The sequence below is a fragment of the Thiothrix litoralis genome, assembly GCF_017901135.1.
GTDB lineage: Bacteria > Pseudomonadota > Gammaproteobacteria > Thiotrichales > Thiotrichaceae > Thiothrix > Thiothrix litoralis.
In genome coordinates this window covers 2,296,334-2,353,013 of the sequence record NZ_CP072801.1, presented here as the reverse complement: position 1 = coordinate 2,353,013, position 56,680 = coordinate 2,296,334, and the positions used below count along the sequence as shown (strand labels likewise).

The 56,680-nt window shown below is 51.7% G+C and carries 60 protein-coding genes and 2 tRNA genes (2 of these 62 cut by a window edge); 51 read left to right on the top strand and 11 right to left on the bottom strand.

Annotation, left to right across the window (positions count from 1 at the left end; all coding sequences use genetic code 11):
• The 7 genes from purL to soxA form a co-directional block, all read left to right on the top strand.
• Positions 1-1,727, top strand: partial view of a phosphoribosylformylglycinamidine synthase gene (purL, locus tag J9253_RS11395; protein WP_210221106.1) — the 3' end only. Its footprint begins 2,164 nt before the window's first position; only the last 1,727 of its 3,891 coding nucleotides appear in the window; the start codon falls outside the window, past its left edge; its stop codon occupies positions 1,725-1,727.
• Between the two features lie 74 nt (positions 1,728-1,801).
• A complete protein-coding gene (locus tag J9253_RS11390) occupies positions 1,802-2,362 on the top strand; it encodes a Uma2 family endonuclease (RefSeq protein ID WP_210221105.1) in 561 nt (186 codons plus the stop codon).
• Positions 2,363-2,607: 245 nt separating this feature from the next.
• Complete coding sequence (locus J9253_RS11385) at positions 2,608-3,402, top strand: sulfite exporter TauE/SafE family protein (protein ID WP_228291582.1); 795 nt, start codon at positions 2,608-2,610, stop codon at positions 3,400-3,402.
• Between the two features lie 45 nt (positions 3,403-3,447).
• Positions 3,448-4,056, top strand: coding sequence for a 2OG-Fe(II) oxygenase family protein (locus J9253_RS11380; protein WP_210221104.1), 609 nt, complete (start codon positions 3,448-3,450; stop codon positions 4,054-4,056).
• Between the two features lie 155 nt (positions 4,057-4,211).
• Positions 4,212-4,961: a cadherin gene (locus J9253_RS11375; RefSeq protein WP_210221103.1), complete on the top strand. Its 750-nt coding sequence runs from the start codon at positions 4,212-4,214 to the stop codon at positions 4,959-4,961.
• Between the two features lie 51 nt (positions 4,962-5,012).
• Entirely contained in the window at positions 5,013-5,480 is a 468-nt protein-coding gene (gene soxX / locus J9253_RS11370; RefSeq protein ID WP_210221102.1) for a sulfur oxidation c-type cytochrome SoxX, read from the top strand.
• Positions 5,477-6,259 carry a sulfur oxidation c-type cytochrome SoxA gene (soxA, locus tag J9253_RS11365; protein ID WP_210221101.1) on the top strand — a complete coding sequence of 261 codons (783 nt, stop codon included), beginning with the start codon at positions 5,477-5,479 and terminating at the stop codon, positions 6,257-6,259. The genes soxX and soxA overlap by 4 nt, the downstream gene beginning before the upstream one ends.
• 5 nt (positions 6,260-6,264) lie before the next feature.
• Here soxA and J9253_RS11360 read toward each other — a convergent pair whose 3' ends face one another.
• Complete coding sequence (locus J9253_RS11360) at positions 6,265-6,585, bottom strand: hypothetical protein (RefSeq protein ID WP_051543540.1); 321 nt, start codon at positions 6,583-6,585, stop codon at positions 6,265-6,267.
• A gap of 63 nt (positions 6,586-6,648) precedes the next feature.
• On the opposite strand from J9253_RS11360, the gene J9253_RS11355 reads away from it, so the two are divergent.
• Positions 6,649-7,317 carry a Fe2+-dependent dioxygenase gene (locus tag J9253_RS11355; protein WP_210221100.1) on the top strand — a complete coding sequence of 223 codons (669 nt, stop codon included), beginning with the start codon at positions 6,649-6,651 and terminating at the stop codon, positions 7,315-7,317.
• 114 nt (positions 7,318-7,431) lie between these two features.
• The gene (locus J9253_RS11350; protein ID WP_210221099.1) at positions 7,432-8,283 is read left to right on the top strand and encodes a hypothetical protein; all 852 of its coding nucleotides are present in this window, start codon (positions 7,432-7,434) and stop codon (positions 8,281-8,283) included.
• A gap of 74 nt (positions 8,284-8,357) precedes the next feature.
• Here J9253_RS11350 and J9253_RS11345 read toward each other — a convergent pair whose 3' ends face one another.
• The 5 genes from J9253_RS11345 to J9253_RS11325 form a co-directional block, all read right to left on the bottom strand.
• On the bottom strand, positions 8,358-8,549 hold the full coding sequence (locus tag J9253_RS11345) for a hypothetical protein (RefSeq protein WP_028490352.1): 192 nt from the start codon (positions 8,547-8,549) through the stop codon (positions 8,358-8,360).
• 88 nt (positions 8,550-8,637) lie between these two features.
• Entirely contained in the window at positions 8,638-8,982 is a 345-nt protein-coding gene (locus tag J9253_RS11340; RefSeq protein ID WP_210221098.1) for a TusE/DsrC/DsvC family sulfur relay protein, read from the bottom strand.
• 139 nt (positions 8,983-9,121) lie between these two features.
• Positions 9,122-9,811: a type I-MYXAN CRISPR-associated protein Cas6/Cmx6 gene (gene cas6 / locus J9253_RS11335; RefSeq protein WP_210221097.1), complete on the bottom strand. Its 690-nt coding sequence runs from the start codon at positions 9,809-9,811 to the stop codon at positions 9,122-9,124.
• Between the two features lie 4 nt (positions 9,812-9,815).
• Positions 9,816-10,013 (bottom strand): hypothetical protein, encoded by a 198-nt coding sequence (locus J9253_RS11330; RefSeq protein WP_028490355.1) that lies wholly within the window; start codon positions 10,011-10,013, stop codon positions 9,816-9,818.
• Positions 10,014-10,034: 21 nt separating this feature from the next.
• The gene (locus J9253_RS11325; RefSeq protein ID WP_210221096.1) at positions 10,035-10,913 is read right to left on the bottom strand and encodes a TauD/TfdA family dioxygenase; all 879 of its coding nucleotides are present in this window, start codon (positions 10,911-10,913) and stop codon (positions 10,035-10,037) included.
• A gap of 319 nt (positions 10,914-11,232) precedes the next feature.
• Here J9253_RS11325 and dsrA point away from each other — a divergent pair, with 319 nt between their 5' ends.
• The 12 genes from dsrA to nrfD all read left to right on the top strand — a co-directional run bounded on the left by dsrA (position 11,233) and on the right by nrfD (position 22,240).
• Entirely contained in the window at positions 11,233-12,534 is a 1,302-nt protein-coding gene (gene dsrA, locus J9253_RS11320) for a dissimilatory-type sulfite reductase subunit alpha (RefSeq protein ID WP_028490357.1), read from the top strand.
• 94 nt (positions 12,535-12,628) lie between these two features.
• On the top strand, positions 12,629-13,705 hold the full coding sequence (dsrB, locus tag J9253_RS11315; protein ID WP_210221095.1) for a dissimilatory-type sulfite reductase subunit beta: 1,077 nt from the start codon (positions 12,629-12,631) through the stop codon (positions 13,703-13,705).
• A 27-nt stretch (positions 13,706-13,732) separates the two neighbouring features.
• Positions 13,733-14,125 (top strand): sulfurtransferase complex subunit TusD, encoded by a 393-nt coding sequence (tusD, locus tag J9253_RS11310; RefSeq protein ID WP_210221094.1) that lies wholly within the window; start codon positions 13,733-13,735, stop codon positions 14,123-14,125.
• A 12-nt stretch (positions 14,126-14,137) separates the two neighbouring features.
• Positions 14,138-14,542, top strand: a complete 405-nt coding sequence (tusC, locus tag J9253_RS11305; protein ID WP_028490360.1) for a sulfurtransferase complex subunit TusC — start codon at positions 14,138-14,140, stop codon at positions 14,540-14,542.
• A 14-nt stretch (positions 14,543-14,556) separates the two neighbouring features.
• Positions 14,557-14,862, top strand: coding sequence for a sulfurtransferase complex subunit TusB (gene tusB / locus J9253_RS11300; protein WP_210221093.1), 306 nt, complete (start codon positions 14,557-14,559; stop codon positions 14,860-14,862).
• A gap of 31 nt (positions 14,863-14,893) precedes the next feature.
• On the top strand, positions 14,894-15,229 hold the full coding sequence (locus tag J9253_RS11295) for a TusE/DsrC/DsvC family sulfur relay protein (protein ID WP_038141926.1): 336 nt from the start codon (positions 14,894-14,896) through the stop codon (positions 15,227-15,229).
• Positions 15,230-15,322: 93 nt separating this feature from the next.
• Positions 15,323-16,090 carry a respiratory nitrate reductase subunit gamma gene (locus J9253_RS11290; protein WP_210221092.1) on the top strand — a complete coding sequence of 256 codons (768 nt, stop codon included), beginning with the start codon at positions 15,323-15,325 and terminating at the stop codon, positions 16,088-16,090.
• Positions 16,091-16,104: 14 nt separating this feature from the next.
• Entirely contained in the window at positions 16,105-17,667 is a 1,563-nt protein-coding gene (gene dsrK / locus J9253_RS11285; protein WP_028490364.1) for a sulfate reduction electron transfer complex DsrMKJOP subunit DsrK, read from the top strand.
• Between the two features lie 77 nt (positions 17,668-17,744).
• On the top strand, positions 17,745-19,700 hold the full coding sequence (locus J9253_RS11280) for an NAD(P)-binding protein (protein ID WP_028490365.1): 1,956 nt from the start codon (positions 17,745-17,747) through the stop codon (positions 19,698-19,700).
• Between the two features lie 40 nt (positions 19,701-19,740).
• The gene (locus tag J9253_RS11275) at positions 19,741-20,262 is read left to right on the top strand and encodes a hypothetical protein (RefSeq protein ID WP_028490366.1); all 522 of its coding nucleotides are present in this window, start codon (positions 19,741-19,743) and stop codon (positions 20,260-20,262) included.
• Positions 20,259-21,011 carry a sulfate reduction electron transfer complex DsrMKJOP subunit DsrO gene (dsrO, locus tag J9253_RS11270; protein ID WP_210221091.1) on the top strand — a complete coding sequence of 251 codons (753 nt, stop codon included), beginning with the start codon at positions 20,259-20,261 and terminating at the stop codon, positions 21,009-21,011. The genes J9253_RS11275 and dsrO overlap by 4 nt, the downstream gene beginning before the upstream one ends.
• Before the next feature lie 20 nt (positions 21,012-21,031).
• Positions 21,032-22,240, top strand: a complete 1,209-nt coding sequence (nrfD, locus tag J9253_RS11265) for an NrfD/PsrC family molybdoenzyme membrane anchor subunit (RefSeq protein ID WP_210221090.1) — start codon at positions 21,032-21,034, stop codon at positions 22,238-22,240.
• A 93-nt stretch (positions 22,241-22,333) separates the two neighbouring features.
• On the opposite strand, the gene J9253_RS11260 is transcribed toward nrfD, so the two are convergent.
• A complete protein-coding gene (locus tag J9253_RS11260; RefSeq protein ID WP_210221089.1) occupies positions 22,334-23,056 on the bottom strand; it encodes a hypothetical protein in 723 nt (240 codons plus the stop codon).
• 104 nt (positions 23,057-23,160) lie between these two features.
• Here J9253_RS11260 and J9253_RS11255 point away from each other — a divergent pair, with 104 nt between their 5' ends.
• Positions 23,161-23,577, top strand: a complete 417-nt coding sequence (locus tag J9253_RS11255) for a hypothetical protein (protein ID WP_210221088.1) — start codon at positions 23,161-23,163, stop codon at positions 23,575-23,577.
• Between the two features lie 24 nt (positions 23,578-23,601).
• On the opposite strand, the gene yhbY is transcribed toward J9253_RS11255, so the two are convergent.
• Positions 23,602-23,904 (bottom strand): ribosome assembly RNA-binding protein YhbY, encoded by a 303-nt coding sequence (gene yhbY, locus J9253_RS11250; protein WP_210221087.1) that lies wholly within the window; start codon positions 23,902-23,904, stop codon positions 23,602-23,604.
• Between the two features lie 46 nt (positions 23,905-23,950).
• Between yhbY and rlmE the strand changes: the two genes are divergently transcribed.
• The 28 genes from rlmE (at position 23,951) to truB (ending at position 51,623) form a co-directional block, all read left to right on the top strand.
• Positions 23,951-24,571, top strand: coding sequence for a 23S rRNA (uridine(2552)-2'-O)-methyltransferase RlmE (rlmE, locus tag J9253_RS11245; RefSeq protein WP_210221086.1), 621 nt, complete (start codon positions 23,951-23,953; stop codon positions 24,569-24,571).
• A 54-nt stretch (positions 24,572-24,625) separates the two neighbouring features.
• Positions 24,626-26,566, top strand: a complete 1,941-nt coding sequence (gene ftsH, locus J9253_RS11240; protein ID WP_210221085.1) for an ATP-dependent zinc metalloprotease FtsH — start codon at positions 24,626-24,628, stop codon at positions 26,564-26,566.
• A 70-nt stretch (positions 26,567-26,636) separates the two neighbouring features.
• Entirely contained in the window at positions 26,637-27,452 is an 816-nt protein-coding gene (folP, locus tag J9253_RS11235) for a dihydropteroate synthase (protein ID WP_228291360.1), read from the top strand.
• 20 nt (positions 27,453-27,472) lie between these two features.
• Positions 27,473-28,807, top strand: coding sequence for a phosphoglucosamine mutase (glmM, locus tag J9253_RS11230; RefSeq protein WP_228291359.1), 1,335 nt, complete (start codon positions 27,473-27,475; stop codon positions 28,805-28,807).
• An 88-nt stretch (positions 28,808-28,895) separates the two neighbouring features.
• Entirely contained in the window at positions 28,896-29,648 is a 753-nt protein-coding gene (gene tpiA / locus J9253_RS11225) for a triose-phosphate isomerase (RefSeq protein WP_210221084.1), read from the top strand.
• Positions 29,649-29,713: 65 nt separating this feature from the next.
• The gene (secG, locus tag J9253_RS11220; RefSeq protein ID WP_266097339.1) at positions 29,714-30,109 is read left to right on the top strand and encodes a preprotein translocase subunit SecG; all 396 of its coding nucleotides are present in this window, start codon (positions 29,714-29,716) and stop codon (positions 30,107-30,109) included.
• A 24-nt stretch (positions 30,110-30,133) separates the two neighbouring features.
• Positions 30,134-30,218, top strand: a tRNA-Leu gene (locus J9253_RS11215).
• Between the two features lie 226 nt (positions 30,219-30,444).
• Positions 30,445-30,801, top strand: coding sequence for an NADH-quinone oxidoreductase subunit A (ndhC, locus tag J9253_RS11210; RefSeq protein ID WP_210221082.1), 357 nt, complete (start codon positions 30,445-30,447; stop codon positions 30,799-30,801).
• Entirely contained in the window at positions 30,792-31,268 is a 477-nt protein-coding gene (locus J9253_RS11205) for a NuoB/complex I 20 kDa subunit family protein (RefSeq protein ID WP_028490378.1), read from the top strand. The genes ndhC and J9253_RS11205 overlap by 10 nt, the downstream gene beginning before the upstream one ends.
• Before the next feature lie 3 nt (positions 31,269-31,271).
• Positions 31,272-31,988 carry an NADH-quinone oxidoreductase subunit C gene (locus tag J9253_RS11200; protein WP_210221081.1) on the top strand — a complete coding sequence of 239 codons (717 nt, stop codon included), beginning with the start codon at positions 31,272-31,274 and terminating at the stop codon, positions 31,986-31,988.
• A complete protein-coding gene (locus J9253_RS11195; RefSeq protein ID WP_210221080.1) occupies positions 31,988-33,241 on the top strand; it encodes an NADH-quinone oxidoreductase subunit D in 1,254 nt (417 codons plus the stop codon). Before J9253_RS11200 ends, J9253_RS11195 begins: the two co-directional genes overlap by 1 nt.
• Complete coding sequence (locus J9253_RS11190; RefSeq protein WP_051543543.1) at positions 33,241-33,762, top strand: NADH-quinone oxidoreductase subunit NuoE family protein; 522 nt, start codon at positions 33,241-33,243, stop codon at positions 33,760-33,762. Before J9253_RS11195 ends, J9253_RS11190 begins: the two co-directional genes overlap by 1 nt.
• Before the next feature lie 4 nt (positions 33,763-33,766).
• Positions 33,767-35,047 (top strand): NADH-quinone oxidoreductase subunit NuoF, encoded by a 1,281-nt coding sequence (gene nuoF, locus J9253_RS11185; RefSeq protein ID WP_210221079.1) that lies wholly within the window; start codon positions 33,767-33,769, stop codon positions 35,045-35,047.
• Between the two features lie 3 nt (positions 35,048-35,050).
• A complete protein-coding gene (gene nuoG, locus J9253_RS11180) occupies positions 35,051-37,378 on the top strand; it encodes an NADH-quinone oxidoreductase subunit NuoG (protein ID WP_210221078.1) in 2,328 nt (775 codons plus the stop codon).
• Complete coding sequence (gene nuoH, locus J9253_RS11175; RefSeq protein WP_210221077.1) at positions 37,375-38,445, top strand: NADH-quinone oxidoreductase subunit NuoH; 1,071 nt, start codon at positions 37,375-37,377, stop codon at positions 38,443-38,445. Before nuoG ends, nuoH begins: the two co-directional genes overlap by 4 nt.
• Before the next feature lie 10 nt (positions 38,446-38,455).
• On the top strand, positions 38,456-38,947 hold the full coding sequence (gene nuoI, locus J9253_RS11170; protein ID WP_028490385.1) for an NADH-quinone oxidoreductase subunit NuoI: 492 nt from the start codon (positions 38,456-38,458) through the stop codon (positions 38,945-38,947).
• Positions 38,948-38,968: 21 nt separating this feature from the next.
• Positions 38,969-39,568, top strand: a complete 600-nt coding sequence (locus J9253_RS11165; protein WP_210221076.1) for an NADH-quinone oxidoreductase subunit J — start codon at positions 38,969-38,971, stop codon at positions 39,566-39,568.
• Positions 39,565-39,870 (top strand): NADH-quinone oxidoreductase subunit NuoK, encoded by a 306-nt coding sequence (gene nuoK / locus J9253_RS11160; protein ID WP_028490387.1) that lies wholly within the window; start codon positions 39,565-39,567, stop codon positions 39,868-39,870. Before J9253_RS11165 ends, nuoK begins: the two co-directional genes overlap by 4 nt.
• Before the next feature lie 3 nt (positions 39,871-39,873).
• Positions 39,874-41,904, top strand: coding sequence for an NADH-quinone oxidoreductase subunit L (gene nuoL / locus J9253_RS11155; protein ID WP_210221075.1), 2,031 nt, complete (start codon positions 39,874-39,876; stop codon positions 41,902-41,904).
• Positions 41,905-41,931: 27 nt separating this feature from the next.
• Positions 41,932-43,476: a complex I subunit 4 family protein gene (locus tag J9253_RS11150; protein WP_210221074.1), complete on the top strand. Its 1,545-nt coding sequence runs from the start codon at positions 41,932-41,934 to the stop codon at positions 43,474-43,476.
• Positions 43,476-44,912 (top strand): NADH-quinone oxidoreductase subunit NuoN, encoded by a 1,437-nt coding sequence (nuoN, locus tag J9253_RS11145; protein ID WP_210221073.1) that lies wholly within the window; start codon positions 43,476-43,478, stop codon positions 44,910-44,912. The genes J9253_RS11150 and nuoN overlap by 1 nt, the downstream gene beginning before the upstream one ends.
• Complete coding sequence (locus J9253_RS11140) at positions 44,909-45,199, top strand: DUF2818 family protein (protein WP_210221072.1); 291 nt, start codon at positions 44,909-44,911, stop codon at positions 45,197-45,199. Before nuoN ends, J9253_RS11140 begins: the two co-directional genes overlap by 4 nt.
• A 65-nt stretch (positions 45,200-45,264) precedes the next feature.
• Positions 45,265-45,341: transfer RNA gene (locus tag J9253_RS11135), tRNA-Met, on the top strand.
• A 65-nt stretch (positions 45,342-45,406) separates the two neighbouring features.
• A complete protein-coding gene (locus J9253_RS11130; RefSeq protein ID WP_210221071.1) occupies positions 45,407-45,883 on the top strand; it encodes a ribosome maturation factor RimP in 477 nt (158 codons plus the stop codon).
• Positions 45,880-47,376, top strand: coding sequence for a transcription termination factor NusA (nusA, locus tag J9253_RS11125; RefSeq protein ID WP_210221070.1), 1,497 nt, complete (start codon positions 45,880-45,882; stop codon positions 47,374-47,376). The genes J9253_RS11130 and nusA overlap by 4 nt, the downstream gene beginning before the upstream one ends.
• 21 nt (positions 47,377-47,397) lie before the next feature.
• On the top strand, positions 47,398-50,271 hold the full coding sequence (infB, locus tag J9253_RS11120) for a translation initiation factor IF-2 (protein WP_210221069.1): 2,874 nt from the start codon (positions 47,398-47,400) through the stop codon (positions 50,269-50,271).
• A 3-nt stretch (positions 50,272-50,274) separates the two neighbouring features.
• Positions 50,275-50,694, top strand: coding sequence for a 30S ribosome-binding factor RbfA (gene rbfA, locus J9253_RS11115; RefSeq protein ID WP_028490395.1), 420 nt, complete (start codon positions 50,275-50,277; stop codon positions 50,692-50,694).
• Positions 50,691-51,623 carry a tRNA pseudouridine(55) synthase TruB gene (truB, locus tag J9253_RS11110; RefSeq protein WP_038141931.1) on the top strand — a complete coding sequence of 311 codons (933 nt, stop codon included), beginning with the start codon at positions 50,691-50,693 and terminating at the stop codon, positions 51,621-51,623. Before rbfA ends, truB begins: the two co-directional genes overlap by 4 nt.
• Here the strand turns inward: truB and J9253_RS11105 are convergent.
• Positions 51,598-53,046: a succinate-semialdehyde dehydrogenase gene (locus J9253_RS11105; protein ID WP_210224604.1), complete on the bottom strand. Its 1,449-nt coding sequence runs from the start codon at positions 53,044-53,046 to the stop codon at positions 51,598-51,600. The genes truB and J9253_RS11105 overlap by 26 nt on opposite strands.
• Complete coding sequence (locus J9253_RS11100; protein WP_228291358.1) at positions 53,046-55,148, bottom strand: DNA topoisomerase III; 2,103 nt, start codon at positions 55,146-55,148, stop codon at positions 53,046-53,048. The genes J9253_RS11105 and J9253_RS11100 overlap by 1 nt, the downstream gene beginning before the upstream one ends.
• 264 nt (positions 55,149-55,412) lie before the next feature.
• On the opposite strand from J9253_RS11100, the gene J9253_RS11095 reads away from it, so the two are divergent.
• Entirely contained in the window at positions 55,413-55,865 is a 453-nt protein-coding gene (locus tag J9253_RS11095; protein WP_210221068.1) for a hypothetical protein, read from the top strand.
• Here the strand turns inward: J9253_RS11095 and J9253_RS11090 are convergent.
• Positions 55,852-56,680, bottom strand: the 3' portion of a protein-coding gene (locus J9253_RS11090) for an ABC transporter ATP-binding protein (protein WP_210221067.1). Its footprint extends 224 nt past the window's final position; the window shows 829 of its 1,053 coding nt (coding positions 225-1,053); the start codon falls outside the window, past its right edge; the stop codon is at positions 55,852-55,854. The genes J9253_RS11095 and J9253_RS11090 overlap by 14 nt on opposite strands.

The window sequence follows — 56,680 nt, the reverse complement described above, 5'->3', positions numbered from 1 at the left end:
ATATTGCGGCGGCGGATATTGCTGACATTCGCAATATTCGTCTGTCGGCCAACTGGATGGCGGCGGCGGGCTACCCCGGCGAAGATGCCGCGCTGTTTGACACCGTGAAAGCGGTCGGCGAAGAGCTGTGCCCACGTTTAGGTTTGGCGATTCCGGTCGGCAAAGATTCCTTGTCAATGAAAACGGTCTGGCAGCAGGACGGTGAAGACCGCGAAATGGCTGCTCCTTTGTCACTGATCGTGACCGCATTTTCCCCGGTGCAGGACATCCGCAAGACCCTGACCCCCGCGTTGCGCAGCGACATCGGTGACACTGACCTGATTCTGGTTGACCTCGGCAAAGGCCGCAACCGCTTGGCAGCTTCCGCGCTCATGCAAGTGTACGGGCAAGTCGGGCATCACGCGCCGGATGTGGATAACCCCGATGCGCTCAAAGCCTTCTTCGACACTGTGCAGGATTTGCGTGCTGAAAACCTGATTCAGGCGTATCACGACCGTGCGGATGGCGGTTTGCTGGCAACGTTGGCAGAAATGAGTTTCGCCGGTCATGTGGGCGTGACGGCTTGCATTGGGCAGATCAGTGGGCAGCTATTGCCAGCGCTGTTCAACGAAGAACTCGGTGCGGTGCTGCAAATTCGTCATTGTGATACGGATTCTGTGCTGGAAGCCTTCCGCGAAGCCGGTTTGGCGCATTGCACCCACGTGATTGGCGAACTCAACGACAGCGACGAACTGGTGCTGACCTTTGCCAACAAGGAAGTCTACCGCGCCCCGCGTGCGACCTTGCAGAAAGTCTGGGCAGAAACCAGCTACCGGATGCAGGCGTTGCGTGACAATGCCGATTGCGCCGCGCAAGAGTTTGAGCGTTTGGATGATGTGCAAGATCCCGGCCTGCCGTTTACCTCGACCTTCGACCCGGATGAGGATGTGGCAGCGCCGTATATCCGAACCGGCGTGCGCCCAGCGGTGGCAGTGCTGCGCGAACAGGGCGTGAACGGTCAGGTGGAAATGGCGGCAGCGTTCGACCGTGCCGGTTTCAAGGCGGTTGACGTACACATGACCGACATTATCAGCGGGCGCGTTAGCCTGAAAGATTTCAAAGGCTTGGTGGCGTGTGGCGGCTTCTCTTACGGCGATGTGCTGGGAGCAGGCGGCGGTTGGGCGAAAACCATCCTGATGAACCCGCAAGCCAGCGATGAATTTGCAGCATTTTTTGCGCGGCAAGATTCTTTCGGGCTGGGCGTGTGCAATGGCTGCCAGATGTTCTCGCAATTGCGCGACATGATCCCCGGCGCGGCGCATTGGCCACGTTTCTACCGCAACCGTTCCGAACAGTTCGAGGCGCGTTATTCAGCGGTCGAGGTGTTGGAATCGCCGTCATTGTTCCTGAAAGGCATGGCAGGCTCGAAGATGCCGATTACGGTGGCGCATGGCGAAGGCCGGGCAGTGTTTGATACTGCGACGGCTGAAGGTATGTTGGCGGAAGGGCTGGTGGGCTTGCGTTACGTGGATAATCGCGGCAATGCTACCGAGCATTACCCGGAAAACCCGAACGGTTCGCCGTTGGGGATTACGGGCGTTACCACCGCTGATGGGCGCTTCACCATCATGATGCCGCACCCAGAACGCTTGTTCCGCGCCGTGCAGCACTCGTGGAAACCGGATGAGATGGGGGAAGATGGCGCGTGGTTGCGGATGTTCCGTAATGCACGGGTTTGGGTGGGGTAGTGCCGTTTTGCCTTTGGGAAAGCGCTAAGCTAAGCTGTTAGTATCTTGGTTGGCAACAAACACAGAGGTGTAACGTGGGTGCATTACCGAAATCCAGCTATATGTCTCCCGCTGAGTATTTGCAGTGGGAAAACAGTCGTGGTGATGATGAAAAATACGAATACGTCGACGGGCAGGTTTACGCGATGGCGGGAGCCAGCCGGGCACATAACCGTATTGCCATGAAGTTGACCAATTTGTTGTTCAATCACCTGGAGGGTGGTTCGTGTGAGGTGTACCAGTCCGACAGGAAGGTGGGCATCCGTTCGCTGGAAACCAACCGTTATTACTACCCGGATGTACAAGTCAGTTGCGAGGAAGAAACCGACCCTTATTACAATACATTGCCGTGCCTGATTATCGAGGTGTTGTCAGACAGCACGGCCTACAAGGATCGTACCGAGAAGTTGGCAGCTTACCGCTTGTTTGTGAGTTTGCAGGAATACGTGTTGTGTTCGCAGGATACGCCACATATCGAGGTGTACCGCCGCTCCACTGAATGGGCACGGGAAATTTACACGGCGGGGCAGGTGTTGACGTTGGCATCGGTCGGGCTGGATGTGGCAGTGGATGATGTTTACAGATTTTTGATGTGATGTTTCGCCAGTTACTTGAATTTAAGGGTTTAATACGTCCTCTTTCCCAAACACGATGTGAAAAATATTGCTATGTTAACGCCAGCAGATGTTCATATGTTATGGGCTGCTTTGCGGTGTATAAACTGGAGAACTATTTTGTGCGTACCAATGAGCCTATTAAGCAGGATATTGCATATTTGCACTTCCATCTCATCTATCGGACTTGAGATGGGTCTGCTTATGGAAAGGAGCGTTACGTGGATATGAGTTTGCTGTTGATATTGCTAGCATTGGGCGCTGTCGTCGGGTTCTTTGCCGGGTTATTTGGTGTTGGGGGTGGCGGTATCATGGTTCCTGCCCTGACTACGCTGTTTGTGAGTAAAGGTTTTCCGCCGGATCAGGTGGTGCATTTAGCGCTGGGAACTTCCATGGCGGCGATTGTCATGACTTCCTTTTCGAGTCTGCGGGCGCACCATGCCAAAGGCGCGGTGCTGTGGCCGGTAGTGCGTCACGTGACGCCGGGTATTTTGCTGGGAACGTTTGCAGCGACTTTTTTGGCGACCTATCTTTCTTCACGGCATTTGGCGATTTTCTTTGCCTGTTTTATGGGCTATGTTGCTTTGCAAATGATTTTGAATGCCAAGCCTAAGCCGCATCGTGAATTGCCGGGTGCAATGGGGTTGGCGTCGGTTGGAGCGGGTATCGGGGCAGTGTCTGCGCTGGTGGCGATTGGTGGTGGTTCGCTTTCCGTGCCTTATCTGACGTGGTGTAACGTCAATATCCGTAATGCAATTGCAACTTCCGCTGCCATTGGTTTGCCGATTGCATTGGCGGGGACGCTGGGGTATTTGTTCAATGGTTGGGGGCAGGCGGGCTTACCAACCTACACCTTGGGCTTCATTTACTGGCCTGCGGTTATGGTGATTTCACTGGTCAGTTATTTTACTACGCCGTTTGGGGCGAATTTGGCGCATTCCTTGCCGATACCGATTCTGAAGAAAGGCTTTGCGCTGTTGCTGGTGTTGTTGAGCCTGAAGATGCTGCATTCGGTGCTGTAAGTTGCTTATACTGTTGCCTGTATTCACCCCTACAGGTAAACCACCATGACTGATACTCGTCCGCCACTGCAAACTCTGCGTGAAATCTCCCCCAATTCTTTCATTTTTGAAAAGCGTGATGCGTTGCCGGGTTTTCTGTGCGACAACATGGTGGAGCGTTTCGAGCAAAATCTGGCTGACCAATACGCCGGGCGTATCGGGCAAGATATGGGTAGCAATCAGAGTGTGAAAAAAACCACCGACATTTTTGTCAGTGGCGATGACAAGCCGCACTGGAAGGACGTGGATAACAATCTGCACCGTTCACTGGCGTTGGCTTTACGTGAGTTCCGCGAAACCTTCCCGTATTTCAAAAGCCCATTCAAGGATATGGGCTATAACCTGCAACGTTACCAACCGGGTGAGTATTACCACTGGCATATCGACGGCGGTAGCCATCAATTTGCAATGCGTCAACTGGTGGCGTTGTGGTATTTGAATGATGTGCCGGTTGAAGCGGGTGGTTCCACCGACTTTTTGCTCCAGAACCTGAGTGTGCAGCCAGAAAAGGGCAAGCTGGTGTTGTTTCCGCCTTTTTGGACACATGAACACAGGGCAGGGTTGATCAAGTCCGGGGTGAAATACATTGCGACCACTTGGGTGATTTTTGCCTGAATACGCAGAATCATTGGATTTTATGATAAATGTGACTTGTTTAAGTCATCATTTTTATATATGGTTAACTTGAGCTTAACGGAAGCGGTATTAGTTAATAAGGATATTTTAATAAAGCTCAGAGTGTCGATTTACTTATATAAAAATAAGGTGACATGATGAAAACCGCAATGTATGGTTTTGCCGCTTCCCTCAAAAGCAGTGTCGCGCTGTTAGCTTTGTTAAGCGCATCCAATGTTATGGCTGATGTTCAGTTTCGTATAGCGTATGAGGCTGATAGCAGTGAATACGTGATCTATATGAAGCCTGATGTGGTGCCATCCCCTGATATGGCATTGTCCGCCCAAGTGACGTTAAGTGTTCCTCATGGTGTTGATAGTGGTCGTTTTGATGCCCTAAGTATCCATAGTGCCGTTGATGGTTTGGCATGGATTAATCATTCACGGGTCGATGCGCCCGTAGAAAACCCTGATGCTGATTATTTGTCGTTTGGTCTTCAATATACGAAGGGTAGAGCACCCAACTTTGGTTGGCAGGCTGGGGAGGAAATGCGTATTTTCTCATTTGCTAGCCCGACTGGCTGTTCCAGCAAGGTTGCATTGCTGGAGAATGCTGATCCGTTTAATCAATTGCCTAATTCAGTGAATACCAACCCTGGTAATGATTTTATGAATGTTGGTTGGTTGCAGGGGTATACCGGGAATTATGGTAATGCAATTCAATGCCCGGGTCAGGCAGTGCTGCCTCCTGCTGTGGATGTTTCTTTGACCACGCAACTGGAAAACAAGATCAAAAAACTGGAAGCTCAATTGTTGAGTTGCCAAGCTGCAAACAATGTTAGTGCTATCGAGAGAGCGGTTATACCTATGTTGAAAGAGCAGAATAAAAGGCTTAGTTCTCGCTAACGATTTGATTTAAATCAAGACAGGGTGGCTACAGTGGCCTAGAATAATAGGATGAAAACTGTAAACACCCTGATTCTTCTCTTGTTTGTTGGTATGCCTGCGATGGCTGAAGTCGAAGGTGTTCCGCCCGCGCCAGAAACCTATTGCCAGTGGGAAATGGTTAATTATGCCATTCCTGCACCGTTATGCGGTTTGAAAGGTGATGTCGCGAATGGCATTAAAGTGGTGTCGGATGGAGCAAAAGGCAATTGCCTCGCTTGCCACCAGTTGCCAATTGAAGGCATCGAAGCCTATGGGACGATTGCGCCGCCGCTGGCTGGTATTGCCGCCCGCCTTACGGAGGCGCAATTACGCTTGCGGGTGGTGGATTCGCGTCATCTGAACCCGAATTCGATCATGCCCGGCTTTTACCGTGACCCCAGCCTGATCAATCGCCCTGCGAAATCCTACGAGGGCAAGACATTCCTGTCCGCGCAAGAGGTCGAGGATGTCATCGCTTATCTGGTAACGCTCAAATGATTACACCTACTTCCTCACGTTTGTGGATGGGCAGTTTGCTGCTGGCAATGTCTTGTTATGTATCTGCTGATGCGCCGACACCTTCCAAGTCTGGTCATGAATTCGTCAAAGACGAAACCCGTGAGATGCAGGATGATGAATTCCAGAATCCCGGTTTCATTGCCGTGGAGGCAGGGCGGGTATTGTTTAATGCCAAGCCTGCGTCCGGCAAATCTTGCGCGAGTTGCCACGGCGAGGCGGGTGAAAAGCTGGCTGTGAACAATCTGGCGCGTTACCCGATCTACGATAAGGCGCAGGGCGGCATTGTGCGCTTGCAAGATAAAATCATGAGTTGCCGTGAACAGCAGTCAGGTGAAGCCCCCTTGCCCGCATACGATCATGATTTGCTGGCACTGGAAACCTTTGTGCGCCATTTGGCTGTTGGTGAACCCGTCAATGTGCAAACCGACGGCGATATGGCACCGCTACTGAAAAAAGGTGAGGAACTGTACAGAACCCGCTTCGGCTTGATTGATATGTCTTGCGCCCATTGCCATGACATGTACCCCGGTCAGATGATTCGTGGGCAGAAAATCAGCCAAGGGCAGGGTAATGGTTTCCCAGCTTACCGGCTGGATACGGGTGAAATGGCAAACCTCGATTTACGCATTAAACAATGCCTGACCTTGATGCGTGCCGAACCGTTCGCGCCCGATGCAGAAGAAAGCAAACTGCTGGGCGCTTATATTATGTCGCGTTCCAATGGCCTGAAAATCGAAACGCCTGCTGTGCGGTATTGATCCCTTTACAGGAAATCGTGCCCGGTCATATCGCCTTCGATATTCATGTGGATTTCGCTCACGCGTGGCATCCGTTTGAGTATGTAGGCCGCCATGAGTGTGCCGCTTTGCTGGTTGCCGTTGGATAGTGCGGTGAGAAGCTTGTCTGCCACAATTTGGCACCGCTGTTCCTGATCGGGGTTGTCTACCCATGTCCGGCTCATTTGATAGCCTTTATCCATGTCCTGATCGAGTTGTGCAAAAAAGTCTTCGCCTTCTGCCAGTATGAAATCTGGCACGTCAATATCGCGTGTGGTGTCGTTGATTTGTATCCGTAATTGCATCATTCTTTAACCTTTTATCTGTCTCGTGGGCAGATTACCCGATTCCATCGCTTAAAGGAAATTGCCATGCTATTGCTGATCAAAAAAGTACTCGACCCCCAGCGTATCAAGGAAGTACAGGAATTGTTGGCCACCGGCGAATTCGTGGATGGGCGCTTTTCTGCCGGAGCGGAGGCTGCCAAGGTTAAGTACAATCAGGAACTTTCCCCCAACAGCCCTTTGCACCGTCGCCTGAATGCGATGGTGATGTCGCCGCTGGTACAAAACCCTGAATATCAAGCCGCCGTTATGCCACTGCGGGTGGCCACTGCGTTTTATGCGCGTTATCTGCCGGGTATGGCCTACGGTTTCCACGTTGATGACCCGGTGATGGGGCCGATGTCGGGGCGTTACCGCACGGATGTTTCCAGCACAGTCTTCCTCAATGATGACTACGAGGGCGGTGAAATTGTTATCCGCACTGCGTATGGGGAAGAAAAAATACGTGGGGAAGCGGGTGATGCGGTTGTGTATGATTCTGGCAGTTGGCATAAAGTCGCGGAAGTGACCAAAGGTGTACGGCTGGTGGCAGTGACATGGGCGCAAAGTCTGGTGAAAGACCCGCAACAGCGCGAATTGCTTTACCAGTTGGCTCAGGCGCGTGAGAGTGTGATGGAAAAGCTGCCAGCCTCGAGCGAGGCGGCCAACATCAGCACTGTCCACATCAACTTGTTGCGAATGTGGAGTGAGGTGTAGGTTAGTGCCACTAAGCCGAAAATCCCTTTTCTTTGTCAGGGATACGATTGGCAATCGTTTGGTTTGAGTGCAAAACAGGGGGTGAGTGTTAAATGCAGCTACAAGGAGTTTTGCATGGCGCAACTGTTGGTCAAGAAGTCATCTTGGTGGGAATTTAACACCAAGCAGGCACTGATATGGGTTCCTGTCGCTGCGGTACAGGCCAGTACTTTGGCAGGGTTGGGGTATTTTTACCACCGCCTCAATGTGTTGGAGGCGCAGTCTATGCGTCAGCCGGTCTTGGCGAATGCCCTGCAAGATTTGACAGCACCCACTACGCGGCTAAATCGTATTCCTCCACCGCCGCCGCCTGCGCCAGTATCCGCGTCCTGGCAGGTCGCGCTGGATAGCCCGGTGGCACTGGGTTTTATGCGCGTAGGGCAGGACTTTTCGCAGGTGGCGCTAGCAAAGCCTAAACCAAAACAGCAAGTGGTCTCTGTAATGCCAGCGGTTTTGCATGATGCCGAAAGTGCTGATGTTAAACGCGTGGCACAGGCCAACCGTTCCACCTCCCCCGTCAAGCTGAAGAAAATTACCCAGCAGCAGCTTGCGCCTGCTACCCCTGAATCTGAACCTGTTGAAGTGCCGGAAGTGGTCAGTGCTGAACCGCTCCCCGTGGCAATACCCGCAGAAATGCCGCGTGGCAAACCCTTGCCCGTGGGGATTGTGGCGTGGGTTTATCTGGGGGAATTACGTGATTACGGCTGGTACGGGCAGCGTTTGCATATTGCCCCGGATAGTGGTTTACCAGAAGTCGGTGGGGAATACCGCACGCAAAAAATTCACGGCATTTACGACCAGCCGCACGGCAATCGCACGATGGGTGGTTTCCAGCAAGGGGATGTGGTGAGTATTCTGGACGTTCAGCATGAGTCCAACCACGGAGTTTGGGCAAAGGTGCGCAAGATTCGCGCCGTGGGTCATTGAGTCGGTTTGTTGTCTGGTAAAAACTAAAAAAGCCGCTGGTTAGCGGCTTTTCAGGTATCTGAAGCGATTACAGCTTATTTCCAGAAGTTAGCTTCTTTGGATGCCATTTCGCGGACTTCATTCGTCAGCTCTTGATAACGCTCGCGGTAAGTTTTCCACTCACCAACGTAATATTCTTCTGCGCTGAATTTGCCTGATTGCTCGTATGCAGTGAATTTGCGCTGCATTTCAATCATTTCGTTGATCAGCTCTTGCTTAGTGCTCATGTCCGGTGCCTCTTTCAAAATAACCAAATTCTTGGTAGCAGGATAAACGGATTCCGTTAAAAGGGGGATACCCCCTTTCGGGTAGAAATCAATAGCCGCCTTTGCGGTTAGTCGCTGGCAGACCCGCAACTTTCAAGCCTTGCTTGCTCGGTGCGCGTGGGAACAAGGTGTACATGTCTTTACTGGACAACTTCTTGTCGCTCCACTTGTCGGCCATGGCTTTCTGGATAATGCGTTCCATTGGCTGTGTGCCGTTGTTGTTGATGTATTGGTCGCGCAAGTAGTTGAGGACATCCCAATGCCGCTCGGTCAACTCGCCAATGCCTTCTTCAGTGGCAATAACTTTAGCAACTTCTTCGTTCCAATCGTTCAGGTTTACCAGAAAACCCGCTTCAGTGGTTTCGATGGTTGTGCCATTTACTTCGTAAGCCATGTTTTATTCCTCATGCAAAAGTGAATGTTGCCATTCGATGAAATTCTTGATCGCAAAATTATACGAAAAAGTACCGTTCCTCCCATTCCTCAAAAGGGATACACCCGGCTGTGAGGTGTATGCCGATGGGCGTAGAGGATCATTCTGTAGGTTTCAGGGTTTTAATGCCCTTATGTGGCATGAATAACCCACAACCCAACTTGCGCCCATCGCCTAAACCGTATTGTTGCAGCTTGATGGAAGGGTCACTGTCCAGATCGGCAATCATCAGATGACGTGTGTGTAAAACGTTGTCGGGCGTGCGGAGTGTGTGGCTTTTGCCGCACAGCAGTTTTTTTACTTTGAAATCCGCCACCCTTTTTACTTCTGCTGCCATACGCTGCAAAAAGCTGTTTTCATCTTCACCCTCGTTCGATAGGACATAGCGAGCGAAGACTACTGAGGTGTGGATAAACGGCTTTTCTTTCATGTCACGCAGGCCAATCGGGTAGTCGCCAACATCCAGCGTCTTGCCGCTGAGGGCTTGTGTGGCAGCAATCCGCTGTTTGGGGATGCGTAAAAATAGGCGGGTGCGACGCGAAGGCAATAGGAATTGGTTGGTCGGGTCATCCGGGCGTTCCCAGCCATTGCCGCTTTCAGCGACGTGAACCGGGTGTACCCCCGCCACACTTTCCTCGGCAAACCAAGGCAGAGCTTGCTGGATAGCTTGTGCCAAATCCCAAGCATGATCGAGTGGCAACCGCTTGCAGTCGATGGCGAAACTCACGTCCAGCACGTCATCGGGCGCGATGAAGGGGAGGGTTTTATCTTCGTCTTCCTGCCAAAACATCCTGTTACCTCGCCGATGAAAATGCAATTTCCAGTTGATCGTACCAGTCTTCCGGGCGGTCTTTGTAGCCGGGTGGTTCAATATCAATCTGGAAGAAAATAGAGCCTGTTTCTAGGGCACGTTTTTGTACGATTTGTTTTAACTCGTCGAAATTGCTGATGTTTTCACCTTCTGCCATCAGGATTTGGCTTAAGCTGAGCATATTGTCTCCTTGTGGTGGGGTTTAAAGCACCCGATCAAAATAACGCCCTCGGTACAGTAAGCGTTGTTGTGCCGGGTCGTCACTGTCTTTGAAAGAAGTGCGGCAATGCAGCACGTTGTTGCACACCAAGCCTTCGCCTGCTTGTAATGTGTACCCTATTTTGTAAGGTGAGTCCTGTTGCCATAAATTCAATAGGAAATCGGCAGCTTCCAGTGTGAGCGGATCATCACGCCATTGTACGTTACGTTGGCGGGCGGAATAGCGCATGTGCAAGTGGCTGCTTGGCGTAATGCTGAACACTGGCCCGGATTGTGCCGGGCGGATGATTTCCCCGTTGAGGATATTGGCGGGGATGGTAAACGCATTCGGGTGCATCAGAGCGTGGATGTAATCCGGGTTGGCATCGCGTAGCAGGATGTAGGCAATCTCGTGATCCATTAGCCAGCTCATTCCGCCTTCCAGTGCGTGTTGGGCGCAATGCAATACCATGCCGTGGATTTGCGCTTCCGGCAGGTTGTAATACCCATCGGTATGCCAGCTTAACTGTTTATTAGTATAGGGGATGTAATCGTGCTGCCCGACATGGGACGTGACGTGTAAGGATGTCAGGCTGTCTTCATCGGCACACAAATTGTTATCCAGCCGGAATAGCCCTACTTTTTGCCCTAAACGGTGCACATGGCGTTTGCTGCGCACATCGCCTTGCATGAAACGGTACAGGGCAAGATTGTGTTGACGGCAAATACTTTGAAGTTGAGCCAGTTCTGCTGCGCTGGGATTTTCCGGGTCATGAATGGGCGTGAACAACTGTTCGGATGACAGTGGGTAGGCGTCCAGTTTTTTTGTCCGCCATGTTTGGTAAGTCATCAGGTTATTGAAATAAAAGGGTAAGTTGTGCATTTTACAGACCTCAGGAAAGACCGTTGCCAAATCCAGCTATTTGCAATATTAAAAAATCCGAATATGCTATTGTACTGTTGTTGCTGAACTATTTTTGATTATGTTGAAGGTATATCCCCTAAGGGATACGGCTTGGATTCAGGCAACACCCCATGGGTGAGATTCTTTGTTGTAGGTATCACGCATACACTTAGCAGACTCGCATATTGAGGGAACGAAAGTTCCGCGACCCGTTTTTGAATTGAAATTTCAGCCTGATTTTGAGTGTAGAGCCGGTCAGGAGGAAACGCCATCGTAATCGTTTACTGAGGAGGCAGGTATGGCAATTAAAAATTATCCAACACCAATGCTAGATGTGCTGGAAGAAGGCCCATGGCCTAGCTTCATCAGCGGCTTTAAAAAGCTGCGTGACGAGCATCCAGATGAACGCATCCGCAACACCATCAATGGTTTGATGGGTCAGTTGGAGCACTCTTATGAAACCAAAATGGGCTACTGGAAAGGTGGTACCATTTCTGTCTTCGGTTACGGTGGCGGCATTATCCCGCGCTTCTCTGAAGTCGGTCACATGTTCCCGGAATCCAAAGAATTCCATACCCTACGTGTACAGCCACCTGCTGGCAACTACTACACCACTGACATGCTGCGCCAACTGGCTGATAGCTGGGAAAAATGGGGCTCTGGCCTGCAAACTTTCCACGGCCAAACCGGCAACATCATGTTCATCGGCGCAAACAGCGTTAACTTCCAACACTTCTTTGATGAAATCAATGAATACGGTTGGGACTTGGGTGGTGCAGGCCCTTGCGTGCGTACTGGTATGTCTTGCGTGGGTGCTGCCCGTTGTGAAATGTCCAACTGTAACGAGCACGCCACGCATCGTCGCTTGATGAACAACTTTACGGATGACGTGCATCGTCCGGCGCTGCCTTACAAGTTCAAGTTCAAGGTTTCCGGCTGCCCTAACGATTGCCAGAACGCGATTGAACGTTCTGACTTCGCGGTTATTGGTACTTGGCGTGATGAGATGAAAATCAATCAAGCTGAAGTTGCTAACATGATCATGAAGAAAGCCAAGGAAATTGGCAAAGAAGGTGATCGTTCCGCAGGCCGTCAGTACATGTTCGACAACGTTATTAGCCGTTGCCCTACTCAAGCGATCAAGCTGAACGACGATGACACCATCACTGTTGATAACAGCAACTGTGTACGTTGTATGCACTGCCTGAACGTTATGCCAAAAGCACTGCAAGTAGGCGATGACAAGGGCGTAACTATCCTGATCGGTGGTAAGCGTACTCTGAAAATCGGCGACTTGATGGGTACTGTTGTTATTCCATTCATGAAGCTGGATACCGAAGAAGATTATGAGCGTATCGTTGAGCTGGCTGCTTCCATCATCGACTTCTGGGCTGAAAACGGTCTGGAACATGAGCGTTGCGGTGAGATGATTGAGCGTATCGGTCTGGTGAACTTCCTCGAAGGCATCGGTATTGACCCAGATCCAAACATGATCAAGCAACCGCGTAACGTTTCTTATGTGCGTACTGATGGTTGGGACGAAGCTGCTGAAGCTTGGTTCAACCGCAAGCGCGAAGAAAAAATGGCTGCGGCTGCTTAATACTATACGGCTCTTTGCAACAGGGCGGCCAAGTGTGCCGCCTTGTTTGCCCAGATTATTGATAAATTTGAGTTTACTCTGACGGAGGCTTCACATGGCCGCACCAGAAATGCGCGATCCTATTGAGTCTGGATGCCCAGATGGTTTCCAGTACATGCACCCTGTTATGCGCCGCAACTACGGTTTGTGGGCATATCATGAAGACCCACGCCCAGGTGTGTTGGTTCACGTTTCCAAAACTGGCGAAAAAATCTGGACAGTCCGCGCGGGTACACAACGTATCCTCGACGTGTTCACCCTGCGCAAGCTGATGGACATCGGTGACACGTATGGCGAAGGTTATGTTCACTTCACCATTCGTTCCAATATCGAATTCCAAGTGGCTGACGGCGACAAAGTAGAGCCGCTGGTTAAGGCGCTGGAAGATGCGGGTTTCCCCGTTGGTGGTACGCGTAACTCAGTGACTTCACTGTCCCACACACAAGGTTGGTTGCATTGCGACATCCCTGGTACGGACGCTTCCGGCGTGGTTAAGGCCATGATGGATGAGTTGCTGCCTGAGTTCAAAGCATGGAACATGCCGAACCGCGTACATATCACCACTTCTTGCTGCCAGATTAACTGTGGCGGTCAAGGCGATATCGCGATCAACGTACAGCACGTTAAGCCACCAAAAATCAACCACGCGCTGGTTGGTAATGTGTGCGAACGTCCAACGGTTGTTGCACGTTGCCCAGTGGCGGCGATTCGTCCTGCTATGGTTGACGGCAAACCGTCCCTGGAAGTTGACGAGAAGAAGTGCATTTGCTGCGGTGCTTGTTACCCACCATGCCCTCCTATGCAGATCAACGATCACCAGTATACCCAATTGGCTGTCTGGATCGGTGGTAACCACTCCAATGCGCGTGGCAAACCAACCTTCCAACGTTTGGTTGCTGCTGGTATCCCGAACAATCCACCGCGTTGGCCTGAAGCCACAGCGATTGTTAAGAAAATTCTGGAGTGCTACAAAGAAGGCGCGAAAGATTGGGAGCGTATCAACGAGTGGGTTGAGCGTATCGGCTGGCCGCGTTTCTTTGAAGTGACTGGTCTGCCATTCACCAAGTACCACATCGACAACTGGCGTGGTGCGCGTGCAAACCTGAACTCTTCAACGCATATCCGTTTCTGATCGAAGCGGCACGAGGAATAGAACGGAATGAAATACACAATTCTGGTCAACGAAGGGCCTTATCAGCACCAAGCGTCTGATTCTGCCATTCAGTTCATCCGTGCTGCATTGGAGAAGGGCCACGAAATTTTTCGTGTGTTCTTCTACCATGACGGCGTAAACAACGGCACACGCTTGACTGTTCCACCGGCTGACGACCGCCTGATCCAAAAAATGTGGACAGAGCTGGCTGAAAAGCACGGTTTGGACTTGGTTATCTGTATCGCAGCGGCACAACGTCGCGGCATTATGGATGCAGATGAGGCGAAGCGTCAGGGTATGGACGCCAACAACATTGCCCCCGGTTTCCGTATTTCGGGCTTGGGTCAGTTGGTTGAGGGTGGTATTCAGTCTGACCGTTTAGTCGTGTTTGGCGATTAAGGAGCTGTAAAAATGACTACAAAGAATTTTCTGTTTGTAAATCGTAAAGCTCCTTACGGCACGGTCTACGCGCTGGAGTCACTGGAAGTCGTCTTGATTTCTGCTGCTTTTGAGCAAAACGTTAGTTTGGCATTCATCGACGACGGTGTTTACCAAATTACGAAAGGCCAAAACAGCAAAGGCATCGGCATGAAGAATTTCTCACCGACCTTTCGTGCACTGGGTGACTATGACATTACCAAGCTGTACGTTTCCAGCGAGTCTTTGGCAGAGCGTGGCCTGACGGTTGATGACCTGATGGAGCTCACTTACGAAGATGCTGATGATGATTACGCTGAAAAGCCTTCCATTATTCTGGTTGATGCCAAAGGCATGGCAGCAATGATGGCTGAGCAAGAAGTAATTTTGAGCTTCTAACGGAGGATTTGATCATGGCTATGTTACATATTGTCAATAAGTCCCCGTTTGAACGTGTGGCTTTTGATAGTTGCTTGACGCACGCTAACGCTGGCGATTCGATCATTATGATTGAAGATGCGGTGGTTGGAGCAGTCGATGGGTCAAGCTTTTCTGGTAAAGTAAAGGCTGCGATGGCAGACAAGACCGTGTATGTGTTGGGTGCAGACCTGGCGGCACGTGGTTTGGACGGCAGAGCAATGGACGGGATAGTCAGCGTTGATTATGCAGGTTTTGTAGACCTGACAGCAAACAACGATACGACCCAAAGCTGGCTATAAGTTTTAACATTTTTTGATAGGAGGCCATCTCATGGCATCACTTAACATCGGCGGCAAAGACATCGCGCTGGACGAAGAAGGCTATCTGGAGAATCTGAACGACTGGACTCCAGAAGTTGCAGAAGCGCTGGCAACAGCAGAAGACGTTACCCTGACTAGCGAACACTGGGAAATCCTGAATTTCCTGCGTGAATACTATGAAGAGTATCAAATTGCTCCAGCGGTACGCGTTCTGACTAAAGCCGTTGGCAAGCGTTTGGGCGCTGATAAAGGTAACTCTAAGTACCTGTACAGCCTGTTCCCATACGGCCCTGGCAAGCAAGCTTGTAAATACGGCGGTCTGCCTAAACCAACGGGTTGCGTATAATTTTATAGAGTTGCTCCGGTTCGCCGGAGCCTCTTCTTAAGCCCTGTTGTTGACAGGTTTTCAGAAGAGAGACAATGGCATCAGGAGTACATAGTGACATTCGTAAGTATCCTTTACGGACTGTTGTTTTGGGCGGCAACGTTAATTTTAGTTGGCGGTGTGGTCGTAAAAGTCCGTCAATATTGGAATACCCCAGCCCCGTTGAAGATTCCCACTACGCCTGCGCCTGTAACGCAGCGAGGTGTGGTATGGCGCATGTTCCGTGAGGTGGTGTTTTTTCAGAGCTTATTCCGCTCGAATAAAACGCTTTGGTTATTCGCCATCCTATTCCACATGTCATTGTGGTTGGTATTGATACGTCATAGCCGTTATTTCGTCGATATGAATGACTTTTTGGTCTTCATGCAGCCCTTCGGTCGCTATGCTGGTTTTACAATGGTATTGGGTTTGGCCGGTTTGTGGGCGCGTCGCTTCTTAGTGGATCGAGTGCGTTATATTTCTGCGCCATCTGACCATTTGATGTTGGCACTGCTGATTGCGATCGGCATGAGTGGCCTGATGATGAGCTTCGTTACCCATACGGATGTCACCCAGGTAAAAGCATTCTTTGGTGGTTTGTTGACGTTTGGTTTCTTCGGTGACGAAGGCTTACCCGCTGATCCGATTGTATTGATTCATTTGCTGTTGGTGGCATTGCTGATGATTATTTTCCCGATCAGTAAGTTGATGCACGCACCGGGCATATTTTTTAGCCCGACCCGTAATCAGGTGGATAACCCGCGTGAAAAACGCCATATATCTGGCTGGGCATTGGAACTGGAACGTCAAGGTAAGTTGTACCTCGACGAACTGAAGAAATAAGAGGTAAGAGCACCATGGCTGATTACGAAGTTCCAACATTAACGGGTGAAGGCTACTGCGAAGTTCCAGCAGTGCGTGAAGATGTGATGAAGGGCAAAGGCCCGTTCATCGCCAAACCCGCCTTTCAGGAGGCGATGCACTTCCCTTCCGATTTCGCAGAAATTGGTGAATTGGTACCTAATTGGAAAGAGCGTGCACTGGATAAAATGGCTGATTTGAAAGGCCGTTATCGCTCCCTGCAAGTGTTCTTGGATATTTGCGTTAAATGCGGCGCATGTACCGATAAGTGTCATTACTTTATTGGTACATCTGATGCGAAAAATATGCCAGTAGCACGTCAGGATTTGCTGCGTAAGGTTTATCGCCGTTACTTCACGTTTGCGGGCAAGTATTTCCCCAAACTGGTGGGTGCAACTGACCTGACCGAAGATGTGTTGAAGGACTGGTATAACTATTATCACCAGTGCTCACAGTGCCGCCGTTGTTCCGTGTTCTGCCCTTATGGGATCGACACGGCTGAAATTTCCATGGCTGCCCGCGAGATTCTGGATCACGTCGGTTATGGTCAGAAGTATTGTAATGAAATCCTCGGCAAGGTTTACAAGATTGGTAATAACCTTGGTTTGCCTGGTCCCGCGCTGTTCGATACGGTTGAGGGGTTGGAAGAGGATGTGGAAGATGATACTGGCATCAAAGTTCGGTTCCCATTGGATGAAGATGGCGCAGAAGTGCTGTTGGTAACACCTTCGGCGGACTTCTTTGCTGAGCCGCACATTGATGGTTTGATTGGTTATGCCAAAGTATTCCATGAAACGGGTGTAACTTGGACATTAAGTACTGTTGCCTCGGAGGCCGGTAACTTCGGCATGTTCATCGGCTCTTACGAGACCATGCGCCGGGTTTCCCTGCGGGTTCGTGAAGCAGCGATCAAGCACAAAGTTAAACGTATTGTGTTCGGCGAATGTGGTCATGCATGGCGTGTGGCATACAGTTTCCTGAATACACTGGCTGGGCCGTTTGATTTTCTTGACCAGCGTTACCCAATACCCCAACACATTCTGGAGTTTACTTGGGGACATTTGCAGGCTGGGACGCTGAAAATTGACAAGACCGAGAATGATGACAAGGTTCTGACCTTCCACGACTCGTGCAACGTGGCACGTGGTAGCCGTATGGGTGATGCCCCCGGTGGTCAGTTTGAGATTCCACGCCATGTCATTCGCGCAGTATGTAACAATTTTGTGGATATGCCAGCAGACACCATTCATGACGCAACCTTCTGTTGTGGTGGTGGTGGTGGTTTGTTGACAGACGACTTGATGGAAATCCGTGTTAAAGGTGCTCAGCCGCGTGCTGAAGCCCTCAAGCATGTGACTACCCATAATGGCGTGACCCACATGGCGGCGATTTGCGCGATTTGCAAATCACAATTTACGAAAGTGTTGCCGTATTACGGTTTCACGATGGATCAGATTGTCAGTGTTCACCAATTGGTGAGTAACGCAATCATCCTGCAACGGCAAGTGTCCGTTCAGGCACGTCCTGACGAAGAAGAGGATGAGGACGACGACGCATAAGGCGCAGTCCTCTGGTTCAAAACGATTTTAGATATTGATTAATCCGGTATGTTCGGGTTTTCCAACAGGAGATAGGCATGGCAACCGCAGCGCACGACAGCAAGCTTAAAAGTCAAACATTCCGCCGTTACAAAGACGGTGATCATGAATGGGGCAGTATGCACGACAAAATTTTTGTCGAAGATACTACGTATAAATGCCCAACCTATATCCACAAAACACCACCTTGCCAAGGTAGCTGCCCATCGGGTGAAGATATTCGTGGCTGGTTGCAAATTGTGCGCGGCATCGAGAAGCCACCTGCTGGCATGACCATGCAGGAATACGCTTTCCGCCGTTCCACCAATGCTAACCCGTTCCCGTCCATGATGGGTCGTGTTTGCCCGGCTCCTTGCCAAACAGGTTGTAACCGTAACGACGTTGACGATTTCGTTGGCATCAACTCGGTTGAACAGTACATCGGCGATAGCGCGATTGAAGCAGGCTTCACGTTTGAAGCAGGTGCTGAATTGAGCGGCAAGAAAGTTGCCATCATCGGTGGTGGTCCAGCAGGTATGACGGCGGCTTATCAATTGCGTCGCATGGGTCATGCTTCCACTGTGTTTGAGCAGCACCCAGAACTGGGTGGCATGATGCGTTACGGCATCCCCGGCTACCGCGTACCACGCGACAAGCTGGGTGCTGAAATGCAACGTATTATCAACATGGGTGACATCACTATCAAGTGCAACACCACTGTCGGTAAAGACGTGACGATTGAAACACTGGAAAGTGATTTCGATGCAGTGCTGTGGACAGTTGGTTGCTGGAACGGCCGTGGCCTGTTCGTTGACAAGTTTGCTGAAACACCCAACTGCGTATCAGCCGTTGATTTCCTCGAAGCCTATAACAAGGGCACGATGAAATACACTGCTCCTCGCGTGGTGTGTGTCGGTGGTGGCGATACCTCCATCGACGTAGTATCCGTGTCACGCCGTATTGGTACGCTGGCTAATTACGCTGAAAATGCTGAAGATTCCGCAACAGGCAAACTGGTTCACGGTGATGTTGGTGAAAAAGCAGCACCAGCCGTTACCTTGACTACCCTGTTCCCGCTGGATCAAATGACAGCAGCAGAACACGAAGTTCAAGATGCGCTGAAAGAAGGCGTTACTATCCTGACTGAAGTTATGCCGACTGAAATTGTGTTTGGCGCTGATGGTCGTGCCATTGGCCTGAAAGTCGTCGAGTGCGTGATGAAAGGCAATATGCCTGTCGCGAAAGAAGGCGGTAAAGAAACCATCATCGAAGCCGACATCATTGTTTCAGCTATTGGTCAGTTCGGTAAGCTGGATGGCATTGACTCTTTGAACAATGGTCGTAACCAGATCAATGCTGATGGCCTGTATCAAGTACCGGGCAAGCCTGGCCACTTTGCGGCAGGTGACGTGGTTCGTCCGCATTTGCTGACAACGGCTATCGGTCAGGCGTCTATCGCTTCCGAAACTATCAACCAGTACTTGCGTGCGGAAGAGCTGAAAAAGCGTCCGAAAGTAGATAAGCATCACTTCGATCTGATGGAAAAACTGCAAGAAGCAGGTTTGAACCCAGCCGCTTACGAAGATGCTCGCGCTGAAGACATGCGTGGTACGGATGGCTCAGGCTATGCCGTCCACAACTACGATGACCGTTCTAAAAACGTCATTGTATCGTCTAAAGCCTTGTTCTTGGGGCACTTCCCGGTTGTTGAACGCAATTTGCGTACTGAAGATGTACCAACGGCTGAAGAAGTATTGGGTCACTTCGCTGAGCGTATGAACCCGTTGGCAGAAGCTGATGCAATCAAAGAAGCCAAGCGCTGCATGAGCTGCGGTATGTGCTTCGAGTGTGATAACTGCGTTATCTACTGCCCGCAAACGGCTGTTTACCGTGTGCCAAAGAAACAGGCGACACTCGGTCGTTATGTTGCAACCGACTACTCCAAGTGTATCGGCTGCCACATCTGTGCAGACGTTTGCCCAACTGGTTACATCGAAATGGGGTTGGGTGAGTAATCTCACATCATCCTTGAATGCAGACTCGACAGGAATCAGCATGACTAGTAAGTTTTCAACCGTATTTCTGGCATCAGTGTTGGCTTTAGCTGCGCTGTTGGCAGGTTGCAGCAAAGCTCCCTCGGAAGCTGATCTCAACCTTGCCACAGCGAAGCAAAAAGCTGAACAATGTGTGGAACCGGAAAACGTTATCCGTACCAAGCACATGGATATGCTCATGCACCAGCGTGATGCAACCGTGATTGAAGGTATCCGTACCAAGCAGCATAGCCTGAAAGAGTGCATCAATTGCCACGTTTCAGCGACTAAAGAAGATGGTACGCCCTTGCACTACGGTGATAAAGAGCACTTCTGTACGACTTGTCATGCAGCAGTCGGTCAGAAAATTGATTGCTTCCAATGCCATGCTGACCGCCCTGAAGTGGGTCAAGATCCGAACTACCAACACACCGTTGGTAGTGTGGAAGGTCATCACTTTACCCAAGGGGTGACGGCTGCGGCTGCCCCCACGGCGGCTGAAGTCCAGATGGTGGCACAGCCACAACAAGGAGCTGCAAAATGAGCCAGAACCGTGTTGATGAATACCGCCGTAATTTTATCACGGCATTAGGTGGCGCGGTGGCAGTGGTCGCTGTTGCCCCCACGTTACTGCTGCGTGAAGCACACGCTGCCGGTGAAGTTGCTGCCAAGCCAGCAGATCAAGCTGTCACCAATGCTAAGCGTTGGGGCATGTTGATTGATGTCACCAAGCTCACCGATGGTGGTGCAGGTATGGTGGCAGCGTGTAAAAAAGAGCATGGTTGGGGTGATGAAGCGCATTCAAGCCCAGAGCAGCAAGCGCATTGGGCGCGGGTTGTGAAGGTCACGGATAAGCTCACCCATAACAGTTTCAGTTTGCCAGTCATGTGCCAGCATTGCGAGAACCCGCCGTGCGTCGACGTTTGCCCAACAGGTGCATCCATGAAGCGTGCTGATGGCATCGTGCAAGTTAACAAGCACATCTGCATCGGCTGCCGTTACTGCATGATGGCTTGCCCATACAAAGCACGTAGTTTTGTACATGAAGCCTTGCAAGATCAGAAGCCCCACTCCCCTCGTGGTATGGGTACGGTAGAGTCCTGCAATATGTGTGTTCACCGCATTGACAACGGTCAGTTGCCAGCGTGTGTGGAAGCAGCACCGGATGCAGTGGTCTTTGGTGATTTGAATGATCCGAATAGCGCAGTAAGCCAAGCGATGAAATCCATCGGTGGTAAGCAAATTCGTGCTGATCTCGGTTTGAATACTGGCGTGCGTTACCACGGCATCTAACGGAAAGGACGTAAATAGCGATGGCTAGTCAAGCAATCATTTTCCGCGAAACCAACGACAGCAAAGGGTTTTATATCCTGTTGGCGGTTTTGGGTGCATTCCTTGCCTTGGGTGCACTGGCATTTTTTACCGCCGAGCATCATGGGCATCATATCACCGGTATGAATAACCAGGTCGTGTGGGGTTTGCCGCATGTGTTCGCCATTTTCCTCATCGTCGCCGCTTCGGGTGCTTTGAACGTTGGTTCGATTGGTACAGTCTTTGGCAAGAAGCTCTATCAACCGATGGGGCGATTGTCGGCCTTACTGGCGATTTCGTTGCTGGTTGGTGGTTTGATCGTGCTGGTATTGGACTTGGGTCATCCTGATCGTTTGATTGTGGCGATGACGACTTACAATTTTAAGTCTATCTTTGCTTGGAATATTATTCTGTATAACGGTTTTCTAGCTTTGTCTGCGGTTTATATCTGGACAATGATGGATCGTAAGGTTAAGAAATTCTATAAGTTGGCTGGTGTGGCAGCGTTTACATGGCGTTTGATCCTTACTGCTGGTACTGGCTCAATTTTTGGCTTTCTGGTCGCACGTGACTTTTATAACTCGGCGGTCATGGCGCCTTTGTTTATTGTGATGTCTTTCGCGCTGGGTTTGTCGGTCTTCATTCTGGTTCTGTATTTCGCCTACACATGGACAGGCCGTCAATTGGGTGATGCGGTAATGAACCGTTTACGTTACCTGTTGGCAGTGTTCATCGGTGGGGTGTTGTTGTTGGAAGGTGCGCGTCATTTTACCGGGCTGTACATTGCCCAAAAAGCAGGTGTGGAAAACTTTATCCTGTTCGGTGGCGGTATCTATACCCAGTTATTCTGGGTCGGTCAGATCATGTTGGGTAGCTTGCTGCCACTGTCGCTGATTTTCTGCCGTAGGCTGACCGATAATCGCATTGCATTGTTGTTGGCAGCCTTCTTTACTATCTTGGGTGGCTTTGCGCAACTGTATGTGATTTTGATTGGCGGGCAGGCTTATCCACTAACCTTATTCCCCGGTGCAGAGGTTTCCAGTGACTATTTTGATGGCACTCTGAATACTTATGTGCCAAGCATTTGGGAATTGATGCTGGGGGTGGGGGGTGTAGCCCTTACTTTGGTGATGGTGACCATCGGTGTGAAAGTATTGCGCTTCCTACCGGATTCCTTGTCTGATGCAGTGGTTGATCCGCATAGCAAGTAATGCCGTTTCGCCTGATTCTTGAAAAAACCGGCCTCGTGCCGGTTTTTTTGCACTTGCTGCTTTAGAATGGCGCAGGGCGATTTGCTGATGGTGTTAAGGTTTCCAGAATCCCAGTAAGCTGTTGGTTTGTTCTAGAAGGTAATTTTTTCGCCAGTGATCTTTTCCAACGGTTTTGAGCAATTGTTCCAGTTGGTGGAGACAGGCACGCTGGCGCTGCTTGTCATGTTTCGCCCAGTCTTTCAGTAGTGAGAGCAAAGCGCTGTCCAGATCAAGGTCGAGATAAACAGGCTTGGCATATTCCTGCAGAATGCGCTCAAACAATGCCTGTTGGCGTTCAGCGGGCAGGATGCTGTAACATTCCCATAACGTGATGCATGTGGTGCGCATCAATGCGTAGATATAGTCTTCAGGGTCTTCCATACGCTCTGCCAGCGCAGGAAAACCACTGATAACAGCAAGGCATAAGTCAGTGGTTTCGCGGGTAGGCGTAGTTGCTTTACGGGCAACTTCCAACATTTTGTTGATGGCATCTGTCAGGTGTTGCGCACTGGTGCTGCGGATGTAACCTTCTGCATTCGCGTGGCGCAGCGTCATGTTCGCCAGCATTTGCCGGTACTTAGGTTCGGCGGGTTCGTCACTGCTTAACAGGTCTGCAAAGCAAATCAACAAGGTATCGCGGAAGTCGCCATCCTGTAAGGCTTTTTCCAGCACGAAGTCTTGCAGTTGCTGGTGTGATAGCTGCTGGAGGATGCGCTCGATTTGCCCTTGACGCGAGAGGGGTTTGGCGGTGGATGGTTTGTTGTCATTTAAGTACATGTTTTATCCGGTTGTAAGCGCTGATGTTAGTAGTGGATTATAATTCAGGTGCTGGCATGACCGTAATGCTACGCATCCAATAATGAATGTAAACAGGAGAAACCATGTTTAACCCTATCCAGATCCCTTTTGGCTGTACCATGTTGTTCAATGTTGTTGACCTGAAAGATGGCGTCACAGTTGAAGATGTTGAGTTGGTGCTTGGCGAAATGTGTAATGTCGTCAAAAATGCTTATGGGGATGACAACGGTGGCTTCATCGGTGGTCAGGTCTACCGCAATGCAGGCTTTGTGTCGGATGAAGGCTCGGTTGATGGCGGTGGTAGTCACCCCAATAAGCGTGTTCAACAAAACATGGGGGATATTGTGATTGTCACCTATTGGCAGTCATTCGAGCAGCATGAGAAATCCCACGCTGACAAACTGTTCAAGGAAAAGTTTGCCAAGCTGGCGGAATATTGTGACAACACCTATGAAGTGGGTTATGAAATGCTCTGGCAAGGCGTGCCAGAAGCACATTGATGCCACTTTCTGAGACGTAGCAGGCTACAGCACCGGCTCTTTGAGCACATCAGGGCGGTCGGTGTTGCGCCGGTATAGCACAGCGACATTGCCTACCCGCTGGATGAGTAGTGCTTGGCTATACTGGATGATTTGCTCAACCATTTCATCGCGCAAGTCACGGTCGCCCACACTGAGCTTTACTTTAATGAGTTGGTGATAGTCCAGCGCTGAGGTGATTTCTTCCAGAACCGTGGGTTTTAGTCCATGTTGGCCGACCAGTACGACGGGATTCAGGGTATGAGCGCGGCTACGCAGCCGCTTTTTCTGTGTTTCGGTCAATTCCATGATAGGCTTCCATAAATTGATGAAGTGTAATGAGTGATAACGCAGCATGGCAAGAAGCAAAAGCAGCCAAAAGTGGTTGGGCGAGCATTTTAGTGACGAATATGTGAAAAAATCACAGCAGGAAGGCTACCGTTCCCGGGCTGTGTATAAATTACAGGAAATTCAGGCGCGTGACCGTATCCTGCATCCTGGGATGAAGGTGGTCGATCTGGGTGCTGCTCCCGGCGGCTGGAGTCAGTATGCGACCAAGCTCATCGGTTCAAAGGGGCGCATCGTGGCAAGTGATATTTTGCCGCTTGATCCGCTACCTTTTGTCGAATTTGTACTGGGGGATTTTCGCGATGAGGCGGTATTGGCTGAAATCCTGAATTTACTGGGTGGTGAGCGTGCCGACCTTGTTATTTCTGATATGGCCCCCAATATGAGTGGTGTGGATGCTGTCGATCAGCCCCGTGCTGTTCATCTGTGTGAGTTGGCACTGGATATGGTTCGTCAGGTATTAAAGCCAGGCGGTGCCTTTTTGGTTAAACTCTTTCAAGGCGAAGGGTCTGAAGCGTTCATCCGTGATGTTCGCAGCAGTTTTAAAACCGTAAAAATACGCAAACCGGCGGCCTCAAGACCACGTAGTCGGGAGGTTTATGTATTAGCACAGGGTTTTGTGTTGTAATATCTCTTTGAGGTGTTATAAATAGATGACGCTAGTTGATAGTGGAGAAGTCACTTGAACGATTTAACCAAAAATTTGCTGATCTGGGCTGTTATTGCATTCGTTTTGATTGCAGTGTTCAGCAAGTTCAGTGTACCTGCCCAGCCTACGGCTTCTATGCCGTATTCAGACTTTTTGAGCAATGTCCGTGCTGGCAGTGTTAAAGAAGTTGATATTAAAGGGCAGAAAATTATAGGCCTCGACAGTAATAATAGTCGATTTGTCACCTATAGTCCGCCTAATGATGCCAAGCTGGTCGATGACCTGGTCGCTAACAAGGTTAAGTTTCAGGCATCCCCACCTGAAGAGCGCGGTATTATCTGGGACATCATTATTAGCTGGGTTCCCTTCCTGCTAATTATTGGTCTGTGGATTTACATTATGCGCCAGATGCAAGGTGGTGGCGGTGGTCGTGGTGCTATGTCGTTTGGCAAGAGCCGCGCCCGGATGATGACCGAAGATCAGGTCAAAGTTAACTTCAATGATGTCGCTGGTTGTGAAGAAGCTAAGGACGAAGTGGCTGAGCTGGTTGAATTCCTGCGCGATCCCGGCAAGTTCCAGAAACTGGGTGGCAAGATTCCACGCGGTGTGCTGATGGTCGGTTCGCCGGGTACCGGTAAAACCCTGTTGGCAAAAGCCATTGCGGGTGAGGCGAAAGTACCTTTCTTCAGCATTTCCGGTTCTGACTTTGTGGAAATGTTTGTGGGCGTGGGTGCATCTCGCGTGCGTGATATGTTCGAGCAAGCCAAAAAACATGCCCCTTGCATTATTTTCATCGACGAAATTGATGCGGTAGGCCGTCAGCGCGGCGCGGGGGTCGGTGGTGGTCACGATGAACGTGAGCAAACCCTCAACCAGTTGCTGGTGGAAATGGATGGCTTTGAAGGTAGTGAAGGCGTCATCGTCATTGCGGCAACTAACCGCCCGGATGTACTTGATGCTGCTTTGTTGCGCCCCGGTCGTTTTGACCGTCAGGTTGTTGTGCCATTGCCCGATGTGCGTGGTCGTGAACAAATCCTGAAAGTACACATGCGCAAAGTACCGTTGGGTGATGATGTCAGGGCAATGCTGATTGCACGCGGCACACCGGGGTTCTCGGGTGCTGACTTGGCCAATCTGGTGAATGAAGCCGCCTTGTTTGCAGCGCGTGCCAACAAACGCACCGTTGATATGGGTGAGTTTGAAAAGGCCAAAGACAAAATCATGATGGGTGCTGAGCGCAAGTCAATGGTTATGAAGGAAGAGGAAAAACTGGCGACGGCTTATCACGAAGCAGGTCATGCCATCGTTGGTTTGAGCGTGCCGGAACATGACCCTGTTTACAAGGTCAGCATTATCCCGCGTGGTCGTGCCTTGGGTGTCACCATGTATTTGCCGGAAGAAGACCGTTACAGTGCCAGTAAGCAGCGTTTGGAAAGCCAGATTTCCAGCCTCTACGGTGGTCGTATTGCGGAAGAGCTGATTTACGGTGCGGAAGGTGTTACCACAGGTGCTTCCAATGACATTGAGCGTGCTACCAGTATTGCCCGCAACATGGTCACCAAGTGGGGCTTATCCAGTCGTATGGGGCCGTTGGCATACTCGGAAGATGAGGGCGAAGTGTTCTTGGGGCGTTCAGTGACGCAGCATAAACATGTTTCTGATGAGACGGCTCATGCGATTGACGGTGAAATCCGCGAGGTGATTGACCGCAATTACACCCGTTCCAAGCAGATTCTGACCGACAAAATGAGCGTATTACATGCGATGGCACAAGCATTGATGAAATACGAGACCATTGATCGGGCGCAGGTAGATGCTTTAATGCGTGGTGAAGTGCCACCACCACCGGCTGACTGGAATGATGACGATTCCTCTTCAGGCGGGCGGGGTGTGCCACCTAAAACACCTACCAGCAGCGGCAAGAGCGCTGGCTCAGAAGATGAGGTTATTGGTGGAACCGCCAGCTCTCACTGAGGGTGACGGTAAACCGTAAAGTAATAAGGCGCGGGGCTCGTTTCCGCGCCTTTTCTTTTGGAGTTGCGCCATGGCATGGCAAGTCAATAAAGCGTCAGTACAAGTGATGGGTATCCTGAATGTCACCCCGGATTCATTTTCCGATGGGGGACTGTTTCAGCCGCAGGATGCAGCTTTGCGCCACATCGAGCAGATGTTGGCGGAAGGCGTCGATATTATTGATGTGGGTGGGGAGTCTACCCGTCCCGGTGCGGCTTCAGTATCCGTGCAGGCTGAGCTGGAACGGGTTGTACCGGTTATTGAGGCCATTCGTGCCCGCTTTGACGTTCCTGTGTCAGTGGATACCAGCAAGCCAGCGGTGATGCAGGCGGCGGTAGCGGCAGGTGCTGATCTGATCAATGATGTGTATGCGTTGCAAGCGCCCGGAGCACTGGAAATGTGTGCCCAGCTAGCGGTTCCCGTTTGCCTGATGCACATGCAGGGGCAACCGCGCACCATGCAGCAGGCACCACAGTATGGGGATGTGGTGCAAGATATTCGCCAGTTTTTTGAAGAACGTATTGCTGCTTGTGAGCGGGCTGGCATTTCCCGTGATCGCTTGATTCTTGACCCTGGCTTCGGATTCGGTAAAACTTTAGAGCATAATGTCGATTTATTGCGTAGATTGAATGAATTTTCTACGATACATTTGCCTATACTGGTAGGGCTGTCACGTAAGTCCATGATCGGTGGTTTGTTGAATAACCGTCCGGTTGAGGGGCGTTTGCAGGGCAGCGTGGCAGCCGCTGTCGTAGCAGCTATGAAGGGTGCGCGTATTGTGCGGGTACATGATGTCGGTGCAACAGTGGATGCGATGAAATTGGTAAATGCTGTTGTGGATCAATAGAAATTGAGGTTGAAGGGCTGATGGCAAGAAAATATTTTGGGACGGATGGTATTCGCGGCAAGATTGGTCGCTACCCGATGACACCTGACTTCGTGTTGAAGTTGGGTTGGGCAGCAGGCAAAGTGCTGGCGAACAATGGGCATCCGTTGGTGTTGATTGGTAAAGATACGCGCATTTCCGGTTACATGCTGGAGTCTGCTTTGCAAGCTGGCTTGGTGGCAGCGGGTGTCAATATCCGTTTGTTGGGGCCGATGCCAACGCCTGCCGTGGCTTACTTGACCCGCGCCTTCCGTGCCTCTGCGGGTATCGTGATCAGTGCATCCCACAACCCTTACGATGACAATGGCCTGAAGTTTTTCTCCGGCGACGGCACTAAATTGCCCGATGCAGTTGAGGAAGAAATCGAGCGTTGGCTGGACATGGATTTCAAAACAGTGTCGTCTGACGAACTCGGCAAGGTCGAACGCGCCAAAGATGCCGCAGGCCGTTATATCGAGTTCTGCAAGCGGGCGTTGCCTAACCGGGTTTCCCTGAAAGGCTTGCGGATTGTCGTGGATTGCGCCAATGGTGCCACCTATCACGTGGCTCCGGCTGTGTTCAGTGAGCTGGGAGCCGAAGTGATTGCCATTGGTAATCAGCCTGATGGTATTAATATCAATGAATCTTGCGGTGCAACTCACGTGGATGGTTTGTGTGATGCGGTGTTGCGTTACCGGGCAGATGTGGGGATTGCGCTGGATGGTGACGGTGATCGTCTTATCATGGTGGATGAGCGTGGGCAAACCGTGGATGGCGATGAAATACTCGCCATTATTGCTCACCATACGCATAGCGAAGGAAAATTACAGGGCGGGGTCGTGGGGACGCTAATGAGCAACCTCGGTCTGGAAAAGTCCATTCAGGCACTGGATGTGCCTTTCTACCGTGCCAATGTTGGCGACCGCTACGTGATTGAGCTGATGAACCAGCATGAATGTAATTTGGGCGGTGAGTCTTCCGGCCACATTATTGTGAGTAACTTCATCACGACAGGTGACGGTATTGTTGCTGCGCTGCAAGTGCTGCGGGCGATGCGCTTGACCACCAAGCCTTTGCATGAGCTGAAAATGGTGATGACCAAATACCCGCAAACCTTGATTAATGTGCGAATCAGGGAAAAGATCAATCTGGATGAGTCGGTAGTGATTCAGGATGCGGTACGTCAAGTTGAGCAGCAACTAGGCAATCGTGGTCGAGTGCTGTTGCGTGCTTCCGGTACAGAACCGTTAATTCGGGTGATGGTGGAAGGCGAAGATGCGCACGAAACGGCAGCGTTGGCGGAACAAATTGCCAATGCGGTACGTGCGGCGGCTTGACTTACCCGTAACCTGCCCGGAATGAAGATTGATTTCCAAGGCTTATGCAGGTAATCTTTCGCCTCTTGCTTGAAGGAGAGGTGAAATCATGCGTCAAAAATTGGTAGCAGGTAACTGGAAACTGAACGGATCAAAGGCAACTATCGAGCCATTGGTTAGCGCTATTCTGGCAGGGCTGAAAGGTCTGGATAATGTAGCGGTGGCAGTTTGCCCGCCTTACGTCTATATTCCCATGACCCAAGGTCTGTTGAGCGGAGACCGCATTGGTTTGGGTTCCCAAGACATTGCTGATCAGGAGACGGGTGCTTTTACCGGCGAAGTTTCTGGGACGATGCTGAAGGAATTCGGCTGTAGCTACGCGATTGTAGGGCACTCTGAGCGTCGTGCTATTTACGGTGAGCAGGATGGTGACACCGCTCGCAAATTTGCGGCTGCCCGCAAGCATGGCCTCAAGCCTATCCTGTGTGTTGGTGAAACGTTGGAGGAGCGTGAATCTGGCGTTACAGAAGCGGTGGTGGCACGTCAACTGGATGCGGTTATTGCATTGGAAGGTGTGGAGGCACTGACTGATGGCGTGATTGCTTACGAGCCAGTTTGGGCGATTGGTACTGGCAAAACAGCCAGCCCACAGCAAGCTCAGGATGTTCATGCATTTATTCGTGGTAAACTTGCTGCACTGAATGAATCAGTCGCAGCAAAGGTACAAATTTTGTACGGTGGCAGCGTCAAAGGCGCTAATGCTGCTGAATTGTTTGCAATGCCGGATATTGACGGCGGCCTGATCGGTGGTGCATCGCTGGATGCACAGGAATTTCTGGCCATCTGTAAGGCCGGAAACTAAGGTTAATAAAAAACGTTATGCTATACAATGTGTTGTTGATCATTTTGATCGTTGTTTCTGTTGCTATGATTGTGTTGATTTTGATGCAGCAAGGCAAAGGTGCAGATGCAGGTGCTGCTTTCGGTAGCGGCGCATCAGGTACTGTATTTGGTTCACAAGGTTCAGCCAACTTCCTGAGCCGTACCACGGGGATTCTGGCGACAGTTTTCTTTTTGGTGGCATTGGCATTGGCATTCCTTGCATCAGGTCGCACTATCGAGTCTGGTAGTATCATGGGGGGACACACAACAACGCCCGCCCCGGCAGCAGTGGAAACAGCACCAGCAGCCCCTGCGAGTGATGTTCCACCGGCTCCAACAGTTGAAAAATCTTCTGCCAGTGATGTTCCAGTTGCACCAGTGGAAAAAAATCCTACTGAAAAGCCCGTTGAGGCTGAAAAACCTGTGCAAGAACAGAAATAGTCGAGTATAATGACCGCCTGCTTTGCCGACGTGGTGGAATTGGTAGACACGCTATCTTGAGGGGGTAGTGGCGCAAGCTGTACCGGTTCGAGTCCGGTCGTCGGTACCATACATGAAAAGGCCCGTTATCTGATGATAACGGGCCTTTTCTTTTGTGCCGAATTCTTGCTAAAACCTGACAATACCCACTTTGGGGAATTAATCTGTGGTTCATGCCCCGTTATATTCGACTGTATAACGAAATAGTGATACAAACAGTGTGTGTTTGGAATCATGCATCATAGACAACCGGGTGGTTTGGAGAGAGAGCACCACGGTTTGCACCAGGAGTTTACATGCTAGGAGAATACCTTCCCATTCTCGTTTTTCTGGCGGTCGGTTTTGGCTTGGCAGTGGTATTGCTGGGCTTGGGGCTGCTTGCAGGCCCGCGCCGACCCGACGCAGAAAAAGATTCACCATTCGAGTGCGGCTTTCCCGCGTTTGAAGACTCCCGCATCAAGTTTGATGTGCGTTACTACCTTGTCGCCATCCTCTTCATTATCTTCGACCTTGAAATTGCCTTCCTGTTTCCATGGGCTGTGGTGCTCGACACCATTGGCGTGTTCGGCATTGTCGCGATGGGTATTTTCCTGACTATCCTGATTGTTGGTTTTATCTACGAATGGAAGAAAGGGGCGCTGGAATGGGAGTAGAAGGGGTTCTGGAAAAAGGTTTTGTCACCACGACAGCCGATGCTCTGATCAACTGGGCGCGTACTGGTTCGTTGTGGCCAATGACCTTTGGCTTGGCTTGCTGTGCAGTGGAAATGATGCACGCAGGGGCTTCACGTTACGATCTCGACCGTTTTGGCATTGTGTTCCGCCCCAGTCCGCGCCAGTCGGATGTGATGATCGTGGCGGGCACGCTGACCAACAAGATGGCTCCAGCACTGCGCAAGGTCTATGATCAAATGGCTGAACCGCGTTGGGTTATTTCGATGGGGTCTTGTGCCAATGGTGGTGGTTACTACCATTATTCCTATGCGGTGGTGCGGGGCTGTGACCGTATCGTGCCTGTTGATATTTACGTTCCCGGTTGTCCGCCAACCGCCGAAGCTCTGCTGTATGGGATTATCCAATTGCAGAACAAAATCCGTCGAACCAATACGATAGCGCGGTAATTCATGACTGTATCACTCGAATTCATCAAGGATTACCTTCAGGAAGGGCTGGGTAGTAAAGTCTCAACGAGCACTTTGGCGCTGGATGAGCTGACGCTGGAAGTGGCGGCTGAACACTGGCTGGAAGTTGCCCGTTTCTTGCGTCACGACCCCATGCTTGATTTTGCCCAGTTGACCGACCTGTGTGGTGTCGATTACCTCACTTACGGCGATGCGGAATGGGATGTGACCACCGCTTCCCGCAGCGGCTTTAGCCGAGCAGTGCAGGCAGAAGAGGCTGACCCATTCGATTTTGGCGAGTCGGACGGGGATGTCGCTTTTACAGGTAAGCGTTTCGCGGTGGTGATCCATTTGCTGTCAGTCAGCCGTAATGTGCGTATCCGGGTGCGTACCCGCTGTGAAGATAACGGTTTTCCGGTGGTACATTCACTGGTGGAAATCTGGAATTCCTCCAACTGGTATGAGCGTGAAGCATTCGATCTGTTCGGCATTATGTTCAGTGGACACCCCGATTTGCGCCGCATCCTGACCGACTATGGCTTTGTTGGGCATCCGTTCCGTAAGGATTTCCCGCTCATTGGACAGGTCGAAATGCGTTACGACGCCGAACAGAAGCGCGTTATTTATGAACCTGTGTCGATCGAGGCGCGTGTACTGGTGCCACGTACCATCCGTGCTGACCAGCGTTTCTCACCACCGACAGCGGAGCGTGATGACTAATGCCTGAAATTCGCAATTTTACGCTGAACTTTGGTCCAGCCCATCCGGCAGCGCACGGCGTGTTGCGTCTGGTGCTGGAAATGGATGGTGAAACCATCGTGCGTGCCGACCCGCATATTGGCTTGCTGCACCGTGGTACTGAAAAGCTGGCCGAGAGCAAACCGTATAACCAAAGCATCGGCTACATGGATCGCCTCGACTACGTGTCGATGATGTGCAACGAACACGGCTATGTGCTGGCGATTGAGAAGCTGCTGGGGATTACTGCCCCGGAACGTGCGCTCTACATCCGTACCATGTTTGACGAAATTACCCGTATTCTCAATCACTTGCTGTGGATTGGCGCACACGCGCTGGACGTGGGTGCAATGACCATGTTCCTGTACGCTTTCCGCGAACGTGAAGATTTGATGGATGCTTACGAAGCGGTGTCCGGCGCACGCTTACACGCCACCTATTACCGTCCGGGCGGGGTATATCGGGATCTGCCGGATTCCATGCCGCAATTCCTGCCGAACCGTTTTCGCTCGGAAGCCGAAGCCAAGCGCCTCAATGGCAATCGCGGCGGTTCCTTGCTGGATTTTCTGGAAGACTTCACCAACCGTTTCCCCGGTTATGTGGATGAATACGAAACTCTGTTGACCGATAACCGTATCTGGAAACAGCGTTTGGTGGGGATCGGTGTGGTATCACCCGAACGTGCCCTGCAACTGGGTTTCAGCGGCCCAATGCTGCGCGGCTCTGGGGTTGAATGGGATTTGCGCAAGAAACAGCCGTATGCCGCCTACGACAAAATGGACTTCGATATTCCGGTCGGGGTGCAAGGTGACAGCTATGACCGTTATCTGGTGCGGGTGGAAGAAATGCGCCAGTCCAATAGCATTATCAAGCAGTGCATCAAGTGGTTGCGGGTGAATCCCGGCGCGGTGATGTTGGACGACAGCAAGGTAGCCCCACCGACGCGCGGCGAGATGAAGCAGGACATGGAAGCGCTGATCCAGCACTTCAAACTGATGACCGAGGGTTTCTGCCTGCCAGTAGGCGAGTCGTATGCCGCTGTGGAACATCCCAAAGGTGAGTTTGGTTGCTATATCGTCTCTGACGGTGCAAACAAACCTTATCGCCTGAAAGTTCGCGCACCGGGATTTGCACACCTGTCAGCTCTGGATGAAATGACCAAAGGCCACATGCTGGCTGACGTGGTAGCGATTATCGGCACACAAGATATTGTATTCGGGGAGGTTGACCGTTGATGACTGAACAGCCCATCACGATGCTCAAGCGCAAAAGCGCCTTGCTCAGCCATCACGAGCGTGAGGACATTGATAGCTGGTTAAAGCGCTATCCTGAGGATAAAAAACAGTCGGCGTTGCTAGCGGCGTTACGCGCTGTGATGCACGAAGACCATTACCTGTCCCGCGAGAAAATGGATGCGGTTGCCGATTACCTCGGCCTGCCAGAAATTGCCGTCTACGAAGTCGCCAGCTTCTATTCCATGTATGAAATGGATGCGAAAGCGGCGGCAAAATACAGCATTTCAGTCTGCACCAACGTTTCCTGCATGTTGTGCGGTTCCGACGGCATTCTGGAACACATTGAAGGCAAGCTGGGTATTAAGCTGGGCGAAGCGACCCCGGATGGCAAGTTCTTCCTCAAAGTGGAAGAAGAATGCCTCGCCGCGTGCAGCAGTGCGCCGATGATGCAGGTCAACCACGTATACCACACCCATCTCACCCCTGAAAAAGTGGATGAGATTCTGGACGGACTGGAGTAAGCACATGGCAAATCAAGTCTGTTTCATCACCACCCAATTCGGCGATCAAGCCCACACACTGGAAAGCTACCTCAAGGTTGGCGGCTATTCGGCGTGGAAAAAAATTCTGGCAGAAAAGCCCCCCGCTGTAGAAGTCATTGAGGAAATCAAGGATTCCGGCTTGCGCGGACGTGGCGGGGCAGGGTTCCCCACCGGCATGAAGTGGAGCTTTATGCCGCGTGACATGCCGGGGCAAAAATACATCGTGTGCAACTCGGACGAATCCGAACCGGGTACGTGCAAAGACCGTGACATCCTGCGTTTCAACCCGCACGCGCTGGTGGAAGGCATGGCGATTGCTGGTTACAGCATTGGCGCGACGGTGGGTTACAACTACATGCGCGGCGAATTTATGGATGAACCTTTCATTCGTTTCGAGCAGGCGGTGAAAGAAGCTTACGAAATGGGTTTGCTGGGCAAAAACATTCAAGGTTCCGGTGTCGATTTCGACCTGCACGGCACGCTTGGTGCGGGTGCGTATGTGTGCGGCGAAGAGACCGCGCTGCTGGAATCGCTGGAAGGCAAAAAAGGCCAGCCGCGTTTCAAACCGCCATTCCCGGCGAGTTTCGGTCTGTACGGTCGCCCAACCACCATTAATAACACCGAAACGCTGTCGTCCATTCCGGTCATTATGCGCAACGGCGGCAAGTGGTTTGCTGATCTAGGCGTAAAAAACTCCGGTGGCGAAAAGCTGTTTTCGATGTCCGGTCATCTGAATAATCCGGGCAATTTTGAAATTCCGATGGGAATGCCGTTCCCTGAATTGCTGGCACTGGCGGGCGGGGTACGCAACGGACGCAAGCTGAAAGCGGTGATTCCAGGTGGATCTTCCGTACCCGTATTACCGGGCGAGGTGATGATGGGGCTGACGATGGATTACGACACCATCTCAAAGGCAGGTTCTTACCTCGGTTCGGGCGCGGTGATCGTGATGGACGACACCACCGATATGGTCAAGGTGTTGCAGCGCATTTCACGCTTTTACTTCTCCGAATCCTGCGGGCAATGCACGCCTTGCCGTGAAGGCACGGGCTGGTTGTACCGCATGTTGACCCGGATTGTGGAAGGCAAGGGCAAGCTGGAAGACGTGACGCGGCTGGAAGAAATTTCCCACAATATCGAAGGGCGTTCCATTTGTGCCTTGGGTGAAGCGGCAGCGATGCCGGTGTGGAGCTTCGTTAAGCACTTCCGCGAAGAATTTGAATACTACGTCGAACACGGTCGTAGCATGGTGGCGAAGGGGTAATACATGGCAGAAGAATTCGTCACAATTGAGATTAATGACCAGCCGATTCAGGCGCGTAAAGGCGCAATGCTGATTGAAGTGGCTGACGACAATGGCATTACCATCCCGCGTTTTTGCTACCACAAAAAACTGTCGGTAGCTGCCAACTGCCGGATGTGTCTGGTGGAAATGGAAAAGTCGTGGAAGGCTATTCCCGCTTGCGCGACCCCGGTGAATGCGGGCATGAAGTTCTGGACGCGCTCAGAAAAAGCCCGCAACGCCCAAAAAGCGATCATGGAATTCCTGCTGATCAATCACCCGTTGGATTGCCCGATCTGTGATCAGGGCGGTGAATGCGAATTGCAGGACGTGTCGGTCGGTTACGGCAGCAATAAATCGCAATACGCTGAAATCAAACGGGTGGTGCTGGACAAAGACATCGGCCCGCTGATCGAAACCGAAATGACCCGTTGTATCCAGTGTACCCGCTGCGTGCGTTTCGGTGACGAAATTGCCGGGATGCGCGAAATGGGTGGGGTAGGGCGCGGCGACCGTCTCGAAATCGGCACTTATATCGAAAAGTCGCTCAAATCCGAACTGTCAGGCAATGTGATTGACCTGTGTCCGGTCGGTGCGCTGACCGCTAAACCTTCGCGTTACAAGGCGCGGGCGTGGGAAATGCAGTCACACGATAGCATTGCCCCACACGATTGCGTGGGTTCCAACCTGCATGTGCATACTTTCCAGAAGGAAGTGGTGCGTGCAGTGCCCCGCAACAATGAAGCCATCAATGAGTGCTGGATTTCAGACCGCGATCGCTTCAGTTATCAAGGTATCCGCAGCGCTGACCGTATTACCAAGCCGCAGATCAAGCGTGACGGTCACTGGTATGACGCGACTTGGCAACAGGCGTTGGATGCTACGGCGGAAATATTGCGTGCGGCTGACCCGGCACGCACGGGGGCATTGGCCAATGCCACGTCTACGCTGGAAGAGTTGTATTTGTTCCAGCGGCTGATGCGCGGTTTGAATATCCGCAATATCGACCACCGCTTACGCCAGACTGATTTCAGCGATCAGGATGCTGCGCCCATTTGCCCGTCACTGGGAATGCCTATCGAGCAACTGGAACAGCAGAACGCTGTTTTTCTGGTCGGCTCGAATGCACGTCAAGAGCAGCCCTTGCTGAATCATCGCCTTCGTAAGGCCGCCCTCAAGGGTGCGCAAGTGATGGCGTTGAACCCGCGTGCGTTTGACTTCAACTACGACGTAGCACAACAGGCTGTTGCCCCGGCTGAGATGTTGCAAGCCCTGCAAGCGATTGCCAATGACCCCGACAATGGCGTAATGGCTGCGCTGCAACAGGCGGAACATGCCACGGTATTACTGGGTAATGTCGCGACTCAGCACCCAGATTTTGCGGCATTACGGGCTGCGGCTTACACGATTGCCCAACAAACTGGCGCAACCTTCGGTTATCTGGCGGAAAGCGCCAACAGTGTTGGTGCTTGGGTAACAGGTGTCGTACCCCATCGCTTGTCGGCAGGGCGCGAACTCAAGCAGCCGGGCGTGCCGGTGAGTGAGTTCCTGAATGACAAGACCCGCACCTTCGTATTGCTGAATACTGAGCTGGCAGATTTCGCCAACCCACAGCAGGCGATGCAAGCGCTCAGCGCCGCTGCAAACGTCATTGTGATTGCGCCGTTTGCGGATGAAGTGACACGTAAGTACGCCACTGTATTATTGCCCGGTTCTACGTTTGCGGAAACCTCCGGCACCTTTTGTAATGTGGCTGGTCAGTGGCAAAGCTTCAAGGGGGCGGCGAAGTTGCCAGACGAGGCTCGTCCTACTTGGAAAATCCTGCGCGTTCTCGGTAATACCGCCGGTGTACCTGAGTTCGATTGGGTGGCTACCGAAGAAATCGTCGCGGAACTGCACCTCGAACTTGACGGCGTAGAATCCTGCAACAATACCTACAACGCAGATGGGCGTATGCAATACGCCCCTACGGAAGAAGGTAGGGGCGTATTGCATACGCCCTCTTCCAACCATTTCCAGCGTATCGGTGATGTGGAAATGTACCGTGTCGACCCATTGGTGCGCCGTGCCAAGGCGTTGCAGGCGATGATTCCACCAGCGGCTGTCCATTTGAATCCGCAAGACGCGGCGAATATGGGCGTGGCGGCAGGTGATGCGCTGAAAGTGTCGCAAGGTGCGGTGGCGATTACGCTTCCGGCGCAGTTGGATGCGGGTATTCCCGTCGGGTGTGCGGGTATCCAATCCGGGATTGAAATATCCAGTGTGTTAGGCGCGGCCTTTGGTACGCTCCAAATAACAAAGGCAGGGGAATGATGGAAATACTCGCAAATTTCTTCGGTGCATTTCTCCCTGAGTGGCTGGTAACGCTGCTGTTGATCCTGATCAAGGTGATGGCGATTGTCATACCACTGATCCTGCTGGTGGCGTATGCAACCTATGCGGAACGCAAAATCATCGGTTTCATGCAGGTGCGGGTGGGGCCGAATCGGGTCGGTTTCAAAGGCTTGTTGCAGCCGTTTGCGGATATGTTCAAGCTGATTTTCAAGGAAATCATTGTTCCTGAAAAGTCTAACCGCTTTCTGTTTTTGATTGCACCGTTGCTGGCGATGGGGCCTGCGTTTGCGGCCTGGGCGGTGATTCCGTTTAGCGATGGTTTGGTGTTGGCGGATGTGAATGCCGGGTTATTGTTCTTGTTGGCGCTGACTTCCTTGGGGATTTACGGGGTCATCATTGCGGGTTGGGCATCGAATTCCAAATACGCGCAGCTCAGTGCGATGCGTCTTGGGGCGCAAATGGTGTCGTATGAAATTGCGATGGGCTTTGCCTTAGTCGGCGTGCTGATGGCCTCCGGTAGCTTGAATCTGGGCGATATTGTGCGGGCGCAATCCGGCAGTATTTTTAGCTGGTTTGTGTGGCCGTTGTTTGGTTTGTTTGTGGTGTATTTCATCGCCGGGGTGGCAGAAACCAACCGTGCGCCCTTCGACGTGGCGGAAGGTGAATCTGAAATCGTGGCGGGTTTCCATGTGGAATATTCCGGCATGGCCTTCTCGATTTTCTTCCTCGCTGAATACGCGAATATGTGGCTGATTTCGGCACTGACGGCGCTGATGTTCCTGGGTGGCTGGTTGTCGCCGTTTCAGGGGCTGGATTTCCTGACGAATATGCCGGTGTTGGGGCTGTTTTTCGGGGATGGTGTCCACTGGTTATTGCTGAAGGCGTCGTTCTTCATGCTGCTGTTTTTCTGGTTCCGGGCGACATTCCCGCGTTACCGTTATGACCAGATCATGCGCTTGGGGTGGAAAATTCTGATCCCGGTGACGCTGGTGTGGATTTTTGCGGAAGGTCTGGCGATTGCGCTGGGCTGGAAACCGTGGCTGTAAGGAGGCTGACATGAGTTTGAACCTGAAACATTATTTCAAGACGTTCAGCCTGCAAGAGTTGTTGAAGGGGTTGGGCGTGACGGGGAAGTATTTCTTCGAGCGCAAAGTCACGATCCAGTACCCGGAAGAAAAGACGCCGATTTCTAACCGTTTCCGGGGGCATCACGCGCTGCGCCGCTACCCGAATGGTGAGGAACGTTGTATTGCCTGCAAGCTGTGCGAAGCCGTTTGCCCGGCGCTGGCGATTACCATCGAGCTGGAAGAACGCCCGGATGGGACGCGCCGTACCACGCGCTATGACATTGATATGTTCAAGTGCATTTATTGCGGTTTCTGTGAGGAAGCCTGCCCGGTGGATGCGATTGTGGAAACCAATATTTTCGAGTACCACTTCGAGAATCGTGGTGAAAACATCCAGACCAAAGATAAATTACTGGCGATTGGCGATAAGCACGAAGCTGAAATCGCCAAGATGAAAGCCGCTGATGCCCCTTACCGTTAAACCCGAGGAGACAGATTAAACATGATATTCGAGCAGATTATCTTTTACCTGTTTTCCGCTGTATTGGTGACAGCGGCAGTGGGTATGGTGACGGTACGTAACCCGGTGTATGCGGCGTTGTGCCTTATTTTGAGCTTTTTTACCAGTGCCGCGTTGTGGTTGCTGTTGGAGGCGGAATTCCTCGGCATTGTGCTGGTGTTGGTGTATGTCGGCGCGGTGATGGTGTTGTTCCTGTTTGTCATCATGATGCTGGATTTGAATATTGACCCGTTGAAAGAGGGCTTTGCCAAATACGCGCCGGTCGGTTTTTTGGTGGCAGGCGTGATTGCGGTGGAAATGATCATGGTGTTGCGCAGTGCACCGTTTCAGATTGCGACCCCCAAAGCGCCAGCGCCGGAAAACAATACCGAAGCCTTGGGTGCAATTTTGTATACCAATTATGTGTACCCGTTTGAGATTGCTGCGGTCATTCTGGTGGTGGCGATTATTGCGGCGATTGTCCTGACTTTGCGGCGTCGCCCGGATTCGCGCAAGCAGGATATTAGCGAGCAGGTGCAGGTGAAGCGTGCAGACCGTGTGCGTCTGGTCAAGATGAAATCTGAAACCAAGGAGCAAGCATGATCCCTTTGTCGCATTTCCTGATCGTGGCGGCGCTGCTGTTTGCCATCAGCGTGGCGGGTATGTTCCTGAACCGTAAGAACGTGCTGATTTTGCTGATGTGCATCGAGATGATGTTGTTGTCGGTAAACCTGAACTTCGTGGCATTTTCCCATTATTTGGGGGATATGGCGGGGCAGGTATTCGTGTTCTTCATTCTCACCGTGGCGGCGGCGGAAGCGGCGATTGGCTTGGCGATTCTGGTGGTCTTGTTCCGTAACCGGCGCACGATCAATGTTGAACAACTTGATTCGATGAAGGGGTAAGCAATGGAAGCGATGTATCTGGCTATTCCGCTTGCACCTTTGTTCGGGGCAATTGTTGCGGGGTTGTTTGGCAAAAAGATTGGGCGTGCCGGGGCGCATTGGGTCACGATTCTGGGTGTGGCGGTGGCGTTCCTGTTGTCACTGGTGGTGGCTAACGATGTGATGTTCCACGGGAATACTTTCAACGGCACGGTGTATACGTGGGCGGTGATTGCAGATATCCGTTTTGAAGTCGGTTTCATGCTGGATAACCTCAGTACCATGATGATGCTGGTGGTGACGTTTGTATCGTTGATGGTGCATGTTTACACGATTGGCTACATGTCTGAAGACCCCGGTTATCAGCGGTTTTTCAGTTATATTTCCCTGTTTACCTTCTCGATGCTGATGCTGGTGATGAGTAACAACTTCATGCAGTTGTTCTTCGGCTGGGAAGCGGTGGGGCTGGTGTCTTATTTGTTGATCGGTTTCTGGTTCAAGAAAGAGACGGCGATTTACGCGAACATGAAGGCGTTTCTGGTCAACCGTGTGGGGGACTTTGGTTTCTTGCTGGGGATTGCGGCTGTTTTGATGTATACCGGTACGCTGGATTATGTGGAGACTTTTGCAAAGGTTCCGGGTTTGGCAGGAAGTCAGATTGAGGTCTTTTCCGACTGGAAGTGGGATACGCTGACGGTTATTGCGATTCTGTTGTTCATCGGTGCGATGGGCAAGTCAGCGCAGGTGCCCTTGCATGTGTGGCTGCCGGATTCAATGGAAGGCCCAACGCCGATTTCAGCGCTGATCCATGCGGCAACCATGGTAACGGCAGGTATTTTCATGGTGGCGCGGATGTCGCCCATTTTCGAGATGTCCGATGCGGCTTTGAATCTGATCCTGATTATTGGGGCAACCACAGCGTTTTTCATGGGCTTGATCGGCATTGTGCAAAATGACATCAAGAAGGTGGTGGCGTATTCTACCTTGTCACAGTTGGGTTATATGACGGTGGCATTGGGGGCTTCGGCTTATTCGGCGGCAGTATTCCACTTGATGACCCATGCGTTCTTCAAAGCGCTGTTATTCCTGGCGGCTGGCTCGGTGATCATAGCGATGCACCATGAGCAGGACATCCGCAAAATGGGTGGCTTGAAAAAGTACATGCCGATTACCTATTGGACTTCCCTGATTGGCTCGCTGGCCTTGATTGGTTTCCCCGGTTTCTCTGGTTTCTTCTCCAAAGACCTGATTATTGAAGCGGTGCACGAGTCACATTTGTGGGCAGCAGGCTATGCGTATACGTTGGTGTTGCTGGGTGTGTTTGTGACGGCATTCTACAGTTTCCGTATGTTCTTCCTGGTATTCCACGGCAAGGAGCGCTTTGATGCACACGGTCATGACGATCACGGGCATCACGATGCTGACCATCATGGCCATAGCGGTACGCCACACGAATCACCTTGGGTAGTGACGATTCCGTTGATTATGTTGGCGATTCCGTCGGTGTTGGCGGGTTATTTGCTCGATCCGATGGTGGTGGGTGAGTTCTTCCATCATGCCATTTTTGTGAATGATAAGGCGCATGGTTTTGATCCTACTTTGCAAGGTTTGCTGTCAGCTCATCCGGGTATTGAAGAAATCAGTGCTGCTTATCATGGGGTACTGGGTTTTGTCCTGCACGGCTTGATGGCGCCGCCGTTCTGGTTGGCAATGGCTGGCTTGGGCGCTGCCTGGTTCATTTACCTCAAAGATGATGCGATTGCCCGTTGGGCTTATGACAAGTTCCGCTGGTTGCATACCCTGCTGGATCAAAAGTATTACCTGGACGATTTCAATCAAAAAGTGTTCGCTAAAGGCTCTGTCTCACTCGGTAACGGGTTGTGGTCAGTGGGTGAGCGTTTGATGATTGATGGTTTCATCGTGAATGGCGCTGCCAAGGCAGTTGGTTGGTTCTCCGGGTTGGCGCGTCAAGTTCAGACGGGCTATTTGTATCATTATGCCTTCTCGATGGTGGCGGGCATTTTGTTGATGCTTACCTGGTTCCTATTCTTCTAGGCCCGTTGGTTTTACCTGGAAATGCACATGCTTGATTTGCCAATACTGAGTTTTTTGATCTGGCTGCCGATTGTCGGTGGTATGGGTGTCCTGATTGTCGGTGACCGTTCGGGTGCTAAACAATTTGCACTGGGGATTGCTTTGCTGACTTTCCTGCTGAGCCTGCCGTTGTATACCGGGTTTGACCCGACAACGCCTGCCATGCAGTTTGTGGAGTCCATCCCTTGGGTTGAGGCATTCAAGATCAACTACCATTTGGGGGTTGATGGTATTTCCATGCCGTTGATCCTGTTGAATACTTTCATGACAGTGATGGTGGTGGTTGCCGGTTGGGAGATCATTACTTATCGGGTGTCGCAATACATGGCGGCATTCCTGATCATGGGGGGAATTGTGAATGGGGTGTTTGCGGCGCTGGATGCGATGCTGTTTTATATCCTGTTTGAAGCGATGCTGATTCCGCTGTTCCTGATCATCGGTATTTGGGGTGGCGCACGCCGGGTGTATGCCACGATCAAGTTTTTCCTGTATACCTTTTTTGGTTCGGTGTTCCTGCTGATCAGCTTGATTTACCTGTATCAGTTGGGTGGTAGTTTTGCGGTGGCTGATTTGCATAAGCTGCCAATTGGGCTGACGCCGCAAATCCTGATTTTCCTGTCATTCCTGCTGGCGTTTGGTGTGAAAGTGCCGATGTGGCCAGTGCATACTTGGTTGCCGGATGCGCACGTGGAAGCCCCGACGGGTGGTTCCGTGATTCTGGCGGCGATTACCCTGAAAGTGGGTGGCTACGCTTTCCTGCGCTTTGCGATGCCGATTGTGCCTGACGCGGCGGCGCAACTGGATTGGCTGGTGATTTTCATGTCGTTGACAGCGGTGGTGTATATCGGTTTTGTGGCACTGGTGCAGCAAGACATGAAAAAGCTGGTGGCGTATTCCTCGATTGCACACATGGGGTTTGTGACCTTGGGATTCTTTGTGATTTACGGAATCGTAAAAGGTGGAGCCACTAATCCTTTGGCCATGAGTGGTGCGGTGCTGGCGATTCAGGGCGGTATGGTGCAGATGGTGTCGCACGGTTTCATTTCTGGGGCGATGTTCTTGTGCATTGGTGTGTTGTATGACCGGATGCATACCCGTGATATTAATGCCTACGGTGGCGTTGCCAACAAGATGCCAGTGTTTGCGGCGCTGTATGTGTTGTTTGCGATGGCTAATACAGGCTTGCCGGGAACGTCGGGGTTTGTTGGCGAGTTCATGGTTATTTTGGCGAGTTTTAGCGCTCATCCATTAATTGCATTTGCGGCGGCAACTACCCTGATTGTGGGGGCGGCTTACACACTCTGGCTGGTGAAGCGGGTGATGTTTGGTGATGTCAAAAATGCGGAAGTGGCGGCGTTGCAGGATATTGGGCAGCGTGAGTTCTGGATGTTGGCAATATTGGCCGCTGCGGTATTGCTACTGGGCTTGTGGCCCCAACCCTTGACGGATGTGATGGAAGTGTCAATCAAACACCTGTTGGATCAGGTCTTGCAGAGCAAGCTGTGTAGTGGACTCGCGGGGGGGTGCCCATAATGAATTTTACGATTGCGATGCCAGAAATTTTTCTGCTCAGCACGATCTGCTTGATCTTGTTGATTGATGTCATGTTGCGTGAAGATTGCCGGATGATTTCTTACTTACTGACCCAGGTGGCTTTGCTGGCAACTGCGTTGTTAGCTTATGGGGCGATGGATGGCGACAAGACAACTGGCTTGAATGGCATGTATGTGCGTGATGATTTGGCAGGGGTGTTGAAAATTAGCATCCTGTTGCTGACCTTCGGGGTGTTCGTGTATGCGCGTAAATACCTGAAAGACCTTGATATATGGCAAAGTGAGTTTTTCCTGCTGGGTTTGTTTGCAGTGCTGGGGATGTTGGTGATGGTATCTGCCAACCATTTGCTGGTGGTCTATCTGGGGCTGGAATTGCTAGCCTTGTCGATGTATGCACTGGTGGCGTTCAATCGCGATGATGGGCGCTCTTCAGAAGCGGCGATGAAGTATTTTGTGTTGGGCGCGGTGGCATCAGGGTTGTTGCTGTATGGTATTTCTATCCTGTACGGATTGAGTGGCAAGCTGGAGCTACCGGAAGTATTGGCATTCGTTAGCGCCCAGAATGTGCTGGAAAATATTCCGTTGCTGTTTGCGCTGGTGTTCATTGTGGCGGGGATTGCCTTCAAGTTTGGGGCAGTGCCGTTCCATATGTGGGTGCCTGATGTTTATCAGGGAGCACCTACGGCAGTGACGATGTTTTTAGGCAGTGTGCCGAAACTGGCGGCATTGGCGATGTTGTTGCGCGTGCTGGCGGAGTCGATGGGTACGGCGCAGCCGGGTTGGGCGCAATTGTTATTGGTGTTTGGTTTGCTGTCGGTCTTCCTAGGTAATCTGAGCGCCATTGCGCAACTAAATCTCAAGCGGATGTTGGCGTATTCAACGATTGCGCACATGGGGTTTATCTTGCTAGGTACGCTGACGGGGACGACTGAAGGGTATAGCGCGGCGCTGTTCTATACGATTACTTACGCCATGATGGCAGCAGGTGGCTTTGCGATCCTGATCCTGTTGGGCAGGGAAGGGTTTGAGGCCGAAACGTTGGATGACCTCAAAGGTTTGAATGAGCGCAACCCTTGGTATGCCTTCATCATGATGGTGTTCCTGTTTTCGATGGCAGGCATTCCGCCAACGGTTGGGTTTTACGCTAAGCTGTCGATTATTCAGGCGGTCATGCAAGCCGGTTATTTGTGGCCTGCCGTCTTTATGGTGGTGATGTCGGTGATTGGTGCTTATTACTACTTACGTGCCATCAAGATGATGTACTTCGACAAGCCAGAAGAAAACGCGCCGATAAAGGCAGATCTTGATTTTACGGTGCTGATCAGTGTAAATGGCGTGCTCATGGTGCTGTTAGGGGTGTTCCCTAGTGCATTGATGGGTATTTGTTCAGCAGCAATGGTCGCCAGTCGTTTATGAGTTTACCTGTTTTACAGTGGGGGTTTCTTGCCCTTGCGTTATTGTTGGCTAACCTGCCGTGGTTAAGCCAGCGTTGTTTCCTGATCCTGCAATGCGATAGCAAGTCTATGTGGGTACGTTTGTTGGAATGGTTTGTCCTGTACTTTGTCGTGGGGGGCATTGCCTTATTACTGGAAGACCGGACGATGGGGTCAATCTATCCTCAAGCGTGGGAATTTTACGCTGTCACCTTGGCGTTGTTCATGGTATTCGCATTTCCAGGGTTCATTTACCGTCATGTACGTTAATTTGAGGTTTTGTTTCGATAGTACTTGCAAGGCTTGAGCCTTTGCTTTATAGTTCGCTCCTCTGATGCGGGGTGGAGCAGTCTGGCAGCTCGTCGGGCTCATAACCCGAAGGTCGCAGGTTCAAATCCTGCCCCCGCTACCAATTATAAGAAGGCCCTGTCAGGGCCTTTTTTATTATGTGCTACCCAGGAAGGTACTAAAGACGTAATGCAAGAAAGACTGGATACGCTGATCAGCACCACGGTAACTGGCCTCGGTTATGAGTTGTGGGGGTATGAATACCGCCCGCAGACAGAAAGCGCTTTGCTACGTATTTTCATCGATTCAGATCAGGGTATTACCGTCGACGATTGTGGTCGTGTCAGCAATCAGTTGAGTGCATCGCTTGATGTGGACGACCTGATTCCGGTAGCCTATATTCTTGAAGTGTCTTCACCCGGTATTGATCGGGTATTATTTATTCCCGCACACTATGCTCTTTATGTGGGCAAACAGATTAAAGTGCGCACCCGCCTTCCCGTAGAAAAGCGCCGCAACTTCGTTGGTAAGTTGCAGGACGCAAACGATACCCATATTTTCATGGACGTGGAAGGCACCGTATACGAAATTCCCTACGAGATTATTGACCGTGGGCGAGTGGTTCTGGATATTCGACCTCAGCGCAAGGGCGGTAAAAACGCATGAATAAAGAAATTCTCTACGTTGTCGACGCAGTTTCCAATGAGAAAAATGTCAGCAAGGAATTAATCTTCCAAGCAGTTGAAACAGCATTGGCAATGGCTACCCGCAAGCGTTATGGCATGGGTATGGATGCGCGTGTTTCCGTGAATCGCCAGACAGGTGATTACGAGACTTATCGCCGCTGGAAGGTTGTGGATGACGAAGACCCTGAATTTGAAAGCCCGGAGCGTCAAATCCTGCAAAGCTATGCTACTGCTCGTGGGTTAGATATTCCTATCGGCGAGTATGTCGAAGAATCCATCCCTTCGGTAGATTTCGGTCGTATTGCCGCCCAGACTGCTAAGCAGGTCATCGTTGCCAAGGTGCGCGAAGCCGAACGTGAAAAAGTCGTGTCTGCCTACCGTGACCATGTTGGTCATTTGATTATGGGCGTGGTGAAACGTGCTGACCGTAAGGGTATTGTGCTGGATCTCGGTGAGAATGCCGAAGCATTCATTCCACGGGAAGAAATGGTGCCCGGCGAAATGTTGCATGTTGGGGCGCGGGTGCGCGGCTACCTGAAAGAAATCCTTCAGGACATGCGCGGGCCACAAATCATTGTCAGCCGTTCTGATGTAAACTTCCTCATTGAGTTAATGAAACTCGAAGTTCCTGAAGTCAGTCAGGAAATGATTGATATAATGGGTGCTGCTCGCGATGCCGGTTCACGTGCCAAGGTTGCCGTTCGTGCCAACTTGCCGAACATTGATCCGATTGGTGCTTGCGTCGGGATGCGTGGTTCGCGTATTCAGACCGTAACCAACGAACTCGGTGGCAAGGAACGGGTCGACATCGTACTCTGGAACGACGACATCGCCACCTATGTGATGAATGCGATGGCTCCGGCAGAAGTGCTCTCCATTGTAGTGGACGAAGAAACCAAAAGCATGGATATTGGTGTTGACAGCGAAAAGTTGTCACAGGCTATCGGGCGGGGTGGTCAGAATGTACGTCTTGCCAGCGAGTTGACCGGCTGGACACTCAACGTGATGAGTGTCGAAGAAGCGGAAGCCAAAACGCAGGCCGAGCAGCAATCACTGGTCAGCCTGTTTATGGATAAGCTGGATGTGGATGAAGAGGTTGCCGTTATTCTGGTAGAAGAAGGTTTTACGACGCTGGAAGAGGTCGCTTACGTCCCGATTGAAGAATTCATGGCCATCGACGGCTTTGACGAAACGATTATTAATGAGTTGCGTGACCGTGCCCAAACGGCGTTACTGTCACAAGCCATTTCTCAGGATACCCGCTTGCCAGCGGCTGATCTCCTGCATATGGAAGGCATGGATGATACCCTAGCCTTCAAATTGGCAACACAAGGCATTTGCACGATGGAAGATTTGGCTGAACAATCTGTGGATGAACTCATGGAATCAGCTGAAATTGACGAGGCCCGTGCGGCCAGTTTGATCATGAAAGCTCGCGAACCTTGGTTTGCGGACGACAAGGCAGAAGCTTAATTCTGCGGGAGGAAGAAATAAATGTCGGACATAGCAGTTAAAAAACTTGCCGAGATAATCAATGCCCCCGTTGAAGTTCTGCTCAAGCAGTTACAGGATGCAGGTATTCACGTTAACGGCCCAGATGCATGGATTACGGATGCACAAAAACTCACCTTGTTGGCGCACATTCGCCAAGGTGCAGCGCCTGTCAGTAATAGTGGTAATAAAATAACCATAAAGCGGCGTTCTACCAGCGAAATGACAGTCGGTGCGGGTGGTCAACGCGGTAAAACAGTCAGCGTGGAAGTTCGCCATAAGAAAAACTTCGCAGCCGGTGCTAAGCCAGTCGCTCAATCGACAGAGCACTCGCCACCTGCTGCCGGTGCACGGATAAGCCGTACCGAAGAACTGGCACGCCAATTATCGGCTGAGCGTCAAGCACGTGAGTCTGGTATCCAGAAAGAAACCAAACGTGTGGAACAGCGTCAGGAAGTTACCAAGATAGTACCTGAAGAGGTTAAAGAAGTGCCTCAGCCGCCTGTTGTTGTTGAACCGACCGTTTCCCCAGCTATTGAAGAGGTTGTGGTGAAAGAAGCTGAAGCTGTAGTTCCCCCAAGTGCACCTGTTAAACCTGTGGTGGTAGAGACCAAGGTCGAGACGCCACCACCAGCAGCATCGCCAGCTCCTGTTGCTACGCCAGGGCCAGCATCGGTGCCTGAAGTGATGACAGCGGCGGTTACAACCGGCGGCGTTGAGCCTGATGACAATCTGAGCGCTAAGGAACAGCGTGATGTAGTGGTAGCAGCAGCCCGCGAAGAAGCAGCTTCTGCGCTGAAACGCCGTCCGTCCAAGATACGACCCAAGCCTACACTGGCTCCACGAGAAGTGGCTGATAGCAGTGAGCCAGAAGCTGAAAAGCCCGTTGTTACTGAAAAGTATACCGATGCTGCTCCTGCTGAAAAGACCGACAAGAAGCCGGTTAAAAATAAGGTTGCAGGGCGTGGTGGTCGTGAGGAGTTGCATGTTCCCGCAGGCAACCGCTCCGGCAAAAAGAAAGGCGGTGGCCGTCGTGATACCTTCAGACCTGATCCGCGTCAACAAAACAGCAATGCCAATGCCAAGCATGGTTTTGAAAAGCCAACAGCGCCTGTCGTCAAAGAAATCGAAATTCCCACCACAATCGTTGTGTCTGAGCTGGCGCAGAAGCTGGCTATCCGTGCCACTGACATCATCAAAGCGATGATGAAAATGGGCATGATGATGACCATCAACCAAGCCATTGATCAGGATACCGCAATTCTGGTGACAGAAGAGCTGGGTCACAAAGCCAAGCCTATGCAAGAAATGGACGATGCCGCTTTGCTGGCTGCCATGATTGGTCAAAATGTTAACGGTTACGAAGCCAAGCCACGTCCGCCAGTCGTTACCATCATGGGTCACGTTGACCACGGTAAAACATCCCTGTTGGACTACATCCGTAAAACTCGCGTTGCCGCTGGTGAAGCGGGCGGGATTACCCAGCATATTGGTGCTTACCATGTAGACACCGATCACGGTACGGTCACATTCCTCGATACACCAGGACACGCAGCGTTTACCAAAATGCGGGCACGTGGTGCACAAGTTACTGACATTATTATCCTGATCGTTGCCGCAGATGATGGCGTCATGCCGCAAACCAAGGAAGCCATCAAGCACGCGAAAGCGGCTGGTGTACCGATGGTAGTGGCGATCAACAAGATCGACAAACTAGGCGCAGACCCTGACAAAGTATTGGGCGAACTTTCCCAGAATGAAGTGAATACCGAAGCTTGGGGTGGTGATGTACCCGTAGTACAGATTTCTGCCAAAACCGGACAAGGCATTGATGCCCTGCTGGAAACCTTGCTGCTGGTTGCTGAAGTTCAGGAATTGACCGCTCCGGTTGACGCACCTGCTACCGGTAACGTTATCGAAGCCAGTATCGAAAAAGGCCGTGGTGCAGTGGCTACTGTACTCGTGCGTAATGGTACTTTGCGTCGCGGTGATTTACTGCTCTGTGGTGCCGAATACGGTCGTGTACGTGCCATGTTTGATGAGGCTGGTCGCCCGGTCAAGGAAGCAGGTCCATCCATCCCGGTCGCTGTACTCGGTTTGTCCGCCGCACCTGAAGCGGGTGATGAAGTCATCGTGATGACTGATGAGCGTAAAGCCCGTGAAATTGCCGAATTGCGCCGTGAAAAGCAGCGTGATACCCGCTTTGCTGCACAGCATGTGAGCAAGTCGGAAGACTTCTTCACGCAAGTGAAAGCCAGTGAACGTGCTCAGGTGAATATCCTGATCAAGGCTGATGTACAGGGCAGTGTGGAAGCCCTGCGCAATGAATTACTCAACCTATCAACGGATGAGGTTGAAGTCCGCGTGGTGACTGCCGGTGTCGGCGGAATCAGCGCGAGTGATGTGGATTTGGCTTCGGCTTCCCGCGCCACCATTATCGCGTTCAACGTGCGTACCGATGCGACTGCCCGTAAGACGGCGGCTGATAACGGCGTCAATATCCGTTATTACAGCATCATTTACGAAGTCATTGATGACATCAAGTCGGTCATGAGTGGCCTGTTGTCACCTGAAGTTCGTGAAGTCTTTGTTGGTTTGGCGGAAGTCCGCGAAGTGTTCCGCTCCTCCGAGCTGGGTCAGGTCGCTGGTTGCTTGGTGGTCGATGGTGCCATGCGTCGCAGTCTGCCTATCCGTGTCTTGCGTGACAATGTGGTGATTTTCAACGGTGAGTTGGAATCCCTGCGCCGTCACCGTGATGACGTCAAAGAAGTCCACATGGGTACGGAATGCGGTATCGCGGTCAAGGACTACAACGACGTGCGCAAAGGCGACAATATCGAATGTTATGAACGTGTTGAAGTGGCCAGGAAGATCTAAACCATGCCACAACACTCACGTCCTCAAGGCTTCGCCCGTGCTGATCGGGTGGGCGAACAAATCCGCCGCGATTTGGCCATTCTGATCCGTGACCGGGTGAAAGACCCACGGGTTGGCATGATCACGTTGCTGGATGTGGAAGTCTCCAAAGATTTCGCCCACGCCAAAATTTGGTTCGACGCATTGCAAGCCGAGCAAGGTCTGGAAGCGCAGGAAGCGTTAAACCATGCTGCTGGTTTCTTGCGCCGTGAACTGGGGCATTTGCTGAAACTGCGTATGACCCCGGCCTTGCACTTCTTCTACGATGAAACCCAGTCGCGTGGGAATGCATTGTCTGCGCTGATTGCGAAAGCAGTCGCCTCTGACCGTCATGCCGATGAAGAAGATGATGCTGACGCCAGCAAAGGTGCGGCTGAATCTTGAGTCGCCGCCGCTTCCGCAAACTCAACGGTATTTTGCTGCTGGATAAAGGCTTAGGCGCATCCAGCAACAAAGTCTTGCAGGATGCACGCTTCCTGTTTCAGGCCGAAAAAGCCGGGCATACCGGCAGTCTTGATCCCCTCGCGTCTGGCATGTTACCCGTCTGTTTTGGTGAAGCCACCAAGGTTTCAGCCTTTTTGCTCGATTCCGATAAGCGTTATATCACCACGGCGACACTGGGGTATGTGAGTACTACAGGCGATGCAGAAGGTGAAAGAGTCAATCCACGCCCTATCCCTGATGTTTCTGAGGCTGATCTGGAAGCCGTATTGGCACAATTCCGGGGCGACATTAGCCAGATTCCACCGATGTATTCCGCGCTGAAAAAAGACGGACAGCCGCTGTACAAGTTGGCACGTCAAGGTCTGGAAGTGGAACGTCCTGCTCGTGACATTACCATCCACTCCCTGCAAGTGTTGGCTCGTACCGACGACACCCTTACGCTGGATGTGGTGTGCAGCAAAGGCACGTATATCCGCACGCTGGTGGAAGACATTGGCGAAAAGCTCGGCTGTGGCGCGTATGTTTCCATGCTACGGCGCGAGTCGGTTGAGCCATTCAGCACATTCCGCATGTACACGCTGGAAGAGCTGCGGGCATTGGCGGAACAAGGTTTCGATGCTTTGGATAAAGTATTGCTGCCATTGGATGTTGCCTTACCACACCTGCCCGCTATCACCGTAGAAGATGCTGTCATCACTCGTTTGCGCCAAGGCCAAAAAGTGCGTACCGATGATACGGATGCTGAATTGCTGCGTTTGTACAGTGAATTCGGCGAATTCATCGGACTAGGCGAATGCATCCGGGGCGTTATCATTCCCCGGCGCTTGCTGGCGTATGAATCTCTTACAACCCCATGTGCAGATACTTGATTTCCAAGTATTCCTCAATCCCGTATTTCGAGCCTTCACGCCCCAATCCTGAGCTTTTTTGACCGCCAAATGGGGCAACTTCAGTGGAAATAATACCGCTGTTAATCCCAACCATGCCGTATTCCAGCGCTTCCGATACGCGCCATACCCGTCCAATATCCCGCGCATACAAATAAGCAGCCAAGCCATATTCAGTGTCATTCGCCATCTGGATAGCTTCTTCTTCGGTGTCAAAGCGGAATAATGGCGCAACTGGGCCAAAGATTTCCTCTTTTGCCACACGCATGTTAGGCAAGACACCCGTCAATACTGTTGGAGTGTAAAACGTGCCACCCAGCGCATGGCGTCCGCCGCCACCGACGATTTTGGCACCACCTTGTACGGCATCGGCGACCAAAGCTTCCACCTTGCAGAGTGCGGCTTCATCAATCAATGGCCCTTGGTTAACATCGCTTTCCGTGCCATGCCCCACTTTCAGCTTGGCGACGGCTTGCGCAAGCTTTGCGGCAAAGGCGTCATACACCTTGGTTTGCACCAGAAAGCGGTTGGTGCAGACGCAGGTTTGTCCGGCATTGCGGTATTTCGAGGCCACTGCACCGGCAACCGCTGCATCCAGATCGGCATCATCAAACACGATGAAGGGTGCGTTGCCACCGAGTTCCAGTGAAAGCTTTTTCAGGGTCGGGGCGCATTGTTGCATCAATAAACGGCCTACCGCCGTCGAGCCGGTGAAGCTGAGTTTGCGCACCTTGTCATTGCTGGTTAATTCGCCACCGATGACGTGCGGATCGCCTGTTACTACGCTGAAAATGCCTGCGGGTACGCCTGCCTGTTCAGCCAGTACTGCCAGCGCCAGCGCCGATAAGGGGGTTTGTTCTGCTGGTTTGACGACCATTGCACAGCCTGCGGCGAGTGCCGGGGCGGCTTTGCGGGTGATCATGGCAGCGGGAAAATTCCACGGGGTAATCGCGGCGCATACCCCGACAGGTTCCTTGATCACCACGATGCGGCTGTTGGGGAAGGGTGAGGGAATCACGTCGCCGTAAGTGCGTTTGCCCTCTTCGGCAAACCATTGGATGAAGGCGGCGGCGTAGGCAATTTCACCGCGTGATTCTGCCAGTGGTTTGCCCTGTTCTGCGGTCATGATCTGTGCGAGGTCTTCCTGATGTTCCAGCATGAGGTGATGCCAAGTGTGCAAGACGTTGGCACGGTCGGCGGCGGTGCGTTTGCGCCATTCACGTTGGGCGAGGGTTGCACCATCAATCGCGGCACGGGTTTGCGCAGCACTACAACGGGGAACGCTGGTGATGGTTTCAGCCGTTGCTGGGTTGGTAACGTTTAAAGTATCGCCATCATCAGCGGCTACCCATGCGCCATTGATGTAGCACTGTGAACGCAGCAGGTCGGGATTTTTCAAAGGTATCATGTTGCATTGCCTCGGCGAGTATTGGTGTGGATGTTGACAGCCATTTTACACAGGGGGAAGCCACTGCATCCCCAGAATGCGCCGTATTTGCTGGTGCGTTGCACCATCGCCTTGCCGCAGAGTGGGCAGATTTTGCTTTCCGGTGGGATGTCAGTGCTTTGAGCGGTGCTAGGCTGCGCTGGTTTGGGGCGAAATTCCGTTGCCAGTGCTTCAGGGGTAGTGCCACCTGCCCCGGCTTTGGCGCGTTCCAGCACTTTCAGCAGCCAAGTTTGTTGTTTTTCCATGAATTGTTCCAACAGCATTTCGCCATTGGCGACGGCTTCGAGCGCCTGTTCCCATGCAGCCGTCAGTGCCGGATCTTTGACGGCGTTAGGTAACATGCTGATCAAGGCATTGCCTTTGGCGGTGACGCGTAGGCATTTCTTTTTGCCTTCGCGCTCCAGCAGTTTGCGGGTCAACAGGGTTTCGATGATGGCGGCGCGGGTGGCTTCGGTGCCAATGCCAGCATTTTCCTTGAGAATGGCTTTGAGCTTGGGGTTTTCGACCTGCTTGGCAATGCCCTTCATGGCCTGAATCAGCGTGCCTTCGGTGTAAGGGGCGGGTGGTTTGGTTTGGCGTTGCAGGGTTTCGGTGTCCTGCACCAGCACATTGTCGCCTACCGTGAGTTTGGGTAAGGCTTGCGCGGTTTCATCGGTTTTAGCGTCTTTGTCAGATTTGACGAGGGTGTCATCGCCCGGTTCCTGATAGGCAATTTTCCAGCCTGCTACCCGATCCACCCGACCGGAGGCGCGGAATTTGTAGCCTTGGCAGTCGAGTTCAATCACGGTTTGATCGTATTCGTAAGCAGGGAAAAACTGTGCCAGATAACGCTTGCGGATCAGGTCATAGATGAAAAACTCGCTTTCCGACAAGCGCTCGATACTGCCTTTGGCAGCGGTGGGAATAATGCCGTGGTGGGCAGTAATTTTGCTGTCATCCCACGCTTTGCTTTTGCGGCTGGGGTCGGCTTGCGTGACCAGCGGGGATAAGTTGCGGTCGGTTTGCACCAATGCCTGAAACACGGCCGCCGCATCGGCGTGTTGGGAACGCGGCAGGTAGCCGCAGTCAGTACGTGGGTAGGTGGTGAGTTTATAGGTTTCATACAGGGCTTGTGCCACATCCAGCACTTGTTTGGCGCTCATGCCCCAGCGCCGCGAGGCTTCCACCTGTAAACCGGAAAGGTCGTAGGGCAACGGGGCATTCTGGCGCTTGCGTTCGGTATCGCACCGCAGCACACTGGCTTGCTCGTTTTTGCAGCGAATGGCTACTTGTTGGGCGAGTGCCCTGTCGATGCAACGGCCTTCCGGGTCAATGCCTTCCTTGCCTTTGGGGGGAACCCAGTTGGCTTTGAAGGTTTGTGGCGCATCATGGGGCAGGCAAATGGCGCTGACATCCCAGTAATCCACCGGCTCGAAATGTTTGATGTGGGCATCGCGGTCAGCGACCAGTCGCAGGGTAGGGGTTTGCACTCTGCCAACGCTTAATGCGCCACTTTTTGCGCCGAGTTGCCCGCTGTATTGGGCAGCGAGTGTGTAGGCGCGGCTGAGGTTCATGCCTACCAGCCAGTCGGCACGGCTACGCGCTAGCCCGGCTTGATAGAGTTTCTCGGTGTCTGCGCCCGGTTTGAGTTGCCCTAGGGCTTTGCGGATGCTGGCGTCGTCGAGGGCTGATAGCCACAGGCGTGATATTTGTCCGTGGTAGCGGCAGTGTTCCATAACTTCGCGGGCAATCATTTCGCCTTCACGGTCAGCATCGGTGGCGATGATGACGTGCTGCGCCTTGGCTAACAGTGCTTTGATCACCTTGAATTGTTTGGCGCCGGACTTTTTGACTTCCAGCTTCCATTGTTCGGGCAGGATAGGCAGGGAGGCAAAATTCCAGCGTTTGTATTGCTCGCCATAGGCTTCGGGTTCGGCCTGTTCCAGCAAATGCCCAAAGCACCACGTCACAGTGATACCTTGACCTTGTAAGAAACCGTCACCCCGTCCATTCGCACCCAACACACGGGCAATATCCCGCGCTTGGCTGGGTTTTTCACACAAGTAAAGCATGATGGTCATTATTCAGATTAGTCATCGCTAGCATCATAGGCACTTCTACGCCAAGCGGCAAACCTTGTTATTACATAGCTCTTTTATTTTGGGGGCGTGCCTGTTATTCTTAAGGTGTGTCGTGCTGGAACAGTTGCGTCTGTTAAATCTGAGTTCGTCCCAGAATCATTATCGGGTTAACAGCCTTTTATAATAACAAATGCTGAATTCGGCTATTATCTCCGTTCAATAATCTTTTCATGATTTTTTTGAGCATATCAATTGAGGGAATGAATGAACAAAAAACCTTCTTCAGGAAGTTTTGATATTATCCTGGATATGGAGCATGTTGGTTATCGGGATAATCTGTGCCTATCTTTTGGCGCAGGTCTATTCAGAAAACTTGGTTGGGTTTCGGGTAGCTGGCTGGCTTTTGATACCAGTGAAACCGGGCAGATCGCCTTTCATCAAGTTGAAGAACCTTCTGAAACCACTTTCAATGTCAGGAAACTCAAACTACAGGGTGGCTTTTATAAAGTCTGTTTTTATTCACCCTTATACCGTTTTCCTAAAGGCGCAGAATTATCCAAAGAAAAAGCCTTGTTTAATGCCAATAGCTGGACATTGACTTTGGATATTCCCGAAGAATACCGGGTTTCACCAGAAGAGGAACTTCCACAGGTTCGAGCGCAGGTTTCCCGTGAGTTGAGTGTTGATGATATTGCGGCTGCTTTTAGTAAGATGTAAGCGTCGGTAAAATAACCAGATGTTGCAAGTCTAATTCAATACAAACACTTGCACCAATCGGATGGGCTTGGTGGCTGGGTGTTAATGCCAATAGCTGACTACCATCGCTGAGTGCCAGCCCATATAAATATTCTGCACCCCGAAATCCTCGCGATACGACGGTTGCTGGGTGTGGTGAATCGGCCACCAGTCGCAGGTCATCCGGGCGAATTAACACACTGACCGGGCATTCTGGCTGGCAACTTTCAGGTACATCGCCGTGTACATTGCCCAGTGCTGTCGCGACGGTGTTGTGGTTTAAGACGATACCGGGTAGCAAGACCCCTTGCCCGATAAACCCCGCCACAAAGGCATTCGCGGGTTTGTGATACAGGTTGTAACCCGTATCCCACTGCTGCAAACGCCCCTGTTGCAACACGCCAATCTCGTCTGCCATTGCAAAGGCTTCGTGCTGGTCGTGCGTAACCAGAATCGCGGTCATGCCTTCGCGCTTGAGGATGTCGCGCACTTCCCGCGCCAACATTTCGCGCAATTCCACATCCTGACTGCCGAAAGGCTCGTCCAGCAATAATAAGCGTGGGCGTGGCGCGAGCGCCCGTGCCAGTGCAATGCGCTGTTGCTGTCCGCCAGAAAGCTCATGCGGGTAACGTTTTGCATAGCCCGGTAGATTGACCAGTTCCAGCAATTCCGCCACCCGCCGCGCCTTATCCTGGCTGGACTGTTTGCGAATGCCGAAGGTAATGTTGTCGGCAATATTCAGGTGCGGAAACAGTGCGTAATCCTGAAACACCATGCCGATAGTACGCTTTTCCGGG

Bases quoted from the DNA above. Each gene is read 5' to 3' on its own strand.
- J9253_RS11385 (WP_228291582.1), top strand. From the start codon at position 2,608: ATGAGTTTGCTGTTGATATTGCTAGCATTGGGCGCTGTCGTCGGGTTC.
- J9253_RS11380 (WP_210221104.1), top strand. From the start codon at position 3,448: ATGACTGATACTCGTCCGCCACTGCAAACTCTGCGTGAAATCTCCCCC.
- J9253_RS11375 (WP_210221103.1), top strand. From the start codon at position 4,212: ATGATGAAAACCGCAATGTATGGTTTTGCCGCTTCCCTCAAAAGCAGT.
- soxX (WP_210221102.1), top strand. From the start codon at position 5,013: ATGAAAACTGTAAACACCCTGATTCTTCTCTTGTTTGTTGGTATGCCT.
- soxA (WP_210221101.1), top strand. From the start codon at position 5,477: ATGATTACACCTACTTCCTCACGTTTGTGGATGGGCAGTTTGCTGCTG.
- J9253_RS11360 (WP_051543540.1), bottom strand. From the start codon at position 6,585: ATGATGCAATTACGGATACAAATCAACGACACCACACGCGATATTGAC.
- J9253_RS11355 (WP_210221100.1), top strand. From the start codon at position 6,649: ATGCTATTGCTGATCAAAAAAGTACTCGACCCCCAGCGTATCAAGGAA.
- J9253_RS11350 (WP_210221099.1), top strand. From the start codon at position 7,432: ATGGCGCAACTGTTGGTCAAGAAGTCATCTTGGTGGGAATTTAACACC.
- J9253_RS11345 (WP_028490352.1), bottom strand. From the start codon at position 8,549: ATGAGCACTAAGCAAGAGCTGATCAACGAAATGATTGAAATGCAGCGC.
- J9253_RS11340 (WP_210221098.1), bottom strand. From the start codon at position 8,982: ATGGCTTACGAAGTAAATGGCACAACCATCGAAACCACTGAAGCGGGT.
- cas6 (WP_210221097.1), bottom strand. From the start codon at position 9,811: ATGTTTTGGCAGGAAGACGAAGATAAAACCCTCCCCTTCATCGCGCCC.
- J9253_RS11330 (WP_028490355.1), bottom strand. From the start codon at position 10,013: ATGCTCAGCTTAAGCCAAATCCTGATGGCAGAAGGTGAAAACATCAGC.
- J9253_RS11325 (WP_210221096.1), bottom strand. From the start codon at position 10,913: ATGCACAACTTACCCTTTTATTTCAATAACCTGATGACTTACCAAACA.
- dsrA (WP_028490357.1), top strand. From the start codon at position 11,233: ATGGCAATTAAAAATTATCCAACACCAATGCTAGATGTGCTGGAAGAA.
- dsrB (WP_210221095.1), top strand. From the start codon at position 12,629: ATGGCCGCACCAGAAATGCGCGATCCTATTGAGTCTGGATGCCCAGAT.
- tusD (WP_210221094.1), top strand. From the start codon at position 13,733: ATGAAATACACAATTCTGGTCAACGAAGGGCCTTATCAGCACCAAGCG.
- tusC (WP_028490360.1), top strand. From the start codon at position 14,138: ATGACTACAAAGAATTTTCTGTTTGTAAATCGTAAAGCTCCTTACGGC.
- tusB (WP_210221093.1), top strand. From the start codon at position 14,557: ATGGCTATGTTACATATTGTCAATAAGTCCCCGTTTGAACGTGTGGCT.
- J9253_RS11295 (WP_038141926.1), top strand. From the start codon at position 14,894: ATGGCATCACTTAACATCGGCGGCAAAGACATCGCGCTGGACGAAGAA.
- dsrK (WP_028490364.1), top strand. From the start codon at position 16,105: ATGGCTGATTACGAAGTTCCAACATTAACGGGTGAAGGCTACTGCGAA.
- J9253_RS11280 (WP_028490365.1), top strand. From the start codon at position 17,745: ATGGCAACCGCAGCGCACGACAGCAAGCTTAAAAGTCAAACATTCCGC.
- J9253_RS11275 (WP_028490366.1), top strand. From the start codon at position 19,741: ATGACTAGTAAGTTTTCAACCGTATTTCTGGCATCAGTGTTGGCTTTA.
- dsrO (WP_210221091.1), top strand. From the start codon at position 20,259: ATGAGCCAGAACCGTGTTGATGAATACCGCCGTAATTTTATCACGGCA.
- nrfD (WP_210221090.1), top strand. From the start codon at position 21,032: ATGGCTAGTCAAGCAATCATTTTCCGCGAAACCAACGACAGCAAAGGG.
- J9253_RS11260 (WP_210221089.1), bottom strand. From the start codon at position 23,056: ATGTACTTAAATGACAACAAACCATCCACCGCCAAACCCCTCTCGCGT.
- J9253_RS11255 (WP_210221088.1), top strand. From the start codon at position 23,161: ATGTTTAACCCTATCCAGATCCCTTTTGGCTGTACCATGTTGTTCAAT.
- yhbY (WP_210221087.1), bottom strand. From the start codon at position 23,904: ATGGAATTGACCGAAACACAGAAAAAGCGGCTGCGTAGCCGCGCTCAT.
- rlmE (WP_210221086.1), top strand. From the start codon at position 23,951: ATGGCAAGAAGCAAAAGCAGCCAAAAGTGGTTGGGCGAGCATTTTAGT.
- folP (WP_228291360.1), top strand. From the start codon at position 26,637: ATGGCATGGCAAGTCAATAAAGCGTCAGTACAAGTGATGGGTATCCTG.
- glmM (WP_228291359.1), top strand. From the start codon at position 27,473: ATGGCAAGAAAATATTTTGGGACGGATGGTATTCGCGGCAAGATTGGT.
- tpiA (WP_210221084.1), top strand. From the start codon at position 28,896: ATGCGTCAAAAATTGGTAGCAGGTAACTGGAAACTGAACGGATCAAAG.
- secG (WP_266097339.1), top strand. From the start codon at position 29,714: ATGATTGTGTTGATTTTGATGCAGCAAGGCAAAGGTGCAGATGCAGGT.
- ndhC (WP_210221082.1), top strand. From the start codon at position 30,445: ATGCTAGGAGAATACCTTCCCATTCTCGTTTTTCTGGCGGTCGGTTTT.
- J9253_RS11205 (WP_028490378.1), top strand. From the start codon at position 30,792: ATGGGAGTAGAAGGGGTTCTGGAAAAAGGTTTTGTCACCACGACAGCC.
- J9253_RS11200 (WP_210221081.1), top strand. From the start codon at position 31,272: ATGACTGTATCACTCGAATTCATCAAGGATTACCTTCAGGAAGGGCTG.
- J9253_RS11195 (WP_210221080.1), top strand. From the start codon at position 31,988: ATGCCTGAAATTCGCAATTTTACGCTGAACTTTGGTCCAGCCCATCCG.
- J9253_RS11190 (WP_051543543.1), top strand. From the start codon at position 33,241: ATGACTGAACAGCCCATCACGATGCTCAAGCGCAAAAGCGCCTTGCTC.
- nuoF (WP_210221079.1), top strand. From the start codon at position 33,767: ATGGCAAATCAAGTCTGTTTCATCACCACCCAATTCGGCGATCAAGCC.
- nuoG (WP_210221078.1), top strand. From the start codon at position 35,051: ATGGCAGAAGAATTCGTCACAATTGAGATTAATGACCAGCCGATTCAG.
- nuoH (WP_210221077.1), top strand. From the start codon at position 37,375: ATGATGGAAATACTCGCAAATTTCTTCGGTGCATTTCTCCCTGAGTGG.
- nuoI (WP_028490385.1), top strand. From the start codon at position 38,456: ATGAGTTTGAACCTGAAACATTATTTCAAGACGTTCAGCCTGCAAGAG.
- J9253_RS11165 (WP_210221076.1), top strand. From the start codon at position 38,969: ATGATATTCGAGCAGATTATCTTTTACCTGTTTTCCGCTGTATTGGTG.
- nuoK (WP_028490387.1), top strand. From the start codon at position 39,565: ATGATCCCTTTGTCGCATTTCCTGATCGTGGCGGCGCTGCTGTTTGCC.
- nuoL (WP_210221075.1), top strand. From the start codon at position 39,874: ATGGAAGCGATGTATCTGGCTATTCCGCTTGCACCTTTGTTCGGGGCA.
- J9253_RS11150 (WP_210221074.1), top strand. From the start codon at position 41,932: ATGCTTGATTTGCCAATACTGAGTTTTTTGATCTGGCTGCCGATTGTC.
- nuoN (WP_210221073.1), top strand. From the start codon at position 43,476: ATGAATTTTACGATTGCGATGCCAGAAATTTTTCTGCTCAGCACGATC.
- J9253_RS11140 (WP_210221072.1), top strand. From the start codon at position 44,909: ATGAGTTTACCTGTTTTACAGTGGGGGTTTCTTGCCCTTGCGTTATTG.
- J9253_RS11130 (WP_210221071.1), top strand. From the start codon at position 45,407: ATGCAAGAAAGACTGGATACGCTGATCAGCACCACGGTAACTGGCCTC.
- nusA (WP_210221070.1), top strand. From the start codon at position 45,880: ATGAATAAAGAAATTCTCTACGTTGTCGACGCAGTTTCCAATGAGAAA.
- infB (WP_210221069.1), top strand. From the start codon at position 47,398: ATGTCGGACATAGCAGTTAAAAAACTTGCCGAGATAATCAATGCCCCC.
- rbfA (WP_028490395.1), top strand. From the start codon at position 50,275: ATGCCACAACACTCACGTCCTCAAGGCTTCGCCCGTGCTGATCGGGTG.
- J9253_RS11100 (WP_228291358.1), bottom strand. From the start codon at position 55,148: ATGACCATCATGCTTTACTTGTGTGAAAAACCCAGCCAAGCGCGGGAT.
- J9253_RS11095 (WP_210221068.1), top strand. From the start codon at position 55,413: ATGAACAAAAAACCTTCTTCAGGAAGTTTTGATATTATCCTGGATATG.